Here is a 57,108-nt window from a genome sequence, read left to right as displayed (position 1 = left end):
CAGGCCGCCGCTTCAGCGCGTCGCGCGCGGAAGCTGCTGGACCTGGCCCAGCACGGGCTGGGCGACGGACGCCGGGTCGTGCACTGCGACGATCACCTCTCGACGCTGATCCTGCTGGACGACGACGCGCTGATCCGCCGCCTCGCAGAGCACACCCTGGCGCCACTGGCGAAACTGACCCCGAAGCAGCGCGACCGCCTCGCCGAGACGATGCTGACGTGCCTGGAGTCGGGCGGCAGCGCACCCGAGGTCGCCCGGCGCATGTGCGTCCATCCGCAGACCGTGCGCTACAGGCTGCGGCAGATCGAGGAGCTGTACGGGGAGGGCTGGCGCGATCCGGGCGCGCGGTTCGACCTGGAGATCGCCCTGCGCGTGCGGGTGCTGCTCGACAAGCTGTCCGGCGGCGGCCGGAACGGGACCGTCGAGCAGCGGCGGAAGAGCGCGGGCGCGGCGCGGGGCGCCGCGTCCGGGCATGGGCGCGGGGGTGGGCCGCCGGTCCCGTAGTCGGGGGATTTCCACGGTCCCGGCGGCCCTCGACGGGGCCCGGGGAGCAACCAGGCCCCTGCTGCGGGGCGGCCCTGTGGCGGGGCGCCTGGGTTATGTGCCGCCTCTGCCGCCGGAACCGGACCCGGAACCGGGCTCGGGACCGGAACCGGAACCGGGCTCGGAGTCGGAGCCGAGGCCGAGGGACTGGGCCAGGAGTGGCCATGAGCGGCGGAACTCGCGCCACCAGTACGGCCAGGTGTGCGTGCCGCCGCTGTAGAGGTGCGTCGTCGCCGGGATGCCGAGCTGTTCCAGCCGGGCGGTGAAGCTCTTGGCCGCTGTCCACATGACGCTCTCCAGCACCTCGGCGCGCCAGGGGTCCTCGGCATGCTTGAGCGCCCCGCCGCCACTGCCGTCGCCACCGCCGCTGCCGCACGAGACGTACAGGGCCGTGCCCTGCAACGCCCTCGCGCCCGCACGGGGGTTGTGCGCGTGCCAGTTGGCCGACTGGGCGCGCGGGCTGCCCCACAGGGAGCGCGGGGGCAGATGCTCGCGGGCCACGAGGGAGTGGACGAACGCGGGCATGCCCCGCAGCGTCGTGTCGGTCAGCCCGCTGTACGACGCGGCGGCGCGGAAGGCGCCGGGGTGGCGGGCCGCCTGGGCCATCGCGCCGTAGCCGCCCGTCGAGATCCCGGCGACGGCGCGTGCGCGCGCGGCGCGGTAGCCGCACCGCAGCACGTCCATCACCTCGTCCACCTGGAACGTCTCGTAGTCGGGCGCCCCAGGACGCCCCCAACGCCACCAGTCGGTCGGGATGCCCGTGGGCCCCGAGTACGGCAGCACGGTAAGGACGCCCTTGTCCGCCGTGAACGCCTCGATGTCCGTCTCCCTCGTCCACGACGTGTGGTCGTCGTGCGCCCCGTGCAGCAGGCACAGCACCGGCCACCTGGCGTGGGGCGCGCGGTCGAAGTCGCGGGGCAGCAGCAGGCGTACGGGTGCCTCGTGGCCCAGTGCGGGCGAGTCGATCAGGAGGTCGACGGTGCGGGGGCCCGTGCGCCGCTCGGAGACGACGCGCGGCCCGCGGGCCGGTGCGGTGGCGCGGCCCGCACCGGCCCGGGTACCCGGGGTGTCCGGGCCGGGCGGCGCAGGCGGGGTGTTCGGGGCGCTCGCGTGGGGCGGGGGCGCCTGGTGCCGTACCGCGGTGGCCAGTGCCGCCACCAGTGCCGCCGCCGATCTGCGTGCCGTGTCGGTCGATAGGCTGGACATGACGCTCCCTCAGCTCGCCGTACTGTGGGTCACAGGGCCGGAGAACTCGCCCGCCACATGGGCCGCGAGCGCGTTCACGTAGGGCGGTTCGAGCAGGGACAGATGGTGTCCTGGCACGGTCACGACGCGCAGCCGCGGACAGATCTCGTCCCAGCCCGGCGCCGGGCCGTCGTCCCGCCCGGCGCACGGAGCGGGTTCCATGGCGCGGCACAGCAGGACGCGGCCCTCGTACGGGGCCGGTGCGACGGCCGCGTCGGCTCCGCCGCCCGCGTCGCGTACGGGGTGCGGGTGTACGGGATCGATCAGCACGACCGACTCCACCTTCTCGCCCCCAGCAGCCAGCAGCCGCGCCGTCTCGATGGCGAGGAAGCCGCCCAGCGACCAGCCGCCGAGCCGGTACGGGCCGTGCGGGCGCACGGCCCTGACCCACTCCGCGCAGAGCGCCGCGCGCTCGGCCGCCCCGCCGGGGGACTCGGGGCGCTCCAGCCCGTACACCGCGGTGCCCGCCGGCAGCCGGTCGGCGAGCGCCTGGTAGACGGAGGCCGGGCCGTCCACGGGGTGGGCGAGGAAGAGCGGCGGCGCGTCCCCTGTCCCGTTGCCGTCGCGGTCGCCTTCCCCGTCGCCGCTGCCCGCGCGGAGCCTGCGCAGCCGTGGGTACGCGGGCGACGGCGCGGCGTCGGCCGGTGCGGCGGGGCGCGGCGGTGCCGCGTCCGGGGCCCCGGAGCGCCCGCCGATGCGTGCCGCGACGCACGCGGCGGCCTCGTCGATCGTCGTGCCGTGGAGCATCAGGCGTACGGGGAGGACGAGCCCGAACTCGTGCTCGGCGGCGAGCCGGACGCGTGCGCCCATGAGTGAGTCCAGGCCCAGCTCGGTGAGGGGCACCGTCCTGTCGAGGCGGTCGCCCCGCTCGGGCGCGTGCCCCAGGACGACGGCGATCATCCTGGCCAGCCGGTCCGCGATGTACGCGGCGCCGGCGGCGTCCACGGAGACCGCGTCGCGGATACCGGGCGCGGTGGGCAGTTCGCGCACCTTTCCGGCCGGGTGCGCCTGCCGCAGATCGACCGGGGCTCCGTGGACGAAGAGCGCCGCCAGGCTCGTACGGAAGGCCACGGCCGCGTCGTCGGCGCGGCGCAGCGTCGGCACGATCAGCGCTTCCCCGGCACCCGTCGCCCGTACGGAGTGCGCGAGCGGTCCGGCGAGCACCGGGTGCGGGGAGATCTCCAGGAACCCCGCTCCCATCGCTCCCGTCGCCCCCTCCGCCACCGCCAGGGCGACGGCCCGTCGGAACCGGGCGTCGCGCACGGCGGATTCGGCCTCCCGGCGTGCCGGGGCGACGCCCTCCCGCCCGGTGCCGGCGGCACGACGGGCACGGGCACGGACGCGGGCGCGGGCCTGCACGAGCCGAGCGCCCTCGCGGGGAGTGAGGCTGCCCGCGACGACCGCCGCGGTGACCTCGCCGCTCGCGTGCCCGAGCACGGCGGCAGGTCGGACCCCGTAGCAGCGCCACAGCGCGGCCAGCGCCAGCTGGGTCCCGTAGCGCACCACAGGGGACCCGCCCCCCTCGGCCCCGCCGTCACCGGCCTCGCTCCCGGCCGCCAGCGCGGCGCGCAGGGAGACGCCGCACTCGTCCAGCAGCACGGGCTCCAACTCGTCGACGGCCGCGGCGAAACCCGGTTCGGCGGCCAGCAGCCGCGCGCCCATCCCCGGCCACGGCGTCCCGCTCCCGGGGAACACCCACACCAGGCCGGACGGGCCACAGGGCCCCGGCGCCGGGCTCCGGAGCACGGGCGGCGCGTGGTGCCGCGCTGCGACGGCCCGCAGTCCGCGCGCCAGTTCGCCGTGGTCCCTGGCGACCAGCGCGGTCCGCACATCACCGCCGCACCGTGCCCGCTCGGCCAGCGTGCGCCCGATGTCCTCCAGCGGAGTGCGGCGCCCCGCGTCGGATTCCAGCCACTCCGCGAGCCGCGCCGCCGTCGCGCGCACCCGCGCCTCGTCGGCACCGCTGACGGCGGCGACGACGGGAACGAGAACGGGAACGGGAACGGGTACCTTCCCCGCGCCCCCCACCTCCCTCGCCGCCCCCGTGGCCGTCATGCCCGGCTCCCCTCGTAGCGGGGCAGTTCGCCGCTGAGGTACCGCTCGCGGCAGGCCGTGCGGCTTATCCCGCCGCCCGTCGTGCGCGGCACCGCGCCCGGCGGCACGAGGGCGAAGTCGGCGAGCCGTACGCCGTGTTCGAGGGCGACGGACTCGCGCGCCGCGCGGGCCACCGCCTCCGGGTCCAGCTCCTCCGTGCCCGGGCCCTCCGTGCGGGGGCCGGAGCGGTCGCGGCGGTGCTCGGCCACCACGACGACCTCCTCCGACGTGCCGTACGGCACGGAGAACGCGGCGAGACGGTGGCGCCGCACGGCACGGTGGGCGTCCTGGACGGTGCGTTCGATGTCCTGCGGGTAGTGGTTGCGGCCGTCCACGATGATCAGGTCCTGGCGCCGTCCCGTGACGAAGAGTTCGCCCCCGTGGAACGCGCCCAGGTCACCGGTGCGCAGCCACGAGCCCTCCAGCGGCGCGCCGTCCGCGCCCAGCAGCCGGGCGCCGAAGGTCTCGGCTGTCCGGTCGGCGCGGCCCCAGTAGCCGCACGCCACGTTGGGGCCCCGTACCCAGACCTCGCCCACCCGGCCCGGCTCCAGCCGGATGCCGGACAGGGGGTCGGCGACGGCCACCGACTGGCCGACGGGCACCCCGCAGCCGCTCAGCGCGCTCACCTCCCGGCAGCGGGCGCGGGCGGGGACGAGGCGGCCCCTGGCCAGTTCGGCGCGGTCGGCGCGCAGCGCGGTGGGCGGGGTGCCGCGGGGCACGGCGGTGACGAGGGCCGTCGCCTCGGACAGCCCGTACGCCGGGCACAGGGCCTCCGGCGGGAGCCCGCAGGGCCCGAAGGCGCGCTGGAAGTTCCGCACGGTCTCTGGACGCACGGGTTCACCGCCGTCGACGAGCCTGGCGACCCGCTCCAGCCGCAGCTCGCGCCGTTCCCCCTCGGGGACGCGCGCGGCGGCGAGCCCGTAGGCGAAGTCGGGCGCGGCGCTCACCGCGTACGGGTGCAGCGCGAGCAGCCGCAGCCAGCGCACCGGGCGGCGCAGGAACGCGTCGGGGGCCATGAGGACGGAGGAGGCGCCGCTGAGCACGGGGGCCGCGACGCCGAGGACGAGCCCCATGCCGTGGAAGAGGGGCAGCCAGCTCACGGCGGTGAACCCGCCGCCGGGAGCGGCGAAGGCGTCCGCTGCCTGCCGGGCGGACGCCGCCAGGGCGCGGTGTGTGATCGTCACGCCGGTGGGCGCGCGCGTCGAGCCCGAGCTGTACTGGAGGCAGGCCACGGCGTCGGGCGAGGGCACCAGCGGCTCCCAGCCCCCGGCCGCCGCGGCGACCGGAACATGGCCGACGGTCTCCACGGGCGGCCCTCCGGGGCCGAGGTGCAGGGCGACGTGCGCGCGTACGCGCTCGGCCGCTTCTCGCGAGGTGAGCACGGCGGCCGGGGCGCAGTCGGCGAGCGCGGCGCCCAGGCCGTCGGAGTGCCCCGGCAGGTCGGGGGTGAACAGGGGCACGGCGACGGCGCCCGCGTAGTGGCAGCCCAGGAAGCCGACGACGTAGTCGAGGCCCTGGGCCGCCATGAGGGCGATCCGGTCGCCCGGCGCCGCCAGCGCGGACACCCGCGCGCCGACGGCACGGGCCCGCCGGTCCACCTGGCTCCACGTCAGCGTGCGGTGCACGCCCTGCGGGAACTCCTCGGAGAACTCCACGAAACTGAAGGCGCGCCGTGTGCCCCGCTCCCGCGCCCAGCGCGTCAGCGCCGCGGGAACGGTCTCCTCGGCGCCGCGGCCACGGCCCGCCGCGACGCCCCGGATATGCGCTCCGCCAGGAGCGGGGGAATGTGCCTGCTGCATGGGTGCCTCCAGAGGGACGGACGGTACGGCCGCGGCGGGGCGCCGATTTCCCTGGGGAGAGCCCGTATTCCGCGGCAGTCGCGAAGTTAGAATTCACCGGGAACGGGGTCAACGGAGGCGCAATTTTTCTCCCCGGCCCCCGGAAAACTTGTCCCGAGGTGACAACTCCGCCCGTCCGGGCGGTTTTGGCCGTGCTGGTGGCCGGTGTGCGGCCCGTGGATTTTCCGGCTTTCCGTCGGCGCCGTGACAAATCCCGTTCACCGGCGCGCTATTCGCCCCTCGGTTTCCTCCGCGAATGGGGTTGTGGGCGCGGTGGGGACGTCCTGAGCGGTGTGGGCGGCGGCAGGGGCGGGGCGGGGGCAGGGGCGGGGGGTGAGGCGTGGCCCCCGGCCCCCGCGTCCGGCGTCCGTCAGTACCCGCTGCCGGAGCCGGTGCCGCTGGAGTCCCCGGTGCCCCCGGTGTCCCCGGAGCCGCTGGAGGTGACCTCGCCCTTCGCCTTGCCGCCCTTGTCCGTGACGGCGTGCCAGAGACCCTGCTTGTTCTGGCCGTTGACGTCGCCGGGCTGCTCGTCGCCCGTGAACCAGTAGACGGGCCAGCAGTCGACGGCCAGTTGCCCGGTGCCGTCGGCACGCTTGTACGTACCGACCAGCTTCTTCGCGACGCCGCTGAGCTTGTCCTTGGAGACCGGCTTCGCGGGCTTCCAGGTGTCGAGGCAGGCGCCCTCGCAGTTGGACTTCATCGGCCAGGCGGTGTCCTTGTCGAAGCGGTAGAGGGTCCTGCCCTTCGCGTCGGTGAGGATCGTGCCGAGGTCCGCGTTGTCGACGGCCGTGAGCTGCGCCGCGCTCCGGCCCGCCTTCTTACCGTCGGGTGCCAGCGCGTTCCAGGTGCCGCCGACCCCGTGACCCTTGGTGTCGCCGGGCGCGGTGTCCTTGGCGTAGCGGTAGACGGGCCAGCCCGCCAGCGTCAACTGCCATGTGCCGTCGGCGCGTTCGACCTTGCCCAGCCGCTCCGGCGCGATGCCGTCCGCGGCGGTCGCGTCCGCCGCGGGTACGGGGGGCCACGCCTCGGCGCAGGTCCCCTCGCAACTGGACCTGGGCGGGCTCGCCGTGTCCTCGTCGAAGCGGTAGAGCGTCCAGCCCTTGCTGTCGGTGACCACCTCTCCCAGCTTGGCGACGTCGCGCACGGCCAGGGTCCTGGCGGCGGCGCGCTTGCCCTTGCCCTCGCCCTTGCCCGTCTGCGCGGAGCCCTTGTCGGCGCCGCTGCCGTAGCCGTCGCCCGCGCCTCCGTAGCCGTCGGCGGCCTCCGAGCTGTCGCCCGCGGGCCGGACCGTGCCGTTCCCCTGCGCGGTGCCGCCGCTCGTGCCGCACGCGGAGGCCATCAGCGCGACGACGACCGCCGCCGAGGCCAGCGCCACATGACGCCGCTTGCCCGTGCTCCCCGTGTTCCTCGTGCTCCTCATGACTGCTCCTTCGCTTCGGTCGCGTGGCTAGGAAGTGTGGTGGAGTCCTGATTCGGGCCGCTGAAAATTGTCAAAGGCCGCCAAACGCTGAGATATCCAGACCCGGGATACGTGTCTCTCAGTGGGGACCCCTGTGCCGGACCCGGCCGCGAGGGCAGCGGCAGCCCGGCACACCCGCGCCCCCTCAGCCCTCCACCCGCAACGCCAGCGCGGGACAGCGCCGCACCGCGCGCTGCGCCTGCTTCCGCAGCCGCGCCGGAACCTCGGCCGACCCCTTCATCGGATAGCCGTCGGCGCCGAGCCGGATCACGTCCGGGACGACGCCCGCGCACAGCCCGTGCCCCTGGCACAGCGTCCAGTTGACGACCAGCCGCTCCCGTCGCGCCTCCGGTGCCACGCGCGCTGCCGGGAGCGCACGGCGCCCCGCATCGCCCGGCAGCGCGGGCCGCTCCACGGGCACGGCCAGGCTGCCGAGCACGGGCCGCCCGCAGCCGCGCCCCAGCGCGTGCCGCGTGAACTCCTCGGGGAACGCCGACAGCGCCGACTCCACGAACCGCGCCGTGCCGTCGGGATGCCCGCAGGCGCCGCGCCCGGTGACGGAGGCGGCGCGGGCCCGCACCGTGTCGAGCGCGGCCGTGCCGCCCCCGTCGGACGCGGTGGCCAGCGCGTCGGCCAGCGCGGGCAGCCCGAGTACGCACGGGCCGCACTGCCCCGCCGACTCCCGCGCCATCCAGCGCGCGACCCGCACCACCTCGCCCACGGGGCAGGTCTCCTCGGGCAGCGGCAGCACGGCGCCCGCGCCCAGCGTCGAGCCCAGCGAGGTCAAGGACTCCCGTGACATACGGGCCGACCAGGCGGCGTGCGGAGCGAGCCAGCGGCCGTGGTAGCCGCCGATCAGCACCCCCTGGCCCGGCTGGAGCCCGCACAGGCCCAGCACGTACGGCAGCGGCACACCGGTCGGGGTCTCCACGACCCGCGCGGCGCCGACGGTCAGCAGCACCGTGCCCGGTTCCGTCGGCAGCCCCGCCGTGCGGTACTCCAGGGCGCCAAGCCTGGCCGCGACGGCGAGCTGCGCGAACGTCTCCGTGTTGGACAGCAGCGTGGGCAGCCCGCCGAGGCCGCTCTCGCTGGAGCGGACACCCGCGCCGGAGGGAAGCGGCGGCACCTGGTTGAGGCCGTTCACGAGCGCCGTGGACTCGCCGGTCACGAAGCGCTCCGGCAGCCTCGTCACCCGCAACCGGGGCCCGCCGGAGCCCGGCCCCCGGTCCGAGGGCTCGCGTTCGGCGACGGCCTCGCGCACCGAGCGCTCCACGTCGGCGCGAGTCACTCCGACGCGCACCTCCTCGGCGCCCAGCGCCCGTGCCGCGAGCAGCGCCCCGTCGAGCACCAGGTGCGGGGCGAACAGCAGCAGGGCGGTGTCCTTGAGGCAACTGGGCTCGCCCTCGCTGCCGTTGACCACCACGGCCGTACGCGCCTCCTGGCGGCGGCAGGCCGACTCGATGACGGCGCGCAGCTTCCTGGCGAAGGGGAACCCGGCGCCCCCGCGCCCCCGCAGGTCGATGTTCTCGGCGAGGTCCACCAGTTCCTCGGGGCGCAGGCCGGGCAGCGAGCCGTGCGTCGTCAGATGGGCCACCCGGTCCAGCCGCCGCGCCGCGTCGAGCCCGGCCAGCAGCCGTGGCGGGCCGAAGGAGGCGACGGCAGGCACCGTGCTGTGCTGCCCGCCCATGGCGGTGGCGGCGGCGGTGGCGGTTGTGCGGAGCGGAACGACAGAGGTCACCGCGGGTCCTTTCCGCGGCCCGACGGGGGCACGTTGCGCCCCGGAGCCAGCCGCATCGCGAGAACGGCGGTCACCGCGGCCAGGCACAGCGCGTAGGAGACCGTCACCCAGGGGCTCGCGGCCCGGCCCCCACGCAGGCCGTGCACCAGGGCCATGCCCCAGGCCACGTAGGCGCACATGTGCAGCGCGCGCCACCAGCGCGAACGCCCGCTGCGGGCGAAGACACCCCGCACCGCGCCCGTGACGGCCACGGCCAGGAACAGATACCCGGCCAGCGTCCCGAGCCCGACGAGCAGCGGCTGCGCGGCGTCGGCGAAGGGCACAGCGGCGCCCGCGGCCGTCGTGGAGCGCTCGGCCACCTTCACCCACACGTGCAGCGCGAGAAAGCCGAGCCCCGCGACCGCCGTGCCCCGGTGCACGGCCTGCGCCACCAGCCGGTGCCCGGGGCCCAGCAGCGTACGGTCCGTCGCCGCCAGCCCCCACAGCACCGTCACCGACAGCGAGACGAGGGCGAGGACGCCGGCGCCGAAGTCGAGGAACGCCCAGGCTCTGCCGAACGAGCCGCCGCTGACCGCGAAGAACAGGGCCAGCGCGGTGGCCGTCGCGAACGCGGCGTGGCGCGAGGCGGGGAGCGGTACGGGCGGTACGGGCGGTACGGAGGGCCTCGCTCTCCTGCCCGGCGCGGCACCTGGCGGGGACGGGGGGCAGTGTGAGCGGGGGGTGTGGACGTGCTCTGAGGGCATCGGGTCTTCCGATCGCGCGGTGTCGACATCTCTGCCTGGGCCACGGCCGCGCATCTGACGGATCTGGCTGATCCGACGCTTCTGACGGATCCGACGGCTCTGACGGAAACGGCGAAGCCGTGCCTCTGGAACGACCGGTGACGACCGGTGCTGTGCTCTCTACGCGCTCCACTTCGCGCGGCCAGAATGCGGCGGCCGGGAGGCAGAAGCATCTCGGAAGCGCATAGGACCTTCACAGGATTTATCGTCCTGTGACAAATTCCTGCACTGGGATCGCCGTCGCCCAGTGCGGCTGCCGATGATGCCCAACCAGGGGAAGCAGGGGGACCCTCACTACTCCTTCGCCGGGGCGGGAAACCGGCGTCGGAGACAACCTCCGCGGGCCTGACCGTCCCGCGCCGGACAGGCCCAACCCGGCAGGAACGAGGTAGAGATGTGCGATCTTCTCAACCGCATCTGGTCACGACCACGAGGTGAGTGGACGCGGGTTCTCAGAAAGGAACTCCCCACCATCGCGGACCAGGTGGTGGAGGCGCTCCAGCACAGCATTCCGGCGATGTCGGCGCTTCTGCGGGAAATCGAGCGCGAAGACGCCCAGTGGGCGGTGGAACAGGCACTGCTGACGGCTCTCGGCTATCAGCACCAGGAGATCAGAGACATGGCCGCCGAGGCGGCGGCCGTACCCTCGGGCCCCGTCGCCCCCGCAGTGCCCATCGACCGGGCCCGCCGCCACCTCTTCGCCACCCTCGTCGGCGAGGCACGGGAGTACGACAGCGCCGAGATCCCGCTGACCGAGCTGTCCCGTTCCGCCAGATGGCCCCTGCCCGACACGGTCCGCGCCATCGCGCTGACCTCGCCCTGCGAGGCCCCCCAACTCGCGGCGGCGCTCGGCAACGCGCTGGTCAGCCCCGTCGACGGCGAACTGTGCCTGCTCGTACCCGACCCGCACGAGGACGCCGTCGGCACGCTGGAGAACCTGCTGCGCGGGCGCACGGCGGCGGTCGGGCACATCGTGCCGCTCGGTGACGCGGCCTCCTCCGTGCGCTGGGCGCGGCGCCTTCTGGAGATCGCGCCGACGGACGTCGGGGCTGAGCGGGGTGTGGAACGGGGGGCGGAGCACAGGGTCCTCTTCGTCGACGACCACCTGTCCATGCTGCTGCTCCTCCAGGACGAGTCGCTGACGCGCGCGCTGTCCGCGCGGTGGCTGGAGCCGCTGAGCGAGTTGACGCCGCGTCAGAGCGAGCGCCTGGAGGTGACGTTGCTGGCCTGGCTGGAGAGCGGCGGCGCGCCGGAGGCGGCCAAGACGCTTCAGGTGCACCCGCAGACGGTGCGCTACAGGCTCCGGCAGATCGAGAAGCTTTTCGGGCCGGCGCTGCGGGATCCGCGAACGCGCTTCGAGCTGGAGATGACGTTGCGGGGGCGTCGGATGCTGTCCCAGGTACGGAGGCGGCGCTTGCGCGCCGGGCGACGCGCGAGGACGGTCACCGCGGAGGCGGGGATCAGGCCCCTCGGGGTGGCGAGGGAGGCCAGAGTGAACGGGCTGTAGCCGAATCGCTCTGCGCGGTCCGCCGTCTCGGGGTGTCCCCGTCCCCCGTTCGCCGGGGGTGTTGCGCGGGACGGTTGGCCTGTGTGGTGGGTGCCGTAGGGTCCCGCGCTGATTTTTGTACGGCTTCACGGGGGTGCCGTCGTGTGGCTTGGCGCCGTGTTCGGCTGCCTGGCCGGTGGCTTCGGAGCGGTGTGTGGTTGCGGTGCGGTGCGGTTGGCGCCGCGTGGTTCTTGGCTTGTGCCGGTGGTCGTGTGGGGTTGCTGTGTGGTGGGGGTCGGTGCCGTGGTGGGGTGTCTCCTCGGGCGGCGACAAGTGCGGGTCTCGTTTACGGGTTTCCCCCGGCACTCGTCGCCACCACTTGCGGGGACACCCCACCACGTCCCCTCCCGCCCGGTGGCCAACAGCAGGTCGGTGACCGCTTCGGTTGTTCCCATGCTGTGGGCCCGCACCTGGCGGTACGGGCCCAGCCCTCACTGTTGTGGGCAGGCGTTCCGCATGGGGAGGGGCACAACTCGCCGAGGACCGGCGCGGCTTGGCGGCACTGTTCTGGTCGAACCGGGGCAGGTCACGTACCGCTGAACAGCCGGTCCAGATACACGTCGATCGCGGCGAGCGCGTCCGGGGGCTCGATCACGTCGAGTTCGATCAGGGAGGTGAAGCCGGTGAGGGCGAGGAGCAGGTTGGTCTCGGTCGCCGGGTCGCGGCCGGAGTCGATGTGCCCTTCGGCGATCGCCTGGCGGACCAACCGCTCGACGGAGGTCCGCCCTTGGGCGAGGCTGTGCCGCGCCTGCTCGTGCACGGCCTGGTCGTGCAGCGCCTCCAGGACGTAGGCGGCGCTCATCCGGCTGGTCGCGCGGGCGTCGGCATGCAGGGGGAGCATTTCCGCGAGCGTCAGTCGCAGCACGTCACGGGGGTGCGGACGGTCACCGAGCTTTTCGAGCCCCTGGTTCACGCGCGCCGAGGTCTGCTCGGACGCGAAATCCATGGCGAAGGAGAGCATGGCGGTCCGGGAGGCGAAGTAGTGCTGCAACTGCCCGAGTGACATGCCCGCCTCCTGCGCCACCACGCGCATCGTCAGCTGTGTGACGCCGCGCAGCTCCACCACCCGCCACAGTGCGCGGGCGATCGCTTCGCGGCGTTCGCGGTGATCCACCTGTTTCGGCATCGCCAGCCCCTCCCTCGTACTCCAGGACTGTTCCAATACGGTCGACATAATACATCTGACCTGTAATCCTGGGGTCCACTCGAGGGACTTGAGGGAAGGAAGCGTCATGTCCGAACAGCCAAAGGTACGGACCACGGAAGGTGTGGTGCAGGGGCTCTGGCGGCAGGGGCACGCGGTGTTCCGCGGCATCCCCTACGCCCAGCCCCCGGTCGGAGCGCTCCGCTTCGCCGCGCCCGCGCCGCCGCACCACTGGGAGGGGACGAGGCAGGCGGTCGAGTTCGGCCCCGTGGTGCCGCTGTCCCTGCCGATCGACGTGCCCCCGCAGGGCAGCGACTGGCTGACGCTCAACGTCGGCACTCCGGATCCCGGCGCGGCGGGACTGCCGGTGCTGGTGTGGATCCCCGTGGGCGGCTACCTCTCGGCGGCGTCGAGCGACCCGATGTACGACCCGGCAGCGCTGGCCGAGGCGGGAGTCGTCGTGGTGACCATCAACTGCCGTGTGGGCGCGGAGGGATTCGCGTTTCTCGACGACGTGCCGCCCAACCGTGGATTCCTCGACCAGATCGCGGCGCTGGAGTGGGTGCAGCGCAACATCGCCGCCTTCGGAGGCGATCCCGGCCGGGTCACCGTGGGCGGGGTGTCCGCCGGGGCTGGCTCGGTCGCCGCGCTGCTGACGATGAAGTCCGCGCGCGGCCTGTTCCGGCGGGCCATGGCCCATTCGGTGCCGGGGCTGCACAGCACTCCCGCGCTGGCACGGCAGGTCACCGCCGCGTTCGCGGACCGGCTCGGCGCGGCGGCCCCCACCGCCGAGGCCCTGCGCGACATCGATCCATGGCACCTGGCCGCCGAGCTCACCTCCTTCAACGCCGGCCTCCACGCGCACCGGGAGAGCTGGGGACGCCTCACCGAGGCCGGCACCGCGCTGTGCCCCGTCGTCGACGGCGACGTCCTCCCGGAGACGCCCTGGCCCGCGCTGACCGGCGCCCGCGCGAGCGGGACCGAACTGCTCGTCGGCCACACCCGGGACGAATTCCGGTACTTCAGCGTCATGAGCGGACGGTACGGCACCTTCACCGAGGAGGACGCCCACGCGGCCCTGGAACTGCTCGCCCCGCAGCCGGGCGGCGCGCGGGCCTACCGTGCCGCGTTCCCGCAGGCAGGCCCGGAGGAACTGGTGGAGACGGTGTACTCCGACGCCCTCTTCCGCATGCCGTCACAGAAGCTGGCCGAGGCGAACGCCGCAGCCGGCGGCACCTCGTACCTGTTCGAACTGTGCTGGGTGGCCCCGGCCCTCGGCGGCATCCTGGGCGCCTGCCACAGCCTCGACGTACCCCTGGCGTTCGGCACGCTGGACAGCCCCGTCGGCACCCAGCTCATCGGCGAGGAGCCGGCTCCCGAGGCCGTCGCGCTCTCCCGCGAACTCCAGGAGGCATGGGTTCGCTTCGTCACCACCGGCGACGCGGGCTGGCCCGCCCACCGCCCCGGCGGGCACCTCACCCGCGTCCTGGACGCCGAGTCGAAGACTCTGCCCTACCCCGAACAGGCATCCCGCCAGATCTGGGAAGGCCACTTCCCCGCCCCCTTCGACCATGCGTAACTGTCCGGGTCGGTCCCTACGACTGCGACACCACCTCCCACCCGGTGGCCCACCTCCTTGTCATGCGGCGGCACAAATCCAGCGCGGGACCCTACGGTCCCCACTCCACGGGCCAACCGTCCCGCGCAACACCCCCTTGGCAGGGGGCGCCTACCCGATTGCCCCCTGGGGGTTCGTTCGCGTGCTGCGGCCCGGTGGCACGGGTTGTGCCCACCCTCCCCCAGCTACCGCTGGGCGGTGCCTCCTCGCCAGCGGGACGATTGCCCACAACAATGGCGAGCCGTCGCCGTCGGCTTCCCGTGGCAGCGCTGGGCCCCTCCGGCACGGCGCCGGTGTACAGCGTGGGGACAGGCGGAGGGGGCACCGGCGGATAGTTGGCCACCGGGTGGGAGGGGACGTGGTGGGGTGTCCCCGCAAGTGGTGGCGACGAGTGCCGGGGGAAACCCGTAGACGAGACCCGCACTTGTCGCCGCCCGAGGAGACACCCCGGCGCGGCACCGACCCCCACCACACAGCAACCCCACACGACCACCGGCACAAGCCAACAACCACGCGGCGCCAGCCGCACCGCACCGCCACCACACGCCGCGCCGAAGCCACCCACCCGCACCCGAAAAACGCCGCACCGCCCAGCGCAGCGCCCCCCACCCCGTGACGCGGCACAAAAATCGGCGCGGGACCCTACAGTGCCCACCACACAGGCCAACCGTCCCGCGCAACACCCCCGGCGAACCCCACAGCGCGGGAGCCCGGCGTTGGGGGTGCCGGGCTCCCGTTGGGTGGGAGGGGGTCAGTCGCAGTCGCGGTTCGAGTTGATGCAGGTCACCGCCCTGGACATCAACTCCTCGGGCATGACGTTGATGAAGTCACCGTGATCCGTCACCGGCTTGTGCAACTGCTCGGGGAAGCTGTCCACGGCGAACGGTGTGTCCTCCGGAACGCCCCCGCCCGTCGGCACGTCGTACGCGATCCGCTGCTGAAGCTGTGGGATGGCGCGGAAGCCGTCGGGGCACGAGCCGTCGTCTCGCGCGAAGGCCACGTGGTCGCGGTGGTTGCCGCTGTCCGTGTTCTGGCCGTCCCAGCAGCTTTGGAAGTTGAACGTGCGCACCACCTGCGCGCCCTCGGGACACAGCGGATACTTGTCCTTGAGCTGCCGGTCCTCGAACCCCTCACAGCTCCAGGAGGCGTTGGCGTTGGCCGTGCCGTTGGTGAACGACTTCGCGTCCCCGGTGATGATGCGCAGGAAGCGCGGCATCTCGGTCACCTCGCTCACGGGGCTTCCCTTGAAGGTGAGCGAGACGGAGGCGGGGCTGAGGACGGAGCCGATGTTGCCGTCGTGGGCGCCGCCCGGCTGGTGGCCGCCCTCCTGTTTGCCGTCCAGCGCGCGGAGGACGGGCCAGTAGTGCGTGGAGCGGTCCTCGTTGTCGCAGGTGGTGTCCGCGGCGGCGAGGCTCTCGTCGGTGGAGAAGGCGTCCGTCGACACGTTGCCCACGTAGTCGTGCACGTGGTGGGCGCCGTTGCTGACGCCTGGCGCGGCGATGACGTTGTCGGAGTTGAAGTGGCCCTCCTCGTTCGTGCCGCACTCCGTGGTGAAGGTGCCCGTGGACGCGTTCTCGCCCTCCTCGGGCGCCGGCACGTTCGGCTCGACGGTGGTGATGTCGACGAAGTCCCCGGCGACGGGCCCGCCCTGCTGCCCCTGGCCCCCGCCACCCTGGCCGTCGCCGCGCCCCGCCTCCCTGTCCTCCTTCACGTCGCACGAGCGCATCCGCTCCAGCGCGCCGGGCCGCGCGGCACCCCGTTCCGCTATCGCGTCCGCGATGGCGGCGATGGTCCTGGTGCGCTGGGCGCGCAGCCTGTCCAGGACGGGCCCGTTGTCCGACGCCTTCGCGGCGCCCTGCCCTTCGAGCTTGCCGTACGCCTCCGCGACCTGCGCGTCCAGTCTCGCGAGGCCCTTGGCGACATCGACCCGCGCGCCGCGCGGCACCTTGTCCAGCGCGAGCCCGACGTCCGGGCAGTCGACGGTGAGCGTACGGGCGGCGGGCTCGGCGTCCCTGTCGGCCGGGGTGCCGGGTCCGGCCGAGGCGTTCGCGGCGACGACCGCGATCCCGCCGCCGCCCAGCGCCAGTGCCGAGGCGATGGCGACGGCCTTGCTCGCCGTCCGCGAGCGTTTGTGGGGGTGCTGTCTCATGTGGCGTTCACTCCACTTCGGTTCAGCTTCGGTACAGCGCGCTGTCAGTTCAGCGCGTCGAAGTCCACGAGCCCCGTGTCCTCCAGGACCGTGATGTGGTCGAGGACGACGGCGTTCGCCCTGGTGGCGAGGGCCCGCACCATCGAGTTGCGGGTCTCGTGCCGCACGATCCCGACGAGGCCGAAGACCTTGCCGTGCGCGCGGCGCAGCAGGTTGACGAAGGTCCGGTCGTACGCGTCGCCCTGGGCCGCGTTCATCTGGGCGAGCCAGCCGCGCTGCTGCGCGGTGGGCTGGTTGGGCAGGCTGATGCCCAGTGCCCTGCCCGCGTCGACGGACCGCCGGTCGAGTTCGCTGTGCCCCTCGACGAGGTGGTCGCCCGCGGTCTGCACGGACTCGCGTTCGCCGCGCTCCTGGGCCTCGCGCCCCGAGGGCAGCTCCCAGAGTCCGGCGAGCCGCACCTTGCGCACGAAGTCCCGGTCCAGCGCCGTGAGCGGACCGTAGGGCGTGCTGACGGTGCCGCCGCCGTCGTCGTCCCAGCCCTGCCGGGCCGCGGTGACGGAACGGTTGCCGTCGAAGGTCTGGAGGGGCAGCAGCAGCGCCGTGAGCGTCGCCACCAGGGCGACGACGACCAGCGCCGTGCCGACGGCCCGGCCGGACGCGAGGCATCTCGTGAGGGGCCCGCCGATGACGTACCGCATGAGCCGCCCTCCTCTCCGCACCCGGCAGCCGAGGCGTGCGTCCCGTACGTCCTTCGAGTGCTCTGGGACGCTAAGCCCGGGGGAGGGGGAGGAGGCGGCGCTTCTTCGTCACCTGACAAAGACCGCTTCGAACCCGCGGATCGCTGCTACATTGCCGCCTCGCCGCCCGCGGGCGGTACGGGACCGTCAGCGTGCGTAGAGCTGCTCGATCTCGGCCGCGTACATCCGCGTGATCGCACTGCGCCGCAGCTTCAGCGACGGCGTCATCAGCCCGGAGTCCACGCTGAACTCCTCGGACAGCACCCGGTAGGTGCGGATCGACTCGGCGCGGGAGACGACGCTGTTGGCCGCCGCCACGGCCCTGCCGATCTCGTGGTCCAGTTCGTCGTCGAGCGAGTGGCCACGCGCCTCGCCGTGGGCGCGGTGGCGCTTCCAGTGCTCCAGCGCCTCCGGGTCGAGGGTGAGCAGCGCGGCGACGTACGGGCGGTCGTCGCCCACCACGAGCGCCTGCGAGACGAGGGCGTGCGCGCGCAGCCGCTCCTCCAGGACGAGGGGCGAGACGCTCTTGCCGCCGCTGGTCACGATGATGTCCTTCTTGCGCCCGGTGATGACCAGATAGCCGTCGTCCTCCAGGTGCCCCACGTCCCCCGTCGCCAGCCACCCGTCGCGCAGTACCGCGTCCGTGGCCGCCGGGTCGCCCACGTACCCGGAGAACAGCATCTCCCCGCGCACCCACACCTCGCCGTCCCGTGCGATGTGCACCGAGGCACCCGGCATGGGGCGGCCCACGGTGCCGAAGCGGGGCCGCCCGGGCGGCTGGGCGGTGACGGCTGCCGTGGTCTCGGTGAGCCCGTACCCGTCGTAGACGGTGATCCCGGCGCCCGCGAAGGTGAGGCCGAGTTCGCGGCTGAGCGTGGACCCGCCCGAGACGACGTTGCGGGTACGGCCGCCCAGCACCTCCCGCAGCCGCCGGTACACCAGCCGGTCGTAGAACGCGTGCCGGGCGCGCAGCGCGGCCCCAGGGCCGGGGCCCTCCTCCAGCGTCTGCCGCTCCACGGCCTCGGCGTAGCGCGCCGCGGTCCCGGCGGCCTGCTCGAAGAGCCGTCCCCTGCCCGTCTCGTCCGCGGCGCGCCGGGCCCGCTCGAAGAGCTTCTCGAAGACGTACGGGACGGCGAACACGCACGACGGCCTGAACGACTGGAGCGCGGGCAGCAGTTCGGCGGCGCCCAGCTCCGGCTGATGCCCCATCAGGATGCCGCCGCGCAGACACATGACGGTCACCATGAGCCCGTAGATGTGGCACAGCGGCAGGAACACGAGGACGGAGGGCTGCTCGTCGCGCCCGGCCATCAGGCCGCGCCAGCCCGCGAGGAGGTTGTCGCACTCGAAGGCGAGACTGGAGTGGGTGATGACGCAGCCGCGCGGCGGGCCCGTGGTGCCCGAGGTGTAGACGACGGCGGCCGTCGTGCGCGGGGTGACCGCCCAGCGGTGCCGGTGCACCTGCTCGTCGCTGACGACGGTGCCCGCGTCGCTGAGCGCCTTCACGCAGCCCGCGTCGAGCTGCCACACCCGTTGCAGCTCCGGCAGTCCGCCGCAGGCGGCGCCCAGCGTCATGGCGTGGTCCTCGTGCTCGACGACGATGGCGCGGGCCCCCGAGGTGGACAGCACCCACCGCAGTTGCTCGGCGGAGGACGTCGGGTGGACGGGCACGACCAGGGCGCCGACGGTCCACAGCGCGAAGCTGAAGAGCGTCCACTCGTAGCACGTACGGGCCATCACGGCGACGGGGTCACCGAACCGCACACCCTCGGCCAGCAGCCCCTTGGCCAGCGCGAACACCTCGTCGCGGAAGGCCGACGCGGTCACCTCGCGCCACTGTCCCCCGTCGGACGGGTCGCGGCGGGCCACCTGGAGCAGCCCGGGTTCGCGCGCGGCCGTCTCGAAGACGGTGTCGGCCAGCCCGCCGGACCGCAGGGGCTCCACCATCGGCGGCACACTGAACTCCCGCACGGCACGCCCCCTGGTCCTCATCCACCGCTACCCACTCGCCACATTCAGTGACGGAGGCCGCAAGTTACCCGGACTGGACCAAGATGCCTAGGGGGGTTGTCGTGTCTTCAAGGGCCTGTCCGTCTCATGTCCGGATTTCACCGCTCGGCGGTGCTGGGGGCGGTGAGTTGGCGCGGTACGGACGTGTCAGGAGGGGGCGCCGGCCGTACGGTGAGTGCGCGCGGTGTGGCATGTTCACGACGCGTTGCTCCCGTCGGTCTCCCACGGGCCGCGGAAGGCCCCCGGCGAAAGGACCCCGCCCCGTGCGACGCGTTCCGCTCCCCCTCGCGACGGCCGCCGCGCTCGCCCTCGCCGTCACCCTCGCGGCATGCCCGGCCGCGGCGGCGGTCCCGGACCCGGCGCCCCCTGAGGGCGACCTCTCCACCCTCACCTACAACGTCGCCGGGCTCCCGGAAGGCATCTCCTCCAGCCACCCGGCCAGGAACACACCGCTCATCTCGCCCCGCCTCGGCGCCTACGACCTCGTCAACGTCCAGGAGGACTTCAACTACCACGCCGCCCTCTACGCGGACGACGACCACCCCTTCCGCACCCCGACCAGCGGGATCGCCGGGTTCGGCGACGGCCTCAACACCCTCTCCGACGTGCCCTTCGACGACTTCCAGCGCGTGGACTGGGACCGCTGCCACGGCACGGACTGCCTGACCCCCAAGGGCTTCACCCTCGCCCGGGTGCGGCTCGCCGAGGGCGTCTTCGCCGACGTCTACAACGTGCACGCCAACGCGGGCACGACGGACGGGGACCTCGCGGCCCGACGCGCCAACCTGGACCAGCTCGCCACGTTCATCGCGGAGAACTCCGGCGGCAACGCGGTCGTCGTGATGGGCGACACCAACACCCGGTACACGCGCGAGGGCGACAACATCAGGGACTTCGCGGCCAGGAACGGCCTCACCGATGCCTGGGTCGAGCTGGTACGCGGCGGCTCCGCGCCGCCCGCCGGATCCGACGCGCTGCTGTGCGACCCGGCGCACGTCACCGACACCTGCGAGGTCGTCGACAAGGTCCTCTACCGGAGCGGACCGCTCGTGCGGCTCACCGCGACCGGCTACCACAACGCGCACACGGACTTCCTCGACGGCGCGGGCGAACCGCTCTCCGACCACTACCCGCACACCGTCGGCCTCCACTGGCGGGCGGCCGACACGCTCCGCGCCAGCGACCAGTTCGGAGGGCCGCACGGCACCGCGTTCAACGACGCCGGTGAACTGGCGGCCCGGCCCTCTCCCCGGACCCTGACACTGCGCGGCGGCGCACGGCTCGACGCGGTCGCGCTCACCTCCGACGACGGCGCTCTCACCCACGGCGGCACGGGCGGCACCCCGGCCTCCCTCACCCTGGCGCCGGGCGAGGACCTCACCTCGGTGACCCTGACCAGGGGCAAGAAGGACGGCCGCACCCGTGTCTTCTCCGCGGCGTTCCGCACCGACGAGGGCCGCACCCTCACCGCCGGCACCCCGACCGCCGACGCGGTCACCCGCACCGCGCCCGAGGGGTGGCGCATCGTGGGGTTCACGGGCCGCGCTGGCGACGAGATCGACAAGCTGGGCGTCCTCTTCGCGCCCAGGTGACGTGCGCGAGGTGACGCGCGCCAGACTTGTCGGATCGCACGAGTGAGCGGTCTGCCACCTGTGTTTACACACAGTCACGTACGCTGGAGGCATGCGCTTCATCGATCCGGGAACCGGCGGTCACGCGGAGACATCCCCGGTGCCTTACGACCTCACGTACGACGACGTCTTCATGGTGCCGAGCCGCTCCGCCGTCGGCTCCCGTCAGGGCGTGGATCTGTCGGCCCCGGACGGGACCGGCACCACCATCCCCCTCGTGGTGGCCAACATGACGGCCATCGCAGGCCGCCGGATGGCCGAGACCGTCGCCCGGCGCGGCGGGCTCACCGTCATCCCGCAGGACATCCCCATCGATGTCGTCACCGAGGTCATCGGCTGGGTCAAGCAGCGGCACCTCGTGCTCGACACCCCGATCACCCTCACCCCCGCCCAGACCGTTGCCGACGCGCTGTCCCTGCTCCCCAAGCGGGCACATGGCGCGGGCATCGTCGTCGAGGACGAGCGGCCCGTCGGCATCGTGACCGAGTCGGATCTGACCGGCGTGGACCGCTTCACGCAGCTCTCCGAGGTCATGACCCGCGATCTCGTGGTGGTGGACGCGGACATCGACCCGCGTGAGGCGTTCAACCGGCTCGACGCGGCCCACCGCAAGCTCGCCCCCGCCGTGGACGCGGACGGAAAGCTCGTCGGCATCCTCACCCGCAAGGGCGCACTGCGCGCCACCCTCTACACCCCGGCGACGGACGCGGAGGGCAAGCTGCGCGTCGCCGCGGCCGTCGGCATCAACGGCGATGTCGCGGGCAAGGCCAAGGCCCTCCTCGCCGCGGGCGTGGACACCCTCGTCGTGGACACCGCGCACGGCCACCAGGAGCGCATGATCGAGGCGCTGCGCGCCGTGCGCTCCGTCGATCCGCAGGTCCCGGTCGTCGCGGGCAACATCGTCTCGGCCGAGGGCGTGCGCGATCTCATCGAGGCGGGCGCCGACATCATCAAAGTCGGCGTCGGGCCCGGCGCCATGTGCACCACCCGCATGATGACGGGCGTGGGGCGCCCGCAGTTCTCCGCCGTCCTGGAGTGCGCGGCCGAGGCCAGGAAGTACGGCAAGCACGTCTGGGCCGACGGCGGCGTGCGCCATCCGCGCGATGTGGCCATGGCCCTGGCCGCCGGTGCGTCGAACGTCATGATCGGCTCATGGTTCGCCGGTACGTACGAGTCGCCGGGCGATCTCCAGCAGTCCGCCGACGGGCGGTACTACAAGGAGTCCTTCGGCATGGCCTCCGCCCGCGCCGTGCGTAACAGGACGAGCGAGGAGTCCGCCTACGACCGCGCCCGCAAGGCGCTCTTCGAGGAGGGCATCTCCACCTCGCGGATGTTCATCGACCCGGCGCGCCCCGGCGTCGAGGACCTGATCGACGGCATCATCGCGGGCGTCCGCTCCTCCTGCACCTACGCGGGTGCGGCATCGCTGGAGGAGTTCGCGCAGAAGGCGATCATCGGCATCCAGAGCGCGTCGGGCTACGCGGAGGGCAAGCCGCTGCACGCGAGCTGGTGACCTCCGCCGTCCGGTAGGGGCACGGGTGCGGGTACGGATTCGGCCTGAACCGAATCCGTACCGGACGCCGGCAGCCCCGTGCTGCCATGTGCCGCATGAGGACCTACACACGATACGACCACAGCGGCACGGGCCCCGGCGAGATCACCCCTGACGGGTGCTCCGTCGAGATGTACGCCCGCCTTCCCGAGAACGGCGAGACCGACGTCATCGCCGCCGCCGTCCCGCCCGGCAGCACGACCCTCCTCGAACTCGGCGCGGGCGCGGGCCGCATGACGCGGCCCCTGCTGGCACGCGGCTTCCATGTCACCGCCGTGGACGAGTCGGCGGCGATGCTCGCGAAGGCGGCCGAGCTGGCTCCTGATGGCTCGGCCCTGCGGACGGTGTGCGGCGCCATCGAGGACCTGCGGCTCGACGAGCGCTTCGACGTGGTGACCCTGACCTCGTTCCTGGTCAACACCGCCGACCCGGCCCAGCGCGCGGGCATCCTGCGCACGTGCGCGCGCCATGTCGCCGACGACGGGTGCGTGATCGTCCAGCGGGAGCAGGACGGGCTGCACGAGGACTTCGTGCCGGGGCAGGAGTGGCACCGGGGCGGCATGACGATCCGCTCCGTGAGCAGGGAGCCCGTGGGGGAGGGGGTGGCGCGGATCCGCTTCGAGTACGCCTTCGAGGACGCGGAGTGGAGCCAGACCTTCTACTCGTACTTCCTGTCACGGCCCGACTTCGAGGCCGCACTCGCGGCGGCCTCTCTCACTCTGGACGCCTACCTCACCGACGACGGCTGCTGGGCCCGCGCCGTCCCTTCGCGGGGTGCGTCCCGCTCCGCGTGAGGGCTGCGGCGCCGGTCGCGAGGAGGAGCACGGCCGCCACGACCCAGGGCACGAAGTTTTCAGCGCCCGCGCCCGTCCCCGTCTCGGCGAGCCCTTCTTCGTCGCGCTGCTCGCTCTTGTGGTCATCGGCACCCTGCCGCGTACGGGGCGTCGGCTGCGCGGGCGCGTGCTCCTCGCCGTCGAGCGTGACCCGTAGCGTCGCCGCCCCCTCCCGCACCGCGCCCACGGTCACCGTCGTCGCCCCCGACACGAGCGTGTCGCCGGACGTCAGCGCGCCCACCTTCGCCGGGTCGGCCTCGCTCGGGCCGGTGTTGACCAGCTCGGACTCGGCGTAGTCGCCGCCGCGCACGCGGTACGCGAAGACGCCGTCCACCTCCGTGTCGAGCGTGCCCGACGCGCGCCGCAGCTCCAGGAGGAGCCGGTCGCCGCCGTCGATCGGCACCTCCAGGGCCCGCACCCCCTTCGCGGGGCCGGGGCCGGGGCCGTGCAGTGGCCGCAGCCCGTACGTACCGGACTCCGCCACCCGCAGGGACTCCGCGCCGAGCCAGCCGACGTGCGCCATCTCGGGCGCGGTCAGCCCCGCCGCCGCGCCCCCGCCGCCCATCGGCGTCTTGTGGCTGGTGCCGTCCGTCTCCGTGCAGTCGTCCAGCGCGCCGCCGGGGCAGTCGAGGCGCATATGGTGGCCGAGGCCGAGGTTGTGGCCGATCTCGTGGACGAGGGAGTCGTACGAGAGGTCGTCCGGCATCCAGCTCGTCGGACCCTGGACGCTCGCGAGCCCCGACCAGCCGCAGTCCGCGTCCCGCGCGGGGAACACGATCGACAGGTGGTCGTACGCGTCCGCGGTGACGCCGCGTGCGTCGAGCTGCCGCTCCGTCTCCTCGGCCATCCGGCCGTCGTCGCAGCCCGCGGCCCTCATGGGCAGGTCCAGCGGGCCGATGACGGGAGTGCCGTCGCCGGAGGGGACGAAGCGGGCCGCGCCGCGCGAGACGGCGCGGTAGTAGGAGTCGAGGGAGCGGGTGGCGCCGAAATAGGTGTCCGTGAGGGTTTCCTCCAGCGTGGCCGTGTCCTGGAGGCGGCTGTCGCGGAAGTTCACCATCACCACGGCGACCCTCCGCTCACCCGAGACGGCCTGCCCCTGCGGTATCGGCTCCTTCTCCTTGGTGTCGCCGCCCGTCGCCGTCGTCGGCGCGGCCAGCACGAGCACGGCGACGGCGAGGAGGACGACGAGGACCGCCAGGCCCGTACGGCCACGGTCCCGCTCGCCTTCCCGCTCCCGCATGAGGGAGCGGAGGCGCTGGCGCGAGGGGAGCGGCATCGGGTTCCTCCGGCGGACGGCTCGCGAAGTGACCAGGGAAGCGATCAGGGCCCGAAGGTAGATGCCTCAACGGTCCCCTGGACAGGGGGCCCGAAGCGCTTAAGCCGCAGTTATGGCTGATTTAGGGGTCCCGGCGGACCGTGTTCTACTGCTGCTGTGCCACTGAACGATCTCGACGAACGCATCGTCCACGCCCTCGCCGAGGACGCCCGCCGTTCCTACGCCGACATCGGGACCGAGGTCGGCCTCTCGGCCCCCGCCGTCAAGCGCCGCGTGGACCGGCTGCGCGCCCAGGGTGCCATCACCGGGTTCACCGTCCGCGTCGACCCCGCCGCGCTGGGCTGGGAGACCGAGGGGTTCATCGAGATGTACTGCCGCTCCAACACCTCGCCCGAGGCCATACACCGCGGCCTCTCCCGCTACCCCGAGGTGGCCTCAGCGTCCACGGTGACCGGCGAGGCGGACGCCATCGTCCAGATCTTCGCGTCCGACATGCGCCACTTCGAGCGCGTCCTGGAACGCATCGCGGGCGAACCCTTCGTCGAGCGCACAAAGTCGGTCCTCGTCCTCTCTCCGCTGCTGCGCCGCTACTCGGCGGGCCCGCCTCCATCTGCCTGAGCCCTCCGAGCCGTACCGTGGCGGCCACCGGGCCCAGCGCACCGCACCGGGTGTGTGGTCGCGATGGTGTTGCCAGGCGCAACGAATCGCCGTTTCCCCGCCCTGACGCGCAATGAAAACGCGGGGAATGCGCAATGGATGCGCCTTGTCCCACGTTGAGCGCCGACCGTACCGTCGACGTATCCCACCGCACGTCCGGGCGCCCCTGTGCGCGTCCGTACCCACCCCTGCCCGAGGTCCCATGCCGCCGCTGCGCATCGCGCTGTACCAAGGTCCACCTCCCGCCACGGACACCAGCACCTCCGCCCATGGCCTCGCCGCGCTCGACGACGCCGCGCGCCGGGCCGCGGCCCAGGGCGCCAGGCTGCTCGTCACGCCGGAGCTGTCGCTGACCGGCTACGCGCTCGGCGACCGCGTCGCCGATCTGGCGGAGCCCGCCGACGGCGAGAGCGCCCACGCGGTCGCCCGCACGGCGGCCCGGCACGGGATCGCCCTCGTCTACGGCTACCCGGAGCGCGCCGGGAGCCGGGTGTACAACTCCGTCCAGTTGGTCGGCCCCGACGGCACCCGGCTGGCCGACTACCGCAAGACCCACCTCTACGGCGGCTTCGAGACGGCCTCGTTCACCCCTGGCGACCAGCTCGTCGTCCAGGCCGAGCTGGACGGCGTCAAGCTCGGCCTGCTCGTCTGCTACGACGTGGAGTTCCCCGAGGCCGTGCGCGCCCACGCGCTCGCGGGCACCGAGGTGCTGCTGGTGCCGACGGCGCTGATGCGGCCCTACGAGTTCGTCGCCTCCACTCTGGTGCCGGTCAGGGCGTGGGAGAGCCAGCTCTTCATCGTGTACGCCAACCGCACGGGCGCCGAGGGCGAGTTCGACTTCGCCGGGCTCAGCGCGCTGGCCGCGCCCGACGGGACGGCGCGGGTACGGGCCGGGAGCGGCGAGGCGCTGCTCGTCGGCGAGGCGGACCCGGCCGAGCTGCCCGCGTTCCGCGCCCAGAGCCCGTACCTCACCGACCGGCGCCCCGAGCTGTACCGCGCCCATGTCTGACGCCCACGTCTGACGCACGGGCCGACGCATGCCCGACGCATGCCCGTACTGCCGCGCACCCCACTCACGCGCGCCCACCCACCCTGTACCGCAGCACGAAGCAACAAGAGGAGAACCGCGCCCGATGACGTCCACGGTGCCCACCGCCGTCCACGACGAGCAGCACGCCGAGGCCCAGGCCGTGCCGCCCGTCACCATGTTCGGCCCGGACTTCCCGTTCGCCTACGACGACTACCTCGCCCACCCCGCCGGGCTCGGCTCCGTGCCCGCGACCGAGCACGGCACGGAGGTCGCCGTGATCGGCGGCGGCCTCTCCGGCATCGTCGCCGCGTACGAGCTGATGAAGATGGGCCTCAAGCCCGTCGTCTACGAGGCCGACCAGATCGGCGGACGGCTGCGCACCGCCCGCTTCGCGGGCGTCGGCGGCCAGGGCGGCGACGAGCTGACCGCGGAGATGGGCGCCATGCGCTTCCCGCCGTCCTCGACGGCGTTCCAGCACTACGTCGACATGACCGGGCTCACCACGCGCCCCTTCCCCAACCCCCTGGCGCCCGACACCCCTTCCACGGTCGTGGACCTGAAGGGCGAGTCCCACTACGCGCGCACCCTGGACGATCTGCCGCCCGTTTACCACCGGGTGATGGACGCGTGGAACGCCTGCCTGGAGGACGGCGCCGACTTCTCCGCCATGCAGCGCGCGATCCGGGAGCGCGACGTGCCCCGTATCCGCGAGATATGGGCGCGGCTCGTCGAGAAGCTCGACAACCAGACCTTCTACGGCTTCCTCTGCGACGCGCCCTCCTTCGCCTCCTTCCGGGACCGCGAGATCTTCGGCCAGGTGGGCTTCGGCACCGGCGGCTGGGACACGGACTTCCCGAACTCCATCCTGGAGATCCTCCGCGTCGTCTACACGGGCGCCGACGACGACCACCGCGGCATCGTCGGCGGCAGCCAGCAGCTTCCGCTGCGCCTGTGGGAGCGCGCGCCGGAGAAGATCACGCACTGGGCGCAGGGCACCTCGCTCGCCTCCCTCCACCGCGCTGGCGCGCCCCGTCCCGCCGTCACCCGACTCCACCGCACCGCGGGCAACAGGATCACGGTCACGGACGCGGAGGGCGACATCCGCACCTACCGGGCAGCCGTGTTCACCGCGCAGTCCTGGATGCTGCTCAGCAAGATCGCCTGCGATGACGCGCTGCTGCCCATCGACCACTGGACGGCCGTCGAGCGCACCCACTACATGGAGTCCTCGAAGCTGTTCGTGCCCGTGGACCGGCCGTTCTGGCTGGACGAGGCAGTCGACGACAACGGGCAGCCGACCGGCCGGGACGTGATGAGCATGACGCTCACCGACCGGATGACGCGCGGCACGTACCTGCTGGACGACGGGCCGGACCGGCCCGCCGTCATCTGCCTCTCGTACACCTGGTGCGACGACAGCCTCAAGTGGCTGCCGCTCGACGCCAACGAGCGCATGGAGGTCATGCTCAAGTCGCTCGGCGAGATCTATCCCAAGGTCGACATCCGCAAGCACATCATCGGCAACCCGCTCACGGTCTCCTGGGAGAACGAGCCCTGCTTCATGGGCGCCTTCAAGGCCAACCTCCCCGGCCACTACCGCTATCAGCGGCGCCTGTTCACGCACTTCGTGCAGGACCGCCTCCCGGAGGACAAGCGCGGGCTCTTCCTCGCGGGAGACGACATCTCCTGGACGGCGGGCTGGGCCGAGGGCGCGGTGCAGACGGCGCTGAACGCGGTGTGGGGCGTGATGCACCACCTCGGCGGCGCCACGGACGCCACCAACCCCGGGCCCGGCGACGTCTACGACGAGATCGCCCCCGTCGAGCTGCCCGAGGACTGACCGACCGGCGCACCGGCCGAAGCGGACCCGCCGAGCGGACGGCGGGACGTGGGCTACAGGCCCGCGTCCCGCGCCGCTTCGCGCAGCAGCTTCGCCTTGTCGACGACCTCGCGCGCGTCGGCGGCGTCGACGTGCGTGTCCAGGATCACCTCGTCGGCCCCGGCGTCCCGCGCGCCCAGCAGGTCCTCCGTCAACTGCTCGACGCTGCCCGTCCACGTCATGCGGTCGCCGCCCAGCGGCTTGTCCGTGAGCCGCACGGCGGCCCGCACGGTGACGGTGAACGCGTCGGCCTCCCTGCCGTATTCGGCGGCCAGTTCCACGATGCGGGCGCGGGTCGAGGCGACCTGCTCGTTGGTGACGTACGAGGGCAGCCAGCCGTCCGCGCGGCGCGCGATGCGGCGCAGCGCCCGGTCGTTGCCGCCCGCCAGCAGGACGGGGATGCGGGACGCGGGTTTCGGGCCGACGGCGGAGGCGGTGAAGCGGGTGCGGGCGCCCTCGTAGGCGGGCACGGGGTCCGGGCCCCACACCGCGTGGCACACGTCCAGCAGTTCGTCGAGGGCCGCGCCGCGCTTGGCGTGGTCCGCGTCGGCCGCGGCGAACTCGTCCCGTGACCAGCCGGTGCCGAAGCCCGCGACGAGCCTGCCGCCGCTCGCCGCGTCCAGGGTGCCGAGCCTGCGGGCCAGCAGGAACGGCTGGTGCAGTGACCCGACCAGCACCGCCGTGCCGAGCCGCACCCGCTGTGTGACGGGCGCCGCCAGGGCGAGGGTGATCAGGGGGTCGGCGATCGAGCGGAAGGACTCCGCCCAGGGCATCCCGGGGATCAGATACATGTCGTCCACGGGTTGTTCGGGGCGCATGAGCCGTTCCAGCACCCAGACGCTGTCGTAGCCGTTCTCCTCCGCCGCCTGGGCGACCGTCGCCACATCGCTGCTGAGGTCGTACTGCCCCGACTGCGGCAGTCCGAGGCCGATTCGCAGTGTCATCGTCCCTCCATCAACACATCAACACCCGGTGCCCGCGACGTCCGTCGCGGGTCAGCCCCATGCCTAGGCGATGAACCCGGTCACGGCAATGGCGCCTCGCACCACGGGCCCCAACGGGCCCACCTCCCGCCGCAACGGGCCCCCTCCCGCCTCTCCCGCCTCACCGGCACAGGGGCGTCAGCAGACACCGGCCCGCCATGCCGACGCTCGCGTCGAGCCGTTCGACGAACTCCTCGACCAGGTCCGGGAGTCCGCGCAGCCCCCACAGCGCCCGGAACGCGGCCCACGCGCCGTCCCGCGCCCGCTCCAGGCTCCACGCGCCCAGCAGATGCGTCAGCGGATCGGCCACGTCCAGCAGATCGGGGCCCGGCATCAGGTCCTCCCTGATCCGCTCCTCCAGGCTGGTCAGCAGCTCCCCGACCCGCTCGAAGTCGCCCTCCAGCTCGCGGGGTCCCGCGTCGCGGGCGCGGCAGGTTTCGGCGAGGGCGAGCGGCAGATCGTGCCCGATGTGCGCGTTGATCCCCGCCAGCGCGAACTGCGTGGCCCTTACGGCAGGGTGGCGCCGCAACTGGAAGAGCGGGCGCCAGCAGCGCGGGGTGCGCCGTCCCGCCGCCGCGGCGTCCACCGCGTCCAGATAGCGCCCGGCGAACCGCGCGCTTAGCTCGTCCGCCGCTCCGCTGTCCTCGAAGTGGCCGCCCGTGAGGCGGCGTTCCAGCTCCTCCGTCACCGACAGATAGACCTGGTTGAAGACGGCCACTCCGTCGCCGGGCGGCAGTTCCGCACCGACCGCGCGCATGCGTCCCACGATCCGGTCCACCGACACCGCGCGCCGCGCGGGCACCGCCCGTTCCACTGAGGTCATGTACGCAGAGTGGCAGTGTTCTGTACGGAGAGTGGTGAGGGTGACCCCTACAGCCCCCGGAAGGGGGAAGCCCGCACTGCCGCCGGACCCCGTGTTCGAACCGCTCCGGTCCGCTACTTCTCCGGCCGGCCGGAGTCCTCCGGCTCCTCGGCCTCGTCGTCGTAGCCGCTCGTGCCCTCATCGAGCAGCGGCGTCTGCGCCTTGAGGTGCGGCGGCGCCAGTGCGCGCAGCACGTGGTAGCCGCTGAGGACCACGATCGTGCCCAGCGCGATGCCGCTCAGCTCGAAGGTGTCGGTGAACTTGAGGCTGACGCCACCGATCCCGATGATGATGCCCGCCGCGACGGGCACCAGGTTCAGCGGATTGCGCAGGTCCACGCCGTTGTTGATCCAGATCTGGGCGCCGAGCAGGCCGATCATGCCGTAGAGGATCACGGTGATCCCGCCCAGCACCCCGCCGGGGATGGCCGCCACGACGGCGCCGAACTTGGGGCACAGCCCGAAGAGCAGCGCGAAGCAGGCGGCGGCCCAGTAGGCGGCCGTCGAGTAGACGCGGGTCGCGGCCATCACGCCGATGTTCTCGCTGTACGTGGTGGTCGCGGGGCCGCCGACCGCCGTCGAGAGCATGGTGCCCGCGCCGTCGGCCGCGATGGCGGTGCCGAGCTTGTCGTCGAGCGGGTCGCCGGTCATCTCGCCGACCGCCTTCACATGGCCCGCGTTCTCCGCGATGAGCGCGATGACGACGGGCAGCGCGACGAGGATCGCGGACCAGCTGAAGGAGGGCGCGTGCAGCGAGGGCAGCCCGAACCAGTCGGCCTCGCCCACCCCTGACAGGTCGAGGCGCCAGTGGTCGACGGTCTTGCCGCTGCCGTCCGGCGAGTGGATCTTGCCGAGCACGGAGTCGAGGACCCAGGAGGCGACGTAGCCGAAGACCAGCCCCAGGAAGATCGCGATCCGCGACCAGAAGCCCCGCATGCAGACCACGGCCAGCCCCGTGAAGAGCATCGTCAGCAGCGCCGTCCACTGGTCCTGCGGCCAGTACGTGCTGGCCGTCACGGGCGCCAGGTTGAAGCCGATCAGCATCACGACGGCGCCCGTGACCACCGGAGGCATCGCCGCGTGGATGATCCGCGCCCCGAACCGCTGCACCGCGAACCCCGCCACCAGCAGCGCGGCGCCCACGACGAGGATCGCCCCGGTGACCGCCGCGCTGCCCCCGCCCTGGGCGCGGATGATCGCGGCGACACCGACGAAGGAGAGGCTGCACCCCAGATAGCTGGGCACCCTGCCGCGCGTGGCCAGCAGGAAGAGCATCGTCGCGACGCCCGACATCATGATCGCGAGGTTGGGGTCGAGCCCCATCAGCACCGGGGCCACGAACGAGGCGCCGAACATCGCGACGACGTGCTGCGCCCCGAGCCCGGCCGTACGCGGCCACGACAGCCGCTCGTCCGGCCGTACGACGGCGCCGGGCGCCGGGACGCGTCCGTCGCCGTGCAGTTTCCAGCGCACGCCGAAGCCGCCGCCGCTCATGCTCGCTCCTGATCTCGGGGGGTGAACCGGGGACATCGTATTTGCCCGCGCGAGCGGATCACGCCGCCGCGGGTGTGCCGGGCGTGACGGGGGAGTGGCGCGGGTAACACGGAGGGCGGGGGAACGACGGGGGACCGGCGGGGGCAGGACGGGGGAAGGACGTGGTGCGCGGCGGGGGCCACGCGACGATGGGGCGGCCGTGGACGAGGACCTGTACGAGGGTTTGGGCGAGGACTTGCGCGAGGGCCCGGACGACGACTTACGCGACCCGGGCGAGGACCCGCCTGGAGCGCCCGGAGCCCCGCCCGGAGCCCCGCCCGGAGACCGGGGCGGCGGCGAGGCGGTGCCGACGCACCGCCTTGAGGTCCCGGCGCCGCACATCCTGCCGTTCGCCATCGGCTCCTTCGACAGCATCGGGCGCCTCTCCCGCGCCGCCTTCCCGCACCGGCACACCTTCCACGAGATCGTCTACGTCACGGGAGGCAGCGGCAGCCACGTCATCGACCTGAGCCGCTGGCCGCTCGACCCGCCGCATCTGTCCTTCGTGGCGCCTGGACAGATCCACTTCTGGGAACGGGCCATCGGGCTCAGCGGCTGGGTCGTGCTCTTCGACGACGCCTTCCTGCTCGCCCACCCCGGGGACCGCGACCTGCTGCGGCTGCTGACCGAGCGGCCCTGGCTGTGCCCCGACGAGGAGCAGACGGCCGGAATCCTGCCCGTCCTCGCCGAGATGCTGCGCGAGTACCGCGCGCAGCGGCCCGGGATGATCTCGGTGCTCCAGGCGTATCTGCACGTCCTGGTCGTGCGCGCGGCGCGGCTGCCGCGCCCCGGCACGGAGCCGGGCGAGGTGCGGGTGCTGCCGCCCGGCGCCGCCGCCGGGCGGGCCGCCGCACTCGCGCAGCGCTTCGCGCGGCAGCTCGCGCTGTCCCGCCCGCGCTCCTCGGCCGAGCGGCCCGTGAGTGTGTGGGCGGCCGAGCTGGGCGTCTCGGTGAGCTATCTGAACGAGGCGGTCCGGCGCACCACGGGCCACACGCCAGCGCGGCTGATCCGGCAGGCCCAGGTGCTGGAGGCCAAGCGGCTGCTGGCCAGCACGGGGCTCACCGTGAGCCGCGTCGCGCACGAGGTGGGGTTCAGCGACGCCGCGTACTTCTGCCGCTTCTTCCGCAGGGAGACGGGCACCACGCCGGGCGAGTTCCGGCGCGCCAGTACCGGCGGGATGCACCACGGTCACCGCACTCTGTCCATCGAAGCGCCCGGGGCCACGCCCTAACGTCGTACGGGATCACCTGCCCGATGGCGGCGGCGGCCGAGCCCCGCAGCCGTCCGCGCCCGGCCGGACGCGTTCACCGCACCACTTCAGCCACTTCATCTCCCCACGACTAGGAGTGCACCGTGGACGGCGCAACCACCCCCGAAAGACCGGAAGGCGAGCCCCGCGAGAACGCGCTCGGCGAGCGTCTGACCAGCAAGAACGTGACCCGTAAGAACGTGCTCAGGGCGGCGCTCGCCGCGGGTACGGGTGCCGTGCTGTTCGGCGGCGCCCCGGCGCTCGCGCGCGACCGCGCGGGCACAGGGCGCGAGCTGACCCCCACCCCGTACTGCGACGACGGCGACGACCCCACACCCCCGCAGATGGAGGGCCCGTACTTCAAGCCCAACTCGCCCCTCCGCACCTCGCTGCTCATCCCCGGCGACGCCGGGACGCGGCTCACCGTGCGCGGCTACGTCTTCAGCCTCAGCTGCCAGACCGTCGCGAACGCGCTGCTCGACTTCTGGCAGGCCGACGCGCGGGGCGCGTACGACAACAGGGGCTACCGCTACCGCGGCCACCAGTTCACGACTGCCAACGGCTCCTTCGGCCTGACCACGGTCGTGCCCGGCCTCTATCCGGGCCGTACCCGGCATCTGCACGTGAAGGTGCAGGCCCCAGGGCGTCCCGTCCTGACGACCCAGCTCTACTTCCCCGGCGAACCGCGCAACAACACCGACTCGCTCTTCGACCCGGACCTGCTGATGGACGTGCGTGACGGGAGCAGCGGGAAGGAGGGCACCTTCGACTTCGTGCTGAACATCCCCTAGCGGCCTCTCCGCGGGTCTCTCCGCCGGCCTCCCGGCGGGCCTCTCCGCCATCCACCCCGCGGCCGCCGACCGCCCGCGTCCGGCACCTGCTCCTGGGCCGGACGCGGGCTCGCGCGCGAGCCCGCGCGATGCCCGGGTCCCGGCACGGATGAGCCCGGAGTGACCGGTGACGTGCTGTGAGTCAGCCCACAGGATGGCCCGGGCATGGATCGCCCCCGGCGTGGCAGACTGGAGCCGTACCAGTACGTCAGCGCACTCCGGGGTCGGTGAAAGTCCGAACCGGCGGTTATAGTCCGCGACCCGGTCGCCTCCAGCGATCGGTTGACCAGGTGAAATTCCTGGACCGACGGTTAAAGTCCGGATGGGAGGCAGTGCGCGGCGGACCGAGACCGGTGCTCGGTCGGCCAAGCGGAGTAGTCCGTTCCCGTTCGACGGGAAGGGGCGTTCCCCCTGGCCGTCGTCCCGCGTTCCCGGATCCGCGCAGTTCCCGAAAGCGCCCCGGAGTCCGTGCCCGCAGAGGCAGGAGGACCCGGTGGCCACCCACGCCGCAGCAGCGACCGCAGATCCGGCCGTACGTGACGCCATGCGCCGAGCCGTCGAACTGGCCGCGCGCGGCCTCGGTTCCACCAGCCCCAACCCCGTCGTCGGCTGCGTCGTGCTGGACGCACAGAACCGGCCCGTCGGCGAGGGCTGGCACCAGCGCGCGGGTGGCCCCCACGCGGAGGTACACGCCCTGGCCGAGGCCGGGGACGACGCACGCGGCGGCACCGCCGTCGTCACCCTCGAACCCTGCAACCACACCGGCCGCACAGGCCCCTGTGCCCAGGCCCTGATCGAGGCCGGGATCGCCCGCGTCGTCTACGCCGTCGCCGATCCCACGCCCGACGCCACGGGCGGAGCGCGCGCCCTCGCCGCCGCGGGCGTCGAGGTCCACGAGGGGCTGCTCGCCGACGAGGCGGCGGCGGGCAACGCCGCCTGGCTCACCGCCGTGACCCGTCGGCGCCCCTTCGTCGTCTGGAAGTACGCGGCCACACTCGACGGCCGCATCGCGGCGGCCGACGGCTCCAGCCGCTGGATCACCTCCGGCGAGGCCCGCGCCGACGTCCACCGGCTGCGGGCCGAGAGCGACGCTGTCGTCGTCGGCTCGGGCACCGCGCGCGCCGACGACCCGCACCTCGCCGTGCGCGGGGTGCCGGGTGCCGAGCAGCCGCTGCGCGTCGTCGTCGACACCGAGGCCACCGCCGTCGTGCCGGGAGCGCGCGTCCTCGACGGCACAGGGCCCACCCTCGTCGCCGTCGCCGAGGACGCCGAGGCCGACGCCGGGGACCTGGCGGGCGCCGAGGTGCTCCGACTGCCGCGCGCGGCGGACGGCAGGGGCGGCCTGGACATTCCCGCACTGCTCACCGCGCTCTACGGGCGCGGCGTGCGCTCCGTCCTGCTGGAGGGCGGCCCCACGCTCGCCGGTGCCTTCGTGGAGGCCCGCGCCGTGGACCGCGTCGTCGGCTATCTCGCGCCCGTGCTGCTGGGGGAGGGCCTGGCGGCGCTCGGCAGCGCCGGAATCAGCACGATCGCCCAGGCGTTGCGGCTGACCATGACGGAGAGCGCGCGCATCGGGCCCGACCTGCGGATCACCGCGGTCCCCGCCGACAGCGCCGCGCCCGCCGGACCCTCCGCCGCGCCCTCCGAGGCGCCCGCCGTCCCTACGCCCACCGTCACCACCACCGCCATCCCCACCGCCACCGAGGAGTCCTGAGTGTTCACCGGAATTGTCGAAGAGCTGGGTGAGGTCGTCGCCATGGAGGACCGCGGTGGCTCCGCGCGCTTCCGGCTGCGCGGCCCCGCCGTCACCGAGGGCGTCAAGCACGGGGACTCCATCGCCGTCAACGGCGTCTGCCTCACCGTGGTCGAGACCGGCGGCGGCGAGTTCACGGCCGACGTCATCGCCGAGACCCTCGGCCGCTCCAGCCTGGGCGCCCTCACCGTCGGCTCCCGCGTCAACCTGGAGCGCCCCATGGCGCTGGGCGGACGGCTCGACGGACACCTCGTCCAGGGCCACGTGGACGGCACCGGCACCCTCGCCGCACGCACCGAGGACGGCACGGTGACGGTCCAGTTGCCGCCGGGGCTGGCCCGCTACATCGTCGAGAAGGGCTCCATCACCGTCGACGGCGTCTCCCTCACCGTCGTGGAGGCCGGTGACGACTACTTCACCATCAGCCTCATCCCCACCACCCTCGCGCTGACCACCCTCGGCATCAAGGACGTGGGCGACCCGGTGAACCTGGAGGTCGACGTCCTCGCCAAGTACGTCGAACGCCTCCTCGGCCGCACGGGGCAGCTCCCGGTCCCTGCCACCGGCGCGACGGAGACGAAGGAAGCGGTCAAGTGAGCGCCCTGGACTGGCTGAACGCCGAGGCGTTCACCGCCTTCGGCCAGCACGTGATCTGGTCCGACATGGTCGGCAACATCGTCGGCCTCGCCGCCCTCGCGCTGGGCTGGCGCCGCTCGGTGCTCACCTGGCCGACCCAGCTCATATCCGGCGTCGTCCTCATCGCCGCCTTCGCCTCGGCCCAGCTCGCGGGCGGCGTCGGCAAGCAGCTCCTCGTCATCGTCGTCGCCCTGTGGGGCTGGCGGCAGTGGACGCGGGGCAGGCAGCAGGCCCAGGACGGCTCGATCGCCGTACGGTTCGCCACCTGGCGCGAGCGCGGACTGCTCGCCGCGGGCACGGCCGTGGGCACCGGGATCGTCGGCGGGCTCTTCACGCTCGTACCGGCGTTGTCCTGGAACCCCTGGCCCGACGCGTACATCTTCGTCGGCACCCTCGCGGCCATGGTCGCGCAGGCACGCGGACTGGTCGAGTTCTGGTTCGCCTGGCTGCTCGTCGACGTGGTCGGCGTCCCGCTCGCCTTCAGCAGCGGGCTCGCCTTCTCCGGATTCGTCTACGTCGTCTACCTCGGCCTCGTCCTGTGGGGGCTGCGCGCCTGGTGGCTGCGCTCCCGCGTCGACGCCGCCGCACGGGGACCCCAGCAGGGTCCCGCAATGGAAGGAGCCGCGGCATGACCGCGCTGCGCAGTTGGTACGGAGCCTACGGAACGGACGAGGCGGAGGAGGCCGAGGAGAGCCTCTCCCTCGACCCCGTCGAGCGTGCCGTCAGCGACATCGCCGCGGGCCGCCCCGTGGTCGTCGTGGACGACGAGAGCCGCGAGAACGAGGGCGATCTCGTCATCGCGGCCGAGATGGCCACGCCCGAGGTCATCGCGTTCATGATGAGCGAGTGCCGCGGCCTCATCTGCACCCCGATGGAGGCGGCCGACCTCGACCGGCTCCGGCTCCCGCAGATGGTCGAGCAGAACACCGAGTCCATGGGCACCGCCTTCACGGTCTCCGTCGACGCCACCCCCGAGCACGGCGTGACCACCGGCATCTCCGCGGCCGACCGCGCCGCCACCATCCGTCTGCTCGCCTCCCCGGACACCGTCCCCGAGGACTTCGTACGGCCGGGACACGCCTTCCCGCTGCGCGCGCGGCCCGGCGGCGTCCTCACCCGTCCGGGGCACACCGAGGCGGGCGTCGACCTGGCGCGGCTGGCCGGGCTGCGCCCCGCGGCGGCCATCGTGGAGATCGCCGGCGAGGACGGCACCATGCTGCGCCTGCCCGAACTGGTGCCCTTCGCGCGCAAGCACGGGCTGTCGATCATCTCCATCGAGGACCTGATCGCCTACCGCAGGAGCGCGGAACCGACCGTGCGCAGGGAAGCGGCCACCCGGCTGCCGACGCGCTACGGCGACTTCCGCGCGTACGGGTACCGCTCCATCGTCGACGGCGTGGAGCACATCGCGCTCGTCGCCGGCGACCTCGGTGCCGACGGCGAGGACGGCGAGGACGTGCTCGTGCGGGTGCACTCCGAGTGCCTGACCGGCGATGTCTTCGGCTCGCAGCGCTGCGACTGCGGCCCCCAGCTCCAGGCGTCACTGGAACGGGTCCAGCAGGAGGGCCGGGGCGTCGTCCTCTATCTGCGCGGGCACGAGGGGCGCGGCATCGGGCTGCTGTCCAAGCTGCGTGCGTACGAGCTCCAGGAGCACGGCCGCGACACGCTCGACGCCAACCTGGAGCTGGGCCTGCCCGCCGACGCGCGCGACTACGCCGCCGCGGCGCAGATCCTCCAGGATCTCGGCGTACGCTCCCTGCGGCTGATGACGAACAATCCGGACAAGGTCTCCGCGCTCGTCCGGTACGGGCTGCGGGTCACAGGACGCGAGCCGATGCCCGTACAGGCCGGGGAGCACAACCTCCGCTACCTGCGTACCAAGCGGGACCGGATGGGCCATGACCTCCCCTGGCTGGACGCGGACCCGGCCTCGGCCTCGGCCTGCGGCAACCAGTGAGCGCCAGGCGCCACCTCTTCTACCCCCCCAGCAGCGATGTACCGAGCACCCGGCGAGGCCGGGAGAACGACCGAGGAGCGAGCGAGTGAGCGGCAAGGGCGCACCCGAACTGTCCATCAAGAACTGCGGTGACCTGCGGGTCGCGGTGATCGCCGCGCAGTGGCACGAGAAGGTCATGGACGGTCTCGTCGACGGCTCCCTGCGCGCCCTGCGCGAGCTGGGCATCGACGAGCCGACGCTGCTGCGCGTCCCCGGCAGCTTCGAGCTGCCCGTCGTCGCCAAGGTCCTCGCGGGCCGCGGCTATGACGCGATCGTGGCCCTCGGCGTCGTCATCCGCGGCGGCACCCCGCACTTCGACTACGTCTGCCAGGGCGTCACGCAGGGCCTGACCCAGGTCTCCGTCGACACCGGTGTCCCCATCGGCTTCGGCGTGCTGACCTGCGACACCGAGCAGCAGGCCCTCGACCGCGCCGGTATCGAGGGCTCGACGGAGGACAAGGGCCACGAGGCGGTGACCGCCGCCGTAGCCACCGCCACCACCCTGCGTACCGTGGCGGAACCCTGGCGCTAGCGGCCCCGTACGACCACGTAGGGTAAGAGGACCATGGCGAACAAGACATTCGAGGAGCTCTTCGCGGAGCTCCAGCAGAAGGCCGCCACCGGCGACCCCATCACCTCCCGTACCGCGGAACTGGTCACCCAGGGCGTGCACTCCATCGGCAAGAAGGTCGTGGAGGAGGCCGCCGAGGTGTGGATGGCCGCGGAGTACGAGGGGGAGGACCGCACCGCCGAGGAGATCTCGCAGCTCCTCTACCACCTCCAGGTGCTGATGGTCGCCCGTGGCATCGAGCTGGACGACGTATACGCTCATCTCTGAGCCGGTCCGCCGTGCCCCGCGCCCGCGCGCACCGGCCCGGCTCCGGTTCGGAAAACCAGAGACGTACAGAGACGTATCCGTCGGATTCGTACCACCCCACACGCAAAGGAAGCTGACCCCATGCTGCGCATCGCCGTCCCCAACAAGGGTTCACTGTCCGAGCCTGCGTCGGCGATGCTCCATGAGGCGGGCTACCGGCAGCGCAAGGACCGCAGGGAACTGGTGCTGGTCGACTCGGAGAACGAGGTCGAGTTCTTCTTCCTCCGCCCCCGCGACATCGCCGTCTACGTGGGCTCGGGCAAGCTCGACATCGGCATCACAGGGCGCGATCTGCTGCTCGACTCCGGCGCCAGTGCCGAGGAGATCCTCCAGCTCGGCTTCGCCGGTTCCACGTTCCGCTACGCGACGCTGCCCGGCACCGCGAAGGACGTGAGCGAGTTCGGCGGCAAGACCGTCGCCACCTCGTTCTCCGGGCTGGTCACCCAGCACCTCGCGGACCACGGCGTCGAGGCGTCCGTCGTGCACCTCGACGGCGCCGTCGAGACCGCGATCCAGCTCGGCGTCGCGGAGATCATCGCCGACGTCGTGGAGACGGGCACCACCCTCCGCAACGCCGGTCTGGAGATCATCAGCGAGCCGATCCTGCACTCCGAGGCCGTGGTGATCCGCGGCTCGGGCGCCGCCGACGACGACCCCAAGGTGCGCCAGTTCCTGCGCCGCATGCAGGGCGTCCTGGTGGCCAGGCGCTACGTGATGATGGACTACGACATCCGCGCCGAGCACCTGGAGAAGGCCGTGGCCCTCACCCCGGGCCTGGAGTCGCCGACGATCTCGCCGCTGCACGACCAGGGCTGGGTCGCCGTCCGCTCCATGGTGCGCACCAAGGAGGCCCAGCGGATCATGGACGACCTCTACGACCTGGGCGCCAGGGCGATCCTCACGACCGGCATCCACGCCTGCCGCCTCTGAGCCGCCGAGCCGCTGAGCCGCTGACGGTTCCCGCCGGTCCGGCGGCCACGAGGCCGCCGGACCCTGGCATCCCCGCCGCACCGGCACCCCGCCGCCACGGCACCCCCGCACCAGGACCCAGGACCCCGGACATGTCGCAAGCGCCTCCTCTCCCCGTCACCTTCCGGCCGACGCGCACCCGCGTCGTCCTCCTCAGCGTCGGTGTCGCCGCCTTCGCCGTCATCACGGCGGTCGCGCTGATCCTCCCGACGCTGAGCCCGGGCGAGAAGTCCAGCTTCGTCTTCACCGGGCTGCTCTTCTTCGGCGTACTGGCCCTCCTCAGCCGCCCCCACGTCACCGCCGACGCGCAGGGGCTCACCGTCGTCAACCTGACGACCAAGCGGCGTCTCGAATGGGCGGAAGTGCTCCGCGTCAACCTCCGGCCCGGCGACCCCTGGGTGTACCTCGACCTCGCCGACGGCACCAGCCTGCCCGCGATGGGCATCCAGCCCGGCATCGCCAAGGAGCAGGCCATCACGGACGCGAAGGCGCTGCGTGCCCTCGCCGAAGAGCACGGCACCCACGGCGAGACGGGCACCTCCGACCCGGACGGCGCGGCGGGCTGACCCGCACCGCCCGAGCCACGCAGGCCCCGGGCCGCGCCGCATACGGAGGCGAGTCGTCCGGCCGGTGCCCCTGCCTTTCGGCCCTTCGACGTGATTAACCTGGTGCGGTCGGCGAACGCCGCGCCCCGCACCCCACAGCGGGCACCTGCGACCCGAGGAGTGACACCCTCCCACGATGGACGGAACGTCCTGTAGTACCCGCGCTGCTTCCCGTCAGAGCGGAGAAGCAGCATGATCCTCCCACTCGTTCTGCTCGGCGCGGCCTTCCTGCTCATCCTGGCCAACGGCTTCTTCGTCGCCGCCGAGTTCGGTCTCGTCACCGTCGAGAAGCCCGAAGCCGAGCGGGCCGCCGCCCAGGGCGACCGCAGAGCCCGAGCCGTCACCGCGGCCCTGCGCGAGCTGTCCTTCCAGCTCTCCGGCACCCAGCTCGGCATCACCCTCACCTCCCTCGTCGTCGGCATGCTGTCCGAACCCGCCCTCGCGCGGCTCCTCCAGGGCCCGCTGACCGCGACGGGACTGCCCGGAGGCGCCGTCTCCGGTGTCGCCATCGCGATCGGGATGCTCACGGCCTCCGCCGTCCAGATGGTCATCGGCGAACTGGTCCCCAAGAACTGGGCCGTCTCCAGACCGCTGGCCGTGGCCCGCTTCGTCGCGGGCCCCCAGCGGCTCTTCACCGGCCTCTTCCGGCCCGTCATCTCCCTGCTCAACGCCGCCGCCAACCGCATCGTCAGCGCCCTGGGCTTCCAGCCGGCCGACGAGCTGGCCTCGGCCCGCAGTCCCGGCGAACTCGTCTCGCTGGCCCGCCACTCGGCGCGCGCGGGCGCCATCGAGCAGGACACGGCCGACCTGTTCGTACGGACGCTCTCGCTCGGCGGGCTGACGGCGCAGCACGTGATGACGCCGCGCGTGCGCGTCAGCGCGCTCCAGACGGCCGCCACGGCGGCGGACGTCCTCAACCTCACCAGGGCGACGGGGCTCTCCCGGTTCCCCGTCTACCGCGAACGCCTGGACGAGATCGTCGGCATGGTCCACCTCAAGGACGCGCTCGCCGTCCCCTCGCACGAGCGGCTGCGTACGCCCGCCTGGCGCATCGCCGTACCGCCCCTCCTCGTTCCCGGGAGCCTCCCCGTCCAGCCGCTGCTGGAGCGGCTGCGGAGCGAGCAGCCCATCGCCGTGGTCGTCGACGAGTACGGCGGCACGGCGGGCGTCGTCACGCTGGAGGACATCGTCGAGGAACTGGTCGGTGAGGTGCGCGACGAGCACGACGGCGAGGACCCGCCCGAACTCGCCCCCGCCGTCCCCGAGCCCGACGGCCGCGCCGCCTGGGACGCCGACGGCGGCTGCCGGGTCGACGCGCTGCGGCGCATCGGCCTGCACGCGCCGGAGGGCCCCTACGAGACGGTGGCAGGACTCGTCGCCGGACTCCTCGGCCGCATCCCCGCGCCCGGTGACGTGGCCGTACTGCCGGGGCCGGGGCCCGGCGGGGCCGACGCGCCGGGCTGGCAGCTCAGGGTGCGGCTGGTGGCGCACCACAGGGCCGAGCGGGTGCGCGTCAGCAGACTGGCGGAGCCGGTCCGCGCGCCCGTCACCGCCGCCTCGGCCGCCTCCCCGGCGCGCGGGCCCGTCGCCGCGACCGGGCCCGGGGCCGGGTCCGGGGCCCGCGTGTCCGTTCCCGCCGCAGAGGAGGCCGCGCTGCGATGAGCGTTCTGCAACTCCTCTTCGCCGCCGTGCTGGTGCTCGGCAACGGGTTCTTCGTCGGCGCCGAGTTCGCCCTCGTCTCCGTGCGGCGCAGCCAGATCGAACCGCTCGCCGCCGAGGGCTCCGCGCGTGCGCGGCGGGTGCTGACCGGTCTTGAGAACCTGCCGCAGATGATGGCGGCGGCGCAGTTCGGCATCACCGTCTGCTCGCTGACCCTCGGCGCCGTCGCCGAGCCGACCCTCGCCCGGCTGCTGGAGCCCGTCTTCCACGTGGCCAGGCTGCCCGAGGCGCTGGTTCACCCGATGGGGTACATCATCGCGCTGGTCGTGGTCGTCTTCTTCCACCTCGTCATCGGCGAGATGGTGCCCAAGAACCTGGCGATGGCCGCCCCCGAGCGCACCGCGCTGTGGCTCAGCCCGGCCCTGGTCGCCTTCGCCCGCGTCACGCGCCCGGTGACGGCCGCTTTCGGCGCCGTGTCCACGCTCATCCTGCGGCTGTTCAAGGTCGAGCCGAGGGACGAGGTCGAGACCGTCTTCACCAGCGAACAGCTCACCCACCTCGTCGCCGACTCCCGGCAGGCGGGCCTGCTGGACCACGAGGAGCACGAGCGCCTCTCCGACGCCCTGGAGCTGGGCACCCGCCCCCTCTCCGACGTCCTCCTCGACACCGGCGCGCTGGTGACCGTCGAACCCGCCGTCACCCCGCGCGAGGTGGAGGAGCTGACGGTGAAGACCGGCTACTCGCGCTTCCCGATCTGCGCCCCAGGGCGCGCGGGAGCGGGCGTCTTCATGGGCTATCTGCACGTCAAGGACGTGCTCGACCTCGACGAGGACGACCGCGCCGTGCCCGCGCACCTGTGGCGGCCCATGGCCACGCTCCGCGCCGAACTCCCCCTGGACGACGCGCTGGGCGCCATGCGCGCCTCCGCCTCCCACCTCGCGACGGTCGCGGACGCGTCGGGCCGGGTGCTGGGGCTGGTGGCGCTGGAGGACGTGCTGGAGAAGCTGGTCGGTGAGGTGCGCGATCCGGCGCACCCGCACTCGGCCGGCGCGTGGCGCGCCGCCGCCTACGGGACCTCCGGCATGCTCAGCGGTACCAGTACCAGTACCAGTACCAGTACCGTGCCGGGCGCGCGGGCACCCGCACCGCTCGGCGCAGCCACTGGCGCTGGTGCTACGTCAGCGGAGGCGGCGGATCCGACCGGGGCCCCTCGGGACCCCTCCCGGACAGCACCTCACCGTACGCCTGCATGAGGTCGGGCAGCCGGAGCGTCGCGAGATCGTCGCGCGACGGCGTGCCCGGATAGCCGGAGAGCCGCAGATCGCGGTACGCGCAGCTCTTCTCGTACAGCGTGCGCAGGAAGCGCCCGTTGCCCAGCTCGTCGATCCAGCCCTGGTCGACGACGTGGCCGCTGATGCTGCGCAGCTCCTCCAGCGACTCCTCGTCCCACACGTCCCCGTTCTCGCCCGCCAGCACCTCGCCGATCGCGGTGAGTTCCAGTGGGCGGTAGCTGGGGAAGTCGACGCGCGTGGTGAACCGGGACGAGAGTCCGGGGTTGGTCGCCAGCAGCCGGTCCATACCCTCCGGATACCCGGCGAGGATGACCACGAGGCGGTCGCGGTTGTCCTCGGCCCGCTTGAGGAGCACTTGGAGTGCTTCGTCGCCGTACGCGTCGCCCTTGCTGTAGCCGGAGTTGGACAGCGCGTACGCCTCGTCGACGAACAGCACCCCGCCGAGCGCCGAGTCGATCAGCTCGTTCGCCTTCACGGCCGTCTGGCCGAGGAACTCGCCGACGAGATCGGCGCGTTGGGCCTCCACCAGGTGATCGCCGCCGAGCAGTCCCAGCGCGTAGAAGGCCCGGCCCAGGATGCGGGCCACCGTCGTCTTGCCGGTGCCGGAGGGCCCGGAGAAGACGAAGTGCCGTTTCGGCGGCTGTACGGGCAGGCCCTGGCTCGCGCGCAGCCGAGCCATGTGGAGCTGCGCCGACAGCGCCCGCACCTGCCGCTTGACGGGCTCCAGGCCCACCATCCGCTCCAGCTCGTCCAGCGCCTGGGCGAGCAGCACGGGGTCCGAGGGGCCCGTGGGCAGCCGGTTCGTGGTGCTGCCGGGGCGGGGCACGAGGCGTGTGCGCACGGCGTCCGTGTCCACCCGCGCGGGCTCGGCCGGGTCGCCGGTGTCCTCCAGGCGCAGCGCGTCGGCGCCGGGGTCCAGTTCGGGGTCGGCGCTCTCGGCCGCGTCGAACGGGTCGGTGTCCAGCGCGTCCTGGCCGGGTCCTGTACCGCTGCCGGGTCCTGTGCCGGTTCCGGGGCGGGGTTCGCCGGTCAGGGGGTCGATCAGGGGCAGGTCGTCGTCGAGCCCGCTCTCCAGGCTGTCCAGCCCGTCCTGCCCTCCCTGGGGACCCTGTCCGCCCTGGCCGCTCTGCCCGCCCTGGCCTGCGCCGCCGCCCGCGCCCGCGAGGGTCACGGCGGTGGCCAGATCGCCGGAATCGCCGATTCCGTCGCCCTCGGCGATGGTGGTCAGCCGGGCCGCTGTGTCCATGAAGGCGGGGTCGATGCGGTGCACGGCGCGGTACAGCGGCAGCGCAGCCGCGCTGCGCCCCGTGCCCTCGCGGGCTCTGGCCAGCCAGTAGCGCAGCTCCTTGCGCTGCGGCTGTTCGCTGCGGCAGCGCATCAGCGCGGCGGCCAGCAGCGGCTCGGCCTGCCCGTACATCTCCAGGCGCACCCGCGCCATCCCGGCGAACAGGCCCGCCTCGATGCCCAGCAGCGGGTCGTCCACCAGGGGTTCGGTGTGCGCGACGAGACGGTCCCAGTCCTTGGCGAGATACGCGCGGCACGCGTGCAGGAAGCGGACCTGCGGATCGGTCTCGACGGGCGGGCAGTCGGCCAAGGCGCGGTCCAGCTCGGCCACATGGCGGCCGTCGAGCCAGTGCGAGGCGTGGGCCAGCAGCAGATCGCGCTCGCTCTCCAGCACCGGCTGCACCCACCAGCCCAGCCAGTACCAGGAGTTGAGGGTGCGGTGGTGGCGGCTGCGCTGCTCGCCGAAGCGTTCACGGTTGTGGTACATGCGCAGCAGCGCCGTGGCGGTGTCCGCACGCAGCGCGTGCAGCCCGAGCCAGGCGTCGGCCATGCCGGGGTCCAGCCGCACGGCGGTGCGGAACTCCTCCTCGGCCTGCGCGTATCCGCCCACCGTGTACGCGTCCACGCCGCGGAGCCAGGCGAGGTCGGCCGGGGCGTGCGGACCTAGGGTGTCGTTCCTGCCGAAGTCCATCACGTCCCCCACGAAACGTCCCCCGTCATCCGCCGACGCGCGTCCGCGTGCCGTCGGATGCGGCGCGGGACGAACATCCGTACTCGGTGCGGGAGTTGGTATCCATTCCTTGATGCTGCCCAGATTCCCGCGCCATTTCGCATCGTACCTGCGGGATCGGCGGCGCCGAAGGGCGGCGTACGGGCGTGATGGGGGAGAGCGCGACGGTCGGATGGGGGAGCGGTGGTGACGGAACGTGAGCGGTCGGCGCCTGCCAGCTTCCGTCGGGGGCGGGCCGTGGGCAGAACGAAGCCCCCGGTCACGGGGGAACAACCGGGGGCTTCGCGTCTGTAGGCAGCCTGTACAGACCGCTTGTTGGAAACGTAATTCCTGTACGGCTCCCGGGTCAAGCCGCTCTTTGGGGCCCATTGGGGGGCATCGCACTACACCACCCAAGAGGTTACCCAACGTCACCGGGAAGGGTGGTCAGGGGCGTCCCGCAGGCCCCTCGCGCACCTCATATCCCTCGGGCCGCTCCCGCACCAGAAAATTCGCATATGGAGACGAGGGGTCATCGGCGAAATGCGTACGTTCGGCGCGCGTCCACCCCTCCCAGAACTCCCTCAACTGTGGACCGTCGCGTCGTCTTCCCCGCCCCCATGCCCGAGACGCGGCCATGTCCATCCACGCCAGCGCCGCCAGTTGGGGGCGCACGGCGCGCCGTCCCGCGCCGACGCCCTCCAGCAGGACGACGGGCGCGGGCGACAGCGCCTGCCACCGGGTGAAGGCGCGGCGCGTCCAGTCGTAGACCTCGTGCCGGGCCTCCTCGCCCCGAGAGAAGGGGGCCAGTACCTGTGCGGACAGGCGCCCGGTCCACCCGAACAGCGCGTCGTGGCTCGCGAGGTCGTCCAGATGGAGCACGGGCGCTCCCCCCAGCTCGACGGCGAGCCGCGCGGCGAACGTCGACTTGCCCGACCCGGCGTGCCCGTCCACGCCGACCAGCCGGACGGGGCCGCACGACGGGCGGAGCCCGCGCAGCAGCGCGGCGAGGCGTGCGGGGGAGACGGGCGGGGCCGTGGGAGCGGGGTGGGTGTGCCGGGCGGGTCGGGCGGGGTGGGTCATCCCTGACAGCGTACGACCCAGGTCATGTCACTGGTCCACACCAATATTGATGGCGCGCCGAGAGAACGCGGCTCTGGCCCGCGGCGGCCCCGAGCGGCGATAGTTGAGGTCTGACGCAATGACGTGCACCTGCCGCAGGCCCGGGAACCGACTGGGGGATCCACCGCCATGAACCGCAGACCCACCACGCGCCGCACCCTGCTGGCCGCCGCCGTCGCCGCGGCGGCCGGCGCCGTGGCAGCGCCCGCCGCCTTCGCGGGCGAAGGCCCCCAGCGCACCGGAGGCACCCTCCCGGGGAAGCCCGGAAAGCCGGGCAAGCCAGGGAAGAAGGGCTCCTACGTGGCGTTCGCCTCCTGGTCCACGTACGAGGACTGGTCGAAGGGGGCCGCCGACGGCACCCGTACGGAGCAGGGCGCACGCCCCGGAATCGTCATCGGCACGCCGAAGGGCACCGTCGACTACAAGGACCCGCACACCAACAAGACGGCCACCTGGGAGTACGCCACCTGGACCAGCCAGCCCCGGACCCCGGCCGTCCCGGCGGGCGAGCTGATCGCCTCCTGGAACGCGCACACCCCCGAGGGCACCTGGATCAGGATCGAGCTGAAGGGCACCTACACCGACGGCACCGAGACGCCGTGGTACACCATGGGCATCTGGACGTCGGGCGACGGCGCCGACGTGCCCCGCCGCACCTCCGTCGACGACCAGAGCGACAACAAGAGCAGCGTCTGGACCGACACCTTCTCCATCGACGACCTGGCGAGCGGCCTGCGGCTCAAGACCTACCGGCTGCGCCTCACCCTCCACCGCGCCCAGGGCGGCGGCAACACCCCCACGGTGTGGCGCCTGGGCGCGATGGCCTCCGACGTGCCCGACCGCTTCGAGGTCCCCGCCTCCAAGCCGGGCCCGGCCACGGGCGTCGAGCTGAAGGTGCCGCGCTACTCGCAGGAGATCCACAAGGGGCAGTACCCGGAGTACGACGGCGGCGGCGAGGCGTGGTGCAGCCCCACCTCCTCGCAGATGATCATCGAGTTCTGGGGGCGCAAGCCCACCAGCGAGGACCTGGCGTGGGTCGACCCCTCCTACGCCGACCCCCAGGTCTGCCACGCGGCCCGCCACACCTTCGACTACCAGTACAACGGCTGCGGCAACTGGCCCTTCAACGCGGCCTACGCCAGCACGTACAAGGACATGCAGGGCGTGGTCACCCGCCTCGACAGCCTCACCCAGGCGGAACGCCTCATCGCGGCCGGTCTGCCGCTGATAACTTCCCAGTCCTTCATCGAGTCCGAACTCGACGGCGCGGGCTACGGCACCGCCGGACACCTGATGACCGTCATCGGCTTCACCAAGTCCGGCGACATCATCGCCAACGACCCCGCCTCCCCGAGCAACGCTGCCGTCCGCCGCGTCTACAAGCGGCGGCAGTGGGAGAACATCTGGCTCCGGACGAAGCGGAAGGACGCGAACGGCGCGGTGAAGAGCGGTACGGGCGGGGTGTGTTACGTCTACTGGCCGGTGGAGGCGTCGGAGAAGCAGCGGCAGGTGCTGAGGGAGTTGGGGATCGCGTAGCGGGGGGCGCTGCCAGGCGGTGGGTGAGATGCCCGTGCCGACCGACCGGGTTCGGCCTGCTCTGACCGCGGTGGTCCTGGTCACCGTTGGTACGTCCCATGTGTGGCCTCCACATTGGCTTTCGGCCAAACTGCTCGTCGCGAGCCCGATTCCCGACTGGTGGGGAGGACGCGGGATGCGCCTTGTGGTGATCGGTGCCGGGATTGTCGGCGCGGCGCTGGCGGATCGGTTGGCGGCCGGAGGCGGGGAGGTGACGGTCATCGACTCCGGGCCGCCCGGCGCGGGTACCAGCCGTAGCTCCATGGCCTGGGTGAACGCCCACAACAAGCAGCCGCGGCACTATTTCGAGCTGAACCGGGCGGGGATGCGCGCGCATGCGCGGTTGGCCGAGGAACTGGGCGGCGACTGGTACCACCCCGCGGACACGATGCAGTGGGCTCCGGATTCCGATCCGGCCGGTATGGCGCATGTGGAAGCGACGGTGACCCGGCTGCGGGAGTGGGGGCAGTCAGCGCGCTGGCTGACCCGCGAGGAGGCCCTGGAAATGGAGCCCGCGTTGGCGCTCCCCGTGGAAGTGCGCAGTGTGGCGCTCTTCGAGGACGAGGCACTGGTCGACGGCGAGCCGCTGGCCCGGCTGCTGGTGGAACGCGCCCGGGAGCGTGGGGCCGTAGTGCGCACGGGTCCTGAGCACGAGGCGATCGGGATCGACACAGAGGGTGGACGCACGCGGGGTGTGCGGCTGGCGGGCGGCGAGCGGTTGCCGGCGGATGTCGTGGTGTGCTGCGCAGGCTGGCGTACACCAGCGGTGGCAGCGCTCGCCGGTGCGTCCGCGCCACTGGTGCCGGGTGAGGAACCGGGTACGGAGGCGCCCACGTTGCTGGCGAGCATCGTCCCGGCTCCCGGTGCCTTGCCGATGGACCGCATGATCCTCGGCCCGGATCTCCATGCCCGCCCGCTGCCAGGAGGTCGCGTCTACTTGGAAGGGCTCGATCTGGAGGTCGATGCCCACACCTCTGCCGAGGTGATCAAGCGGTACTCCCAAGAGCTGCTGGAGCGCGCGAGGCGAACCCTGCCCGGGGTCGCCGAGGGGGCGGAGCTGGAGGAGGGACGCGTGTGCGTCCGGCCGTTGCCCGTCGACGGCTATCCGGTGATCGGGGGGCATGCGCACGAGGGCGTAGAGGGCTTTTACACGGCGGTGATGCACAGCGGCATCACACTGGCCCCGCACGTCGCCGATCTGGCCGCCCGTGAGCTGCTGGACGGCGAGGAGGCCGAGGCACTGGCGCCCTACCGGCCCGCCCGCTTCACGGCCTGAAGACGCCTGGGCCTCGACGGATGAGATGCAGAGACGCTACGACCTGTCGCCGGCCACGCCATCGCGGATCCAGCACAATCGGGTACGACCAGAGATGTACTGCCCGCCCCCGTACAGTCGGCGATGTACGCGGTGAACCCGACTGCGGCCTGACGACCGGCCCTCTCCCCATGGCTAGCCTGATGGCGTGTCCGGCATCGGCATCGTTCCAGCACCGCAGGTTCAGCGGTTTCTCGCCAGGCGACCGCACCCCCTGGTCCTCCTTGACTTCGCGCTCGCCGCCCTGCTGTGCGTCGGTCTGCTCGTGGCCGACGCCCGCAGCGGCGCCCACCGTGCCGTCGACGGCGAGTTTGCGCTGCGGACCGCGGGTATCGTCCTCGCCGCTCTCGCCGTCGCTGCCCGTCGGCTCTGTCCGCGCGCGTCGTTCGCCGCGGCCTCGCTCTGCGCCTTCGTGGTCGCCGCGCTCGGCGGCGCACCGCAGGTCTCGGTCTGTGTCGCCCTCACCGCCTACACCACCGCGGAGAGGGCGGAATGCGTGTTCTGGTGGGTTCGCCCCGGTGCGGCCGGCCTGCTGATGGCCGCCGGGGTCGGCATCGGACGTGTCTCGTCGAGCTGGCTGGCCGTGCTCGTCGCCAACGTCGCGATCATCTGCGTCGGCTGGTTCGCCGGACTCGCCGCCCGGGAACACCGGAACAGGGTCATCGCCACTGCCGAGCAGGAGGCCGAACGCGAACGCCGGCATGCCGCCCGCGTCCGTCAGGCTGCCATCGACGAACGCCTGGTCATCGCCCGTGAACTGCACGACATCGTCGCGCACTCGATGAGCCTCATCGCCGTACGCGCCGGTGTCGCGCGTGTGGTCATGGAGAGCGATCCGGCCCAGGTGGCGGAGACCCTCGGCATCGTCGAGACCACCACCCGCCAGGCCCTCCACGAGATGCGGCTGCTCGTCGAGGTACTGCGCCACGAGCACGCCGTCGACCCCGCGCTCACCCCCACTCCCGGGCTGGCCGACACGGCCGCGCTGGCACACCAGATCCGCAGCGCCGGTGTCGATGTGCGCCTCGCCGTCCGCGGTACGGCCCGCCCGCTCCCCGCCGCGGTGGACCTGTCGGCGTATCGCATCGCGCAGGAAGCCCTCACCAACGTCGTACGCCACGCCGGGCCGACCCAGGCCACCCTCCGCATCGAGTACCGCACCGAGGACGTGGTCATCGAAGTCACCGACAGCGGGCCCTCCGCGCCGCACCGCCGGAAGGACCCCGTACCCCGCTCCGCCGCCGAGCCTGCTACCTCGGCCGGTCACGGGCTGATCGGCATGCGCGAGCGAGCAGCCCTGTTCGACGGCTACCTGCGCGCCGGTCCTCACGGCAGCGGTTTCCGGGTCCAGGCACTGCTGCGTACGGGCGAATCCAGCCCCCATGACCGCCGTCACCACGCCACATGAGCCGGCGGTGCTGCGCGCCCCGGAGTGTGCGTCAGGCACCGCGCTTGTCGGTCTTGTCGGTCTTGTCGGTGAGGCCCGGACCCTGGTCATCGGCCGGGTCGGCCGGGGCCGTGGCGTGGGCCCGTTCGCCGCCGTTCGGCGCGTCGACGGGTGCCTGGACGGGTCCCTCGAGGGAGACGTGGGGCAGGATGCGGTCGATCGCCTTGGGCAGATACCAGTTCCCTCTCCCGAAAGTCTGCATGGCCGCCGGTACGAGAATCGTGCGCACCACCAGGGCATCGAGGAGGACGGCCACGGCCACGCCGAGCCCGAATTCGGCGATGATGCGCATGCCGACGAACATGAAGGCCGTGAACACGCTGATCATGATGATCGCGACAGCCGTGATGATCTGCCCGGTGGCGGCCTGGCCGCGCCGGACGGCGAGGTTGTTGTCGCCGGTGTGGAGCCATTCCTCGTGGATGCGGCTGACCAGGAACACCTCGTAGTCCATCGACAGCCCGAACAGGACGGCCAGCATCATCGGCGGCAGGAACGACTCCACCGGCCCGGCCGGGCCCGCGCCCAGCGCCGACGAGCCCCAGCCCCACTGGAAGACCGCGACCACGATGCCGAACCCGGCACCGGCCGAGAGCAGGTTCATCACCGCCGCGGTGAGCGGGATGAGCACGCTGCGGAACGCGAGCATCAGCAGCAGGCATCCCAGGACGACGACGATGGTGACGAACAGCGGCATCTTGCCGCTCAGCGCGGACGCGAAGTCCTTGTGCACGGCGGTCTGCCCGCCGACGTGGACGGTGAGCCCGTCCTCCTCGTGAGCGGGGATCACCCGGTCGCGCAGCGTGTCGATGAGGTCCGACGTCTGCTCCGACTGCGGGGATGCCGTGGGGACGACCTGCATGGTCCGCACCGTCGCGGCGGGCTTGGCCGGAGGGGTCTGTACGGACGCCACCCCCGGAACGGCCTCGATCTCCTGTCCCAGGCGGGTGAAGTCGGTCGCGGCCTGCTCGGACGGGACCTTCGCCACGAGTTGCAGCGGGCCGTTGTGTCCGGGGCCGAAGCCTCCCCCAGAGCCTCCGGCCTGGGCGGTGCCCCCAGCGAGCAGGTCGTATGCCTGACGTGTGGTGGTGTCGGGCGGGTTGTTGCCCGCGTCGGAGGACCCCAGCCGCATCGAGAAGAACGGGATCACCAGCACCAGCATGACCACGGTCGCCATGACCGTCAGCGGCACCGGCCGCCTCTGCACGAATCCGGCCCACCGGGCCCACCTGCTGGAGACCTGCGCCTCACTCGGCCCTTCACTCTTGAGCCGGGCGCGTTGACGGCGGCTGAGCACCCGCGTCCCGAACACCGCGAACAGGGCCGGCAGCAGGGTCACGGCGACCACGATGGCGAACACCACCATGATCGCCGCCGACAGTCCGATCCCGGACAGGAGGCTGAACCCGAGCATGAGCAGACCGAGCATCGCGACCGCGACCGTACCGCCGGCGAAGACGACCGCCCGGCCGGAGGTGTCCATGGCCGCCACGGTCGCTTCCTGCGGGCCGAGTCCGGCCCGGATGCCGTTGCGGTAGCGGGCGACGATGAACAGCGCGTAGTCGATGCCGACGCCGAGACCGATGAACGCGGCGATGATCGGGGCGGTGCTGGGGACGCTCATCACCTGGGTGAGCAGGTCGATCGAGAAGATCGCGCTGCCCAGCGCGAGGATCGCGGCGATGAGAGGGATGGCCATCGCCACCAAGGACCCGAACGCGAACAGCATGACGATCGCCGCGGCCAGGATGCCGATCAGTTCGCTGCTCGATGTCGAGGGCCTCTCCAGTTCCCCGATCGCTGCCCCTCCGAACTCCACTTGCAGGGTGTCGCTGCGCAGTTCCGATCCCCGGTCCACGACCCGCTGGATGTTCTCGGCGTCCAGGCTCTGGCTCTGTTCGGTGAAGGTGACCGTCGCGTAGGCGGTCTCGCCGTCGCGGCCGATCTGCGCCGCCCCTTTCGGTCCGAACGGGCCGGCCACCGCGCCGACTTCGGGCACCTCAGCCACTTGGGCGAGCATCCGGTTCACGTCGGCCTTGACGGCCGGGTCGGTCACTCTGCCGGTGGTCGCGTGCAGCACGATGGTGCTCGTGTCGCCGGAGGCGCGCTCGGACTGTGTCGCCAGCAGCTCTGCGGCCTTGGTCGATTCGGTGCCGGGCAGGGTGTACTCCTCCGAGAAGGCGGAGCCGCCCGCGGCGTGCACGCCGCCCGCCAGGACGGCGAGGAGCAGCAACCACCCGCCGATGACGATGAACCGGTACCGGAAGCACCACCGCGCGATCCCGCTCATCGGCTTCCGCCCGGGAGCCGGGTCCGATGGTTGTCGAAAAGGAGCACAACTCCGCCCTCGTGACGTAGGTCGGGCTCAGCGCCTCGCCGCGCCGCACGGTCCGCTCGTCCTGTCCCACGGACCTCCCCGCAGCTCAGAGCCTGCCTCCGCGGAGGCCCTGCGTCGTCAGGCCGCGGGCTGGTACGCGCGTCCGGCCAAGGGGGTACGGGCCGTCGGCGTACTGCCCTGGATGTACGCGCGGGTGCGACCGTGACCCGACGTGGCCCGGCCGATCTGACTGACCCGACCGACCCGCCGACGGCCACTCACCGCCGTGCGGCTGCCGCACGGGTCGGCGAGCACGGCCGGGCGTACGGGCCCGGTACGGTGGTTGCCCGCGGCGCACTTACCGACGTCCGCATCCGGAGGCCGGCGATGACGATTCGGGTGGTCATAGCCGACGACCACACCCTCGTACGGGCGGGCTTCAGCGTGCTGGTGAACGCCGAGGCGGAGATGGAGGTCGTCGCCGAGACCAGCACAGGACGCGACACCGTGGCGGTCGGCCGCAGGCACCTGCCCGACATCATCCTGATGGACGTACGGATGCCCGACATGGACGGCATCGAGGCCACCCGGCAGTTGCTCGGCGACCCGGCTACCGAGGCAATCCGGATCGTCATCCTCACCACCTTCGACCTTGACGAGTACGTGTTCGCCGCCCTCAAGGCCGGCGCCAGCGGCTTCCTCCTCAAGGACACCCCGCCCGAGAAGCTGCTCGCGGGAATCCGCACCGTCGCCGACGGCGACGCGCTCCTCGCGCCCAGCGTGACCCGGCGTCTCATCCGTGACTTCGTCAACCGCCCCTTGCTCGACTCCGGAGCCTCGCCCGCCCTGCTCGACCCGCTCACGGAGCGCGAGAGGGAGGTCCTCGTCCACGTGGCCGCAGGACACTCGAACGCCGACATCAGCGCACAGCTCAACATCAGCGTCGCCACCGTCAAGACCCACGTCAGCCGCCTGTTCAGCAAGCTGCAAGCGCACGACCGCGCCCAACTCGTCGTGATCGCCTACGAGACCGGCCTCGTCGAGCAGGTCCGGCGGCGACCGCCCGGCCGGGGCGGCGGGCAGGCCCACTTGTGAGGCTTCCCCCTGACCGTGGGCACCCCCGGTCCGCCTCCCGAGGCGGGGTCATCGGCTGTGGAGGCGGCGTTCGAGGTGGATGCGCGTGAAGACGGCGACCTTCGCGCGGAGCACCCAGGGGTCGAAGGGCTTGCCGATGTAGTCGACCGCCCCTGCGGCGTAGCCCCGTGCGGAGTGTTCGGGGTCGGTGCCCATGGCGGTGAGGAAGATGATGGGGACGTCGCGGTTGCGGTGGCGGCGCTTGATCTGGGCGGCTGTCTCGTAGCCGTCCATCTCGGGCATCTGGACGTCCATGAGGATGACGGCGAAGTCGTCGTGGTCGAGGAGGGCCTTGAGCGCTTCACGGCCGGAGGAGACGGCCACGACCTCCTGGTCGAGGGTCTCCAGTACGGCTGTCATCGCCAGCCGGTTGTCGGGCTGGTCGTCGACGATCAGGATGCGGGGCATCCGCGCGGGCGAGACGACCTGGCCTGCCACGGAGGGAAGGGCCTCCTCCCGCCGTGCGTCCTCCAGGCTCTGCAACTGCCGCTCCAGCAGCGCGCACCGCTCCTCGGCGCGGTCGCGGCGCAGGTCCGCGTCCCGCAGTTCGGCGGTCAGGCGGCCGACTTCCTTCTGGAGGCTGTCGCGTTCCCTGACGAGGTCGGCGATGTCGGGCGCGGCCTCGGTCATGGCCTCGACGCGGGCCCGTTCCGCGCCCCAGTCCGCTTCGAGCTGATGGAGCCGCACCTCAAGATCGGCGATCCGGTGGCGACGGTCCAGCAAGGCCTCGCCCAGCACGTCCTTTCGGACGGCCGAGGCACGCGAATCGCGGTCGGCCTCGGCGAGCTGCCGCTCCAGCATCGCGACGCCGTGCCGTGGGGAAGGGCTCGCTCTGACGGCGGCCTGATGCAGGGTGCGCAGGAGATCGATGGTCTCCGGCAGCGGGGCGTAACCCCGGTGGGCCGCGACGTCGGTGAGGAGATCGGTGACCACCTCCCAGGGCGGCACGCGGGTGCCGTTGAGGTAGCGGGAGAGGGAGCCCGCGTCGCGGCCCAGACGGGACGTTGAAGACACCCCGTAGGACAGGCACCCGGGCCTCGCTCTTCGAGAGCGCCGCGTCTTGACGCGGTCAGCATGGCGGGAGCAGGTCGCGTTGCGCTCATGTATCCCGCGGTGCGGCAACACCCTGTGCGAGCGCCCGACTTCAGCACCCCGCGCAACCTCGCGGAATCCCCGTCAGCCGACGCGTGATCCGGCGTGTGTTGCCGGTTGCCGGGCAACACACGGCCTCCACCGATCGGGCGACGCACGGCCTTCATCCATGCCGACGCGCCCTGACCGTGTCCGGAGGCGCCGTGTTCCGGCCCGGAACGGGTCTTCACGTTCCGCTTGTTGACGCCCCCGCCGGTCGTTGCCACACTCACGGCCCGCACGAGACAGCGCCCGCCACCGTTCCCCCGCACTGCCCGGCACCGTCGCGCTCCACGTTCTCCCAGGTCATGCACACCCTGGATGTGAATCGATTCAGTCGAATCCGTTTCGACTCTCCGGGCGGCACGCGCGGCGGACGGCGGCGGCACCTCGAACCATGACCCGCAAAGGGGAAGACACGATGAGACGCAGACCTGCCACACCCCTCCGCCGCCGGAGCGGCTTCGCCGCCGCCGCTGTCAGCGCCCTGCTCGCCGCGGGCGCCCTGGCCGCCCCCACGGGCGCAGCCGCCGGGCAGCCGACGTCCGCTGCCGCCGCTCCGCGACAGGAGCTGGCGGCGTGCGGCGACGGTTCGTACCAGGCGGAGGCCGTCCTGAACGGCAGCACATGGACAGCGCGGCGCGGCAGCGGCGTCGTGTACACCGGCACCGACATGCGCGCCGCCATGCAGGCGGCCATCGGCAGCCTGACGGCGGGCCGCACCTCGAAGGAGCGGGTCGTCGTGCGCGGTTCGGGCTCCATCAGCGCGGGTTCCAGGGTGTCCCTGCCGAGCTATACGGTGCTCGACGTCTGCGGCACCATCAATGTGACCGGCAGCGGTTCCGGCGACCAGGCGCCCGTCTACTCCCGCGGCACCCGGGACATCGAGGTCCAGCATCTGAACGTCACCGGGGTGCCGCTGTACGGGATCTTCATGCGGAACGTGCAGAACGTCGTCCTCGGCCAGATCGACATGCGGCTCTCCCGCGGGCTGGGTGTCCGGATCGACAACCGCGGCGACACCAGCCAGTGGACGAGGAACGTCCGCATCGACAACGTGTACGTCTCGGGGGCGAGCAGCCACGCGGTGGAGACGTACGGCGTCGACGGCCTCACCGTCGGCACGGTGACGGCCCGCAACGTCGGCGAGTCCGGCCTGCTGCTGAACCAGACCATCAACGCCACCGTCACCAAGGTCGACGCCGACGGCGCGGGCACCGGCACCGGATACGCGGCGTTCCGGATGGCCAACAGGAACGGCCGGGTGGGCAGCGGCTATCCCGTCAACATCAGGGTCGGCGAGGTCGTCGCGCGCGGCGGCGGGCGCGGTGTCTTCTGCGTCTCCGAGAGCGGGGGCGCGGTCATCGACCGGGTGAACATCTCCAACACCGGCAACAACTCGGTCCTGATCGAGAACTGCTACAACGTGAACCTCGCGGCGCAGGGCGGCAGCGTGACGGGCGGCGGCGACATCCGGCTCGCCGCGCGTTCGGAGTTCCCCAACAACTCGGACATCACCGTCCAGAACCTCACGGTGACGAACTCCGCCATCAACGAGAACCCCTGCGGGACCAACACGACGTTCCGCAACAACACCCTGGTCAACAGCAGTCAGAACATCTGCTGAGACGGGGTGCCCGCCCGGCCGGGCACCCCGCGCCGACGGCCCCGCGGACCGCTCTCCTCTCCGGTCCGCGGGGCCGTTCCACGCCTGCCCGTCCCGAGGGGCGGGCGCCTGGGCGACGGCTCAGGGCCGGGCGTCGAGCACCGGCCGCCCGGTGCCGTGTGCCGTGCCGTACGCCGCGGCCATGGGGGAGTCACCCATGGTGACGAAGTCCCGGATGCCCGTCAGATAGGTGTCGCGGTCGATCAGCCCGTCCCGATCGGCGTCGAGAGCGTCGAATGCCGCGGCGGCGTCCGTTTCGGTGTTGCCGGCCGCCGTGCGCAGGCGGGTGAACTCGTCGCGGTTCAGGAGCCCGTCGGCATCGGTGTCGGCGATGTCGAACATGGAGCCCAACGCGGGCCGGCAGGCGCGTTCGAACGCGTCAGGGCCCACCCATGTGCGGTACT

44 protein-coding genes, 1 pseudogene and 1 riboswitch (2 of these 46 running past the window's edge) are annotated in these 57,108 nt (G+C 72.7%); of the genes and pseudogenes, 26 read left to right on the top strand and 19 right to left on the bottom strand.

What is annotated here, in order from left to right; all coding sequences use genetic code 11:
• Positions 1 to 504 carry the end of a PucR family transcriptional regulator gene (locus tag ACWGJ2_RS22085; RefSeq protein ID WP_453347873.1) on the top strand. The gene continues 750 nt to the left of window position 1, outside the view, so the window shows 504 of its 1,254 coding nt (coding positions 751-1,254); its start codon lies beyond the left edge, outside the window; it ends in the stop codon at positions 502 to 504.
• A 93-nt stretch (positions 505 to 597) separates the two neighbouring features.
• On the opposite strand, the gene ACWGJ2_RS22080 is transcribed toward ACWGJ2_RS22085, so the two are convergent.
• From ACWGJ2_RS22080 to ACWGJ2_RS22055, 6 genes are all read right to left on the bottom strand, one after another.
• Positions 598 to 1,749: an alpha/beta hydrolase gene (locus ACWGJ2_RS22080; RefSeq protein WP_453347872.1), complete on the bottom strand. Its 1,152-nt coding sequence runs from the start codon at positions 1,747 to 1,749 to the stop codon at positions 598 to 600.
• Between the two features lie 9 nt (positions 1,750 to 1,758).
• On the bottom strand, positions 1,759 to 3,843 hold the full coding sequence (locus ACWGJ2_RS22075; RefSeq protein ID WP_453347871.1) for an acyltransferase domain-containing protein: 2,085 nt from the start codon (positions 3,841 to 3,843) through the stop codon (positions 1,759 to 1,761).
• On the bottom strand, positions 3,840 to 5,681 hold the full coding sequence (locus tag ACWGJ2_RS22070; protein ID WP_453347870.1) for a fatty acyl-AMP ligase: 1,842 nt from the start codon (positions 5,679 to 5,681) through the stop codon (positions 3,840 to 3,842). Before ACWGJ2_RS22070 ends, ACWGJ2_RS22075 begins: the two co-directional genes overlap by 4 nt.
• 409 nt (positions 5,682 to 6,090) lie before the next feature.
• Positions 6,091 to 7,140, bottom strand: coding sequence for an SCO0930 family lipoprotein (locus ACWGJ2_RS22065; protein ID WP_453347869.1), 1,050 nt, complete (start codon positions 7,138 to 7,140; stop codon positions 6,091 to 6,093).
• Positions 7,141 to 7,324: 184 nt separating this feature from the next.
• On the bottom strand, positions 7,325 to 8,917 hold the full coding sequence (locus ACWGJ2_RS22060; protein WP_453347868.1) for an NADH-ubiquinone oxidoreductase-F iron-sulfur binding region domain-containing protein: 1,593 nt from the start codon (positions 8,915 to 8,917) through the stop codon (positions 7,325 to 7,327).
• On the bottom strand, positions 8,914 to 9,660 hold the full coding sequence (locus tag ACWGJ2_RS22055; protein ID WP_453347867.1) for a hypothetical protein: 747 nt from the start codon (positions 9,658 to 9,660) through the stop codon (positions 8,914 to 8,916). Before ACWGJ2_RS22055 ends, ACWGJ2_RS22060 begins: the two co-directional genes overlap by 4 nt.
• 433 nt (positions 9,661 to 10,093) lie before the next feature.
• On the opposite strand from ACWGJ2_RS22055, the gene ACWGJ2_RS22050 reads away from it, so the two are divergent.
• Complete coding sequence (locus ACWGJ2_RS22050) at positions 10,094 to 11,206, top strand: PucR family transcriptional regulator (RefSeq protein WP_453347866.1); 1,113 nt, start codon at positions 10,094 to 10,096, stop codon at positions 11,204 to 11,206.
• A gap of 565 nt (positions 11,207 to 11,771) precedes the next feature.
• Here the strand turns inward: ACWGJ2_RS22050 and ACWGJ2_RS22045 are convergent.
• Positions 11,772 to 12,371, bottom strand: coding sequence for a TetR/AcrR family transcriptional regulator (locus ACWGJ2_RS22045; RefSeq protein ID WP_453347865.1), 600 nt, complete (start codon positions 12,369 to 12,371; stop codon positions 11,772 to 11,774).
• Positions 12,372 to 12,477: 106 nt separating this feature from the next.
• Between ACWGJ2_RS22045 and ACWGJ2_RS22040 the strand changes: the two genes are divergently transcribed.
• Complete coding sequence (locus tag ACWGJ2_RS22040; RefSeq protein WP_453347864.1) at positions 12,478 to 13,968, top strand: carboxylesterase/lipase family protein; 1,491 nt, start codon at positions 12,478 to 12,480, stop codon at positions 13,966 to 13,968.
• A gap of 790 nt (positions 13,969 to 14,758) precedes the next feature.
• Here ACWGJ2_RS22040 and ACWGJ2_RS22035 read toward each other — a convergent pair.
• From ACWGJ2_RS22035 to ACWGJ2_RS22025, 3 genes are all read right to left on the bottom strand, one after another.
• A complete protein-coding gene (locus ACWGJ2_RS22035) occupies positions 14,759 to 16,156 on the bottom strand; it encodes a DUF1996 domain-containing protein (RefSeq protein WP_453347863.1) in 1,398 nt (465 codons plus the stop codon).
• A gap of 44 nt (positions 16,157 to 16,200) precedes the next feature.
• Entirely contained in the window at positions 16,201 to 16,854 is a 654-nt protein-coding gene (locus tag ACWGJ2_RS22030; RefSeq protein ID WP_453347862.1) for a DUF4142 domain-containing protein, read from the bottom strand.
• A gap of 186 nt (positions 16,855 to 17,040) precedes the next feature.
• On the bottom strand, positions 17,041 to 18,864 hold the full coding sequence (locus tag ACWGJ2_RS22025) for an AMP-dependent synthetase/ligase (protein WP_453347861.1): 1,824 nt from the start codon (positions 18,862 to 18,864) through the stop codon (positions 17,041 to 17,043).
• A 302-nt stretch (positions 18,865 to 19,166) separates the two neighbouring features.
• On the opposite strand from ACWGJ2_RS22025, the gene ACWGJ2_RS22020 reads away from it, so the two are divergent.
• The 3 genes from ACWGJ2_RS22020 to ACWGJ2_RS22010 all read left to right on the top strand — a co-directional run bounded on the left by ACWGJ2_RS22020 (position 19,167) and on the right by ACWGJ2_RS22010 (position 22,880).
• Positions 19,167 to 20,495, top strand: a complete 1,329-nt coding sequence (locus ACWGJ2_RS22020) for a jacalin-like lectin (RefSeq protein WP_453347860.1) — start codon at positions 19,167 to 19,169, stop codon at positions 20,493 to 20,495.
• Positions 20,496 to 20,586: 91 nt separating this feature from the next.
• On the top strand, positions 20,587 to 22,047 hold the full coding sequence (locus tag ACWGJ2_RS22015; protein ID WP_453347859.1) for a GuaB1 family IMP dehydrogenase-related protein: 1,461 nt from the start codon (positions 20,587 to 20,589) through the stop codon (positions 22,045 to 22,047).
• A gap of 95 nt (positions 22,048 to 22,142) precedes the next feature.
• Positions 22,143 to 22,880, top strand: coding sequence for a class I SAM-dependent methyltransferase (locus ACWGJ2_RS22010; protein ID WP_453347858.1), 738 nt, complete (start codon positions 22,143 to 22,145; stop codon positions 22,878 to 22,880).
• Here the strand turns inward: ACWGJ2_RS22010 and ACWGJ2_RS22005 are convergent.
• Positions 22,819 to 24,195 (bottom strand): hypothetical protein, encoded by a 1,377-nt coding sequence (locus ACWGJ2_RS22005; RefSeq protein WP_453347857.1) that lies wholly within the window; start codon positions 24,193 to 24,195, stop codon positions 22,819 to 22,821. The two genes, ACWGJ2_RS22010 and ACWGJ2_RS22005, sit on opposite strands and share 62 nt — an antisense overlap.
• 156 nt (positions 24,196 to 24,351) lie before the next feature.
• Between ACWGJ2_RS22005 and ACWGJ2_RS22000 the strand changes: the two genes are divergently transcribed.
• The 3 genes from ACWGJ2_RS22000 to ACWGJ2_RS21990 all read left to right on the top strand — a co-directional run bounded on the left by ACWGJ2_RS22000 (position 24,352) and on the right by ACWGJ2_RS21990 (position 27,722).
• Entirely contained in the window at positions 24,352 to 24,813 is a 462-nt protein-coding gene (locus ACWGJ2_RS22000; protein ID WP_453347856.1) for an Lrp/AsnC family transcriptional regulator, read from the top strand.
• Between the two features lie 241 nt (positions 24,814 to 25,054).
• Positions 25,055 to 25,861: a carbon-nitrogen hydrolase family protein gene (locus tag ACWGJ2_RS21995; protein WP_453347855.1), complete on the top strand. Its 807-nt coding sequence runs from the start codon at positions 25,055 to 25,057 to the stop codon at positions 25,859 to 25,861.
• 124 nt (positions 25,862 to 25,985) lie between these two features.
• Positions 25,986 to 27,722, top strand: a complete 1,737-nt coding sequence (locus ACWGJ2_RS21990; RefSeq protein ID WP_453347854.1) for a flavin monoamine oxidase family protein — start codon at positions 25,986 to 25,988, stop codon at positions 27,720 to 27,722.
• Between the two features lie 53 nt (positions 27,723 to 27,775).
• On the opposite strand, the gene ACWGJ2_RS21985 is transcribed toward ACWGJ2_RS21990, so the two are convergent.
• The 3 genes from ACWGJ2_RS21985 to ACWGJ2_RS21975 form a co-directional block, all read right to left on the bottom strand.
• Complete coding sequence (locus ACWGJ2_RS21985) at positions 27,776 to 28,705, bottom strand: TIGR03619 family F420-dependent LLM class oxidoreductase (protein WP_453347853.1); 930 nt, start codon at positions 28,703 to 28,705, stop codon at positions 27,776 to 27,778.
• Between the two features lie 160 nt (positions 28,706 to 28,865).
• The gene (locus ACWGJ2_RS21980) at positions 28,866 to 29,567 is read right to left on the bottom strand and encodes a DUF5995 family protein (RefSeq protein ID WP_453347852.1); all 702 of its coding nucleotides are present in this window, start codon (positions 29,565 to 29,567) and stop codon (positions 28,866 to 28,868) included.
• Between the two features lie 113 nt (positions 29,568 to 29,680).
• Positions 29,681 to 31,099, bottom strand: a complete 1,419-nt coding sequence (locus tag ACWGJ2_RS21975) for a uracil-xanthine permease family protein (protein WP_453347851.1) — start codon at positions 31,097 to 31,099, stop codon at positions 29,681 to 29,683.
• A gap of 343 nt (positions 31,100 to 31,442) precedes the next feature.
• Between ACWGJ2_RS21975 and ACWGJ2_RS21970 the strand changes: the two genes are divergently transcribed.
• From ACWGJ2_RS21970 to ACWGJ2_RS21915, 12 genes and pseudogenes are all read left to right on the top strand, one after another.
• Entirely contained in the window at positions 31,443 to 32,369 is a 927-nt protein-coding gene (locus ACWGJ2_RS21970) for an AraC family transcriptional regulator (RefSeq protein ID WP_453347888.1), read from the top strand.
• Between the two features lie 122 nt (positions 32,370 to 32,491).
• A pseudogene (locus tag ACWGJ2_RS21965) lies at positions 32,492 to 33,172 on the top strand (dioxygenase family protein); the annotation flags it as partial.
• 254 nt (positions 33,173 to 33,426) lie between these two features.
• A riboswitch (FMN riboswitch) is annotated at positions 33,427 to 33,557 on the top strand.
• 204 nt (positions 33,558 to 33,761) lie between these two features.
• Positions 33,762 to 34,931 carry a bifunctional diaminohydroxyphosphoribosylaminopyrimidine deaminase/5-amino-6-(5-phosphoribosylamino)uracil reductase RibD gene (gene ribD / locus ACWGJ2_RS21960; RefSeq protein ID WP_453347887.1) on the top strand — a complete coding sequence of 390 codons (1,170 nt, stop codon included), beginning with the start codon at positions 33,762 to 33,764 and terminating at the stop codon, positions 34,929 to 34,931.
• Positions 34,932 to 35,567 carry a riboflavin synthase gene (locus tag ACWGJ2_RS21955; RefSeq protein ID WP_453347850.1) on the top strand — a complete coding sequence of 212 codons (636 nt, stop codon included), beginning with the start codon at positions 34,932 to 34,934 and terminating at the stop codon, positions 35,565 to 35,567.
• Positions 35,564 to 36,238 (top strand): nicotinamide mononucleotide transporter family protein, encoded by a 675-nt coding sequence (locus ACWGJ2_RS21950; RefSeq protein ID WP_453347849.1) that lies wholly within the window; start codon positions 35,564 to 35,566, stop codon positions 36,236 to 36,238. The genes ACWGJ2_RS21955 and ACWGJ2_RS21950 overlap by 4 nt, the downstream gene beginning before the upstream one ends.
• A complete protein-coding gene (locus ACWGJ2_RS21945) occupies positions 36,235 to 37,563 on the top strand; it encodes a bifunctional 3,4-dihydroxy-2-butanone-4-phosphate synthase/GTP cyclohydrolase II (RefSeq protein ID WP_453347848.1) in 1,329 nt (442 codons plus the stop codon). Before ACWGJ2_RS21950 ends, ACWGJ2_RS21945 begins: the two co-directional genes overlap by 4 nt.
• Before the next feature lie 85 nt (positions 37,564 to 37,648).
• A complete protein-coding gene (gene ribH / locus ACWGJ2_RS21940; protein ID WP_453347847.1) occupies positions 37,649 to 38,134 on the top strand; it encodes a 6,7-dimethyl-8-ribityllumazine synthase in 486 nt (161 codons plus the stop codon).
• Positions 38,135 to 38,167: 33 nt separating this feature from the next.
• Positions 38,168 to 38,440 carry a phosphoribosyl-ATP diphosphatase gene (locus ACWGJ2_RS21935; RefSeq protein ID WP_453347846.1) on the top strand — a complete coding sequence of 91 codons (273 nt, stop codon included), beginning with the start codon at positions 38,168 to 38,170 and terminating at the stop codon, positions 38,438 to 38,440.
• Between the two features lie 120 nt (positions 38,441 to 38,560).
• Positions 38,561 to 39,409 (top strand): ATP phosphoribosyltransferase, encoded by an 849-nt coding sequence (hisG, locus tag ACWGJ2_RS21930; protein WP_453347845.1) that lies wholly within the window; start codon positions 38,561 to 38,563, stop codon positions 39,407 to 39,409.
• A gap of 131 nt (positions 39,410 to 39,540) precedes the next feature.
• Entirely contained in the window at positions 39,541 to 40,014 is a 474-nt protein-coding gene (locus ACWGJ2_RS21925) for a PH domain-containing protein (RefSeq protein ID WP_453347844.1), read from the top strand.
• A gap of 231 nt (positions 40,015 to 40,245) precedes the next feature.
• Positions 40,246 to 41,715, top strand: a complete 1,470-nt coding sequence (locus tag ACWGJ2_RS21920; RefSeq protein ID WP_453347843.1) for a hemolysin family protein — start codon at positions 40,246 to 40,248, stop codon at positions 41,713 to 41,715.
• On the top strand, positions 41,712 to 42,965 hold the full coding sequence (locus ACWGJ2_RS21915; protein WP_453347842.1) for a hemolysin family protein: 1,254 nt from the start codon (positions 41,712 to 41,714) through the stop codon (positions 42,963 to 42,965). Before ACWGJ2_RS21920 ends, ACWGJ2_RS21915 begins: the two co-directional genes overlap by 4 nt.
• On the opposite strand, the gene ACWGJ2_RS21910 is transcribed toward ACWGJ2_RS21915, so the two are convergent.
• On the bottom strand, positions 42,886 to 44,979 hold the full coding sequence (locus ACWGJ2_RS21910; RefSeq protein WP_453347886.1) for an AAA family ATPase: 2,094 nt from the start codon (positions 44,977 to 44,979) through the stop codon (positions 42,886 to 42,888). The genes ACWGJ2_RS21915 and ACWGJ2_RS21910 overlap by 80 nt on opposite strands.
• 465 nt (positions 44,980 to 45,444) lie before the next feature.
• Entirely contained in the window at positions 45,445 to 46,080 is a 636-nt protein-coding gene (locus tag ACWGJ2_RS21905) for a uridine kinase family protein (RefSeq protein ID WP_453347841.1), read from the bottom strand.
• 168 nt (positions 46,081 to 46,248) lie between these two features.
• Between ACWGJ2_RS21905 and ACWGJ2_RS21900 the strand changes: the two genes are divergently transcribed.
• From ACWGJ2_RS21900 to ACWGJ2_RS21890, 3 genes are all read left to right on the top strand, one after another.
• Entirely contained in the window at positions 46,249 to 47,655 is a 1,407-nt protein-coding gene (locus tag ACWGJ2_RS21900; protein ID WP_453347840.1) for a peptidase C39 family protein, read from the top strand.
• Between the two features lie 175 nt (positions 47,656 to 47,830).
• Positions 47,831 to 48,970 (top strand): NAD(P)/FAD-dependent oxidoreductase, encoded by a 1,140-nt coding sequence (locus ACWGJ2_RS21895; protein WP_453347839.1) that lies wholly within the window; start codon positions 47,831 to 47,833, stop codon positions 48,968 to 48,970.
• Between the two features lie 187 nt (positions 48,971 to 49,157).
• Positions 49,158 to 50,417 carry a sensor histidine kinase gene (locus tag ACWGJ2_RS21890; protein ID WP_453347838.1) on the top strand — a complete coding sequence of 420 codons (1,260 nt, stop codon included), beginning with the start codon at positions 49,158 to 49,160 and terminating at the stop codon, positions 50,415 to 50,417.
• 31 nt (positions 50,418 to 50,448) lie between these two features.
• Here ACWGJ2_RS21890 and ACWGJ2_RS21885 read toward each other — a convergent pair whose 3' ends face one another.
• Positions 50,449 to 52,746: an MMPL family transporter gene (locus ACWGJ2_RS21885; RefSeq protein WP_453347837.1), complete on the bottom strand. Its 2,298-nt coding sequence runs from the start codon at positions 52,744 to 52,746 to the stop codon at positions 50,449 to 50,451.
• Positions 52,747 to 53,160: 414 nt separating this feature from the next.
• Between ACWGJ2_RS21885 and ACWGJ2_RS21880 the strand changes: the two genes are divergently transcribed.
• Positions 53,161 to 53,868 carry a response regulator transcription factor gene (locus ACWGJ2_RS21880; protein ID WP_453347836.1) on the top strand — a complete coding sequence of 236 codons (708 nt, stop codon included), beginning with the start codon at positions 53,161 to 53,163 and terminating at the stop codon, positions 53,866 to 53,868.
• Between the two features lie 48 nt (positions 53,869 to 53,916).
• On the opposite strand, the gene ACWGJ2_RS21875 is transcribed toward ACWGJ2_RS21880, so the two are convergent.
• Positions 53,917 to 54,921: a response regulator gene (locus ACWGJ2_RS21875; protein WP_453347835.1), complete on the bottom strand. Its 1,005-nt coding sequence runs from the start codon at positions 54,919 to 54,921 to the stop codon at positions 53,917 to 53,919.
• 538 nt (positions 54,922 to 55,459) lie between these two features.
• Between ACWGJ2_RS21875 and ACWGJ2_RS21870 the strand changes: the two genes are divergently transcribed.
• Positions 55,460 to 56,665, top strand: coding sequence for a hypothetical protein (locus ACWGJ2_RS21870; RefSeq protein ID WP_453347834.1), 1,206 nt, complete (start codon positions 55,460 to 55,462; stop codon positions 56,663 to 56,665).
• 120 nt (positions 56,666 to 56,785) lie between these two features.
• Here ACWGJ2_RS21870 and ACWGJ2_RS21865 read toward each other — a convergent pair whose 3' ends face one another.
• Positions 56,786 to 57,108 carry the 3' portion of an EF-hand domain-containing protein gene (locus tag ACWGJ2_RS21865; protein ID WP_453347833.1) on the bottom strand. It continues 214 nt past the right edge of the window, so only the last 323 of its 537 coding nucleotides appear in the window; its start codon lies beyond the right edge, outside the window; its stop codon occupies positions 56,786 to 56,788.

This window comes from Streptomyces sp. NPDC054796 (assembly GCF_053611545.1).
This window is presented reverse-complemented; position numbering and strand designations above follow the sequence as displayed.

What these genes read in the sequence shown, in the direction of transcription:
- ACWGJ2_RS22080 (WP_453347872.1), bottom strand. Translation starts at nt 1,749, where the DNA reads ATGTCCAGCCTATCGACCGACACGGCACGCAGATCGGCGGCGGCACTG.
- ACWGJ2_RS22075 (WP_453347871.1), bottom strand. Translation starts at nt 3,843, where the DNA reads ATGACGGCCACGGGGGCGGCGAGGGAGGTGGGGGGCGCGGGGAAGGTA.
- ACWGJ2_RS22070 (WP_453347870.1), bottom strand. Translation starts at nt 5,681, where the DNA reads ATGCAGCAGGCACATTCCCCCGCTCCTGGCGGAGCGCATATCCGGGGC.
- ACWGJ2_RS22065 (WP_453347869.1), bottom strand. Translation starts at nt 7,140, where the DNA reads ATGAGGAGCACGAGGAACACGGGGAGCACGGGCAAGCGGCGTCATGTG.
- ACWGJ2_RS22055 (WP_453347867.1), bottom strand. Translation starts at nt 9,660, where the DNA reads ATGCCCTCAGAGCACGTCCACACCCCCCGCTCACACTGCCCCCCGTCC.
- ACWGJ2_RS22050 (WP_453347866.1), top strand. Translation starts at nt 10,094, where the DNA reads ATGTGCGATCTTCTCAACCGCATCTGGTCACGACCACGAGGTGAGTGG.
- ACWGJ2_RS22045 (WP_453347865.1), bottom strand. Translation starts at nt 12,371, where the DNA reads ATGCCGAAACAGGTGGATCACCGCGAACGCCGCGAAGCGATCGCCCGC.
- ACWGJ2_RS22040 (WP_453347864.1), top strand. Translation starts at nt 12,478, where the DNA reads ATGTCCGAACAGCCAAAGGTACGGACCACGGAAGGTGTGGTGCAGGGG.
- ACWGJ2_RS22035 (WP_453347863.1), bottom strand. Translation starts at nt 16,156, where the DNA reads ATGAGACAGCACCCCCACAAACGCTCGCGGACGGCGAGCAAGGCCGTC.
- ACWGJ2_RS22030 (WP_453347862.1), bottom strand. Translation starts at nt 16,854, where the DNA reads ATGCGGTACGTCATCGGCGGGCCCCTCACGAGATGCCTCGCGTCCGGC.
- ACWGJ2_RS22015 (WP_453347859.1), top strand. Translation starts at nt 20,587, where the DNA reads ATGCGCTTCATCGATCCGGGAACCGGCGGTCACGCGGAGACATCCCCG.
- ACWGJ2_RS22010 (WP_453347858.1), top strand. Translation starts at nt 22,143, where the DNA reads ATGAGGACCTACACACGATACGACCACAGCGGCACGGGCCCCGGCGAG.
- ACWGJ2_RS22005 (WP_453347857.1), bottom strand. Translation starts at nt 24,195, where the DNA reads ATGCCGCTCCCCTCGCGCCAGCGCCTCCGCTCCCTCATGCGGGAGCGG.
- ACWGJ2_RS21995 (WP_453347855.1), top strand. Translation starts at nt 25,055, where the DNA reads ATGCCGCCGCTGCGCATCGCGCTGTACCAAGGTCCACCTCCCGCCACG.
- ACWGJ2_RS21990 (WP_453347854.1), top strand. Translation starts at nt 25,986, where the DNA reads ATGACGTCCACGGTGCCCACCGCCGTCCACGACGAGCAGCACGCCGAG.
- ACWGJ2_RS21985 (WP_453347853.1), bottom strand. Translation starts at nt 28,705, where the DNA reads ATGACACTGCGAATCGGCCTCGGACTGCCGCAGTCGGGGCAGTACGAC.
- ACWGJ2_RS21980 (WP_453347852.1), bottom strand. Translation starts at nt 29,567, where the DNA reads ATGACCTCAGTGGAACGGGCGGTGCCCGCGCGGCGCGCGGTGTCGGTG.
- ACWGJ2_RS21975 (WP_453347851.1), bottom strand. Translation starts at nt 31,099, where the DNA reads ATGAGCGGCGGCGGCTTCGGCGTGCGCTGGAAACTGCACGGCGACGGA.
- ribD (WP_453347887.1), top strand. Translation starts at nt 33,762, where the DNA reads ATGCGCCGAGCCGTCGAACTGGCCGCGCGCGGCCTCGGTTCCACCAGC.
- ACWGJ2_RS21945 (WP_453347848.1), top strand. Translation starts at nt 36,235, where the DNA reads ATGACCGCGCTGCGCAGTTGGTACGGAGCCTACGGAACGGACGAGGCG.
- ACWGJ2_RS21935 (WP_453347846.1), top strand. Translation starts at nt 38,168, where the DNA reads ATGGCGAACAAGACATTCGAGGAGCTCTTCGCGGAGCTCCAGCAGAAG.
- hisG (WP_453347845.1), top strand. Translation starts at nt 38,561, where the DNA reads ATGCTGCGCATCGCCGTCCCCAACAAGGGTTCACTGTCCGAGCCTGCG.
- ACWGJ2_RS21925 (WP_453347844.1), top strand. Translation starts at nt 39,541, where the DNA reads ATGTCGCAAGCGCCTCCTCTCCCCGTCACCTTCCGGCCGACGCGCACC.
- ACWGJ2_RS21920 (WP_453347843.1), top strand. Translation starts at nt 40,246, where the DNA reads ATGATCCTCCCACTCGTTCTGCTCGGCGCGGCCTTCCTGCTCATCCTG.
- ACWGJ2_RS21915 (WP_453347842.1), top strand. Translation starts at nt 41,712, where the DNA reads ATGAGCGTTCTGCAACTCCTCTTCGCCGCCGTGCTGGTGCTCGGCAAC.
- ACWGJ2_RS21910 (WP_453347886.1), bottom strand. Translation starts at nt 44,979, where the DNA reads ATGGACTTCGGCAGGAACGACACCCTAGGTCCGCACGCCCCGGCCGAC.
- ACWGJ2_RS21905 (WP_453347841.1), bottom strand. Translation starts at nt 46,080, where the DNA reads ATGACCCACCCCGCCCGACCCGCCCGGCACACCCACCCCGCTCCCACG.
- ACWGJ2_RS21900 (WP_453347840.1), top strand. Translation starts at nt 46,249, where the DNA reads ATGAACCGCAGACCCACCACGCGCCGCACCCTGCTGGCCGCCGCCGTC.
- ACWGJ2_RS21895 (WP_453347839.1), top strand. Translation starts at nt 47,831, where the DNA reads ATGCGCCTTGTGGTGATCGGTGCCGGGATTGTCGGCGCGGCGCTGGCG.
- ACWGJ2_RS21885 (WP_453347837.1), bottom strand. Translation starts at nt 52,746, where the DNA reads ATGAGCGGGATCGCGCGGTGGTGCTTCCGGTACCGGTTCATCGTCATC.
- ACWGJ2_RS21880 (WP_453347836.1), top strand. Translation starts at nt 53,161, where the DNA reads ATGACGATTCGGGTGGTCATAGCCGACGACCACACCCTCGTACGGGCG.
- ACWGJ2_RS21870 (WP_453347834.1), top strand. Translation starts at nt 55,460, where the DNA reads ATGAGACGCAGACCTGCCACACCCCTCCGCCGCCGGAGCGGCTTCGCC.